Below are 56524 nucleotides of genomic sequence, written 5' to 3'. Positions count from 1 at the left end.
GCGCTTGTTATCGCGCGGGTTTGAGCTGCCCTCTTCGTTGAGGAATTTGATCAAATTTGAGATAGAAACGACCTTGGTCGTGTACACCTCGGCCCAGTCATCGGCGACCTTCTGACGCAGGCTAACAAGACCGACCATGCACCCTTTTGCTTCGTCATAGACACTTGCTCCACTATCACCCGGCTTCAAAAATGCGGTTATCGCGGTGCTGCTCGCCCTATCTTGATACATCACCATCTCATCAGGTGAGCCGTAGCTGCGTAGGAGAGTCGCAATGCCTTGCTCATTACGAAGCCCGACTCGAACTGGCTGCCCCGCCTGAAGTGCATCCTCGCACAGTGCGAGTGGAGCGCCACGCCAGACTGGATTCGTTCCACCTCCATCGATGTCCAGTACCGAGGCATCAATGTAGGCTGGGTTTTCCGCATTTCGAAGAGTCGCCTGGTACCTTTCTCCCCTCCAAACGACCTCAACCTGGACGTGCTCCCGGTCCCTAACATTGAGGAAGAAGTGCGATGCAGTGACAACCGTATTGGCGTCCAGCCACGAACCTGTACCAGCCGGCTCTCCATCGACGCGGATCGCAACGGTTCGGTCTGGATTGAAAGCGGCCTCAGTTGGATCTGACGCTTGAACAACTCCGGACGCACCTGCAACTGCGAGGAATGCAACTACATTTAAGAAAACGCCATTATAGCGAGCATGCATTCTCTGCGCTCTCCGGTGGTGTGATCGTGATTTTGGGCAGCATAGCCCAAAGGGATGACAATTACATCGGCGATTGCCAACTCGGCATGTGGTCCACCTCTGATGCGATTAGCAAGCCTTGCTGCGGACCACGCACACCATCGAGGACGTCGACATAAAGGCGCGGGACGTACACACCCAGCCCTGTGCACTGACCCGGGAGCGGAATGGATGGCAACAGCACCAGTTTGGAGATCGAACGAGTTTGCACCACCCGCACAACCGATCAGCGGCTATCCGGTCACCGGCCAAAGCGTTTTATACCGTCCGAGATGAGTTTGTCTGAGAGATCCCGCCGAGCATCCATGCCAACGACCGATGCCTAATCGATGCTTGTGCTTTGGGTCGGAAGCCCACCCGCCCTACCCTCGATAAACATCCCTAACCACTGGATATTCACCCTCCTTCGTTGGCACCTAGTCTGGGTGCCACACCAGCAGGGCTTAGAAAAAGCAATCTCTTTCTAACTTTCTCTTTCGCAGGCACTCCCTCAGCGCCACGATTCCTTCTTTGTGCAGTTGGGACACTCTGCCTTTGGTTACCCCCATCTCCCGTGCGATTTCCTGGAACTGCTTCTGATGGATATAGTGAGCAACGAGTATTTCGCGACGGCGCACCGGAATGTCCAGGAGCGATTCCTGCAGCAACGAATTCCAGCTTCCTGAGTCGTACCGATCAGCATATATATCTTCGCAATGCCCATCCAGCATCAGACCCAAGCCCAGTCCAACGACACTATCGACAAAGGCGGTCAGCTCATCGCCTTTGTCGTCATGCAGAGATTCCATTCGTTCCACCGGCACGCGATGCTTGCTATCTATCGCGTCCGCGCGAAGGAACACCCTCATTCCATTGAAGACTGCGCCACGCACCCTTGGTTTGGCATATTTGATGAACTCGATGCCATATTCCGGGTCGTATCTCATCATCGCTTCGAGCAGACCGAGCTGCGCGTTCTGGACATGGTCGGCCCACTCCATCATGCGCAACGTGGTACGCAGCACGACCAATCGCGCTACAGATCGTGCCCAAGGGCAGTAGCGCAGAAACAGGAAGTCTCGCGCCTCCGTATCGGACAGATGCGCGTATCTGCGCCAGAGCTCCTTCTCGATGGAATCCATTCGTGATGAGTGTCAGGTCCAGAAGCTGCCCAACAAGGTTCGCGATACCAGAACCCAGCCATCGATGAGGATGAAGAGCAGTATCTTCAGCGGCAGGCTGATCGTGGTCGGCGGCAACATGATCATGCCCAGCGCCATCAGGATGGCCGCGACGACCAGGTCGATCAGCAGGAACGGCAGAAAGATCACGAAGCCGATCTGGAAGGCGGTCTTCAGTTCGCTCAACAGGAATGCCGCCGCCAGGTGGGTGAAGCGGATGTCCTGCATGGTTTTGGGGGGCTCGACCCGCGCCATCTCCAGCACCGCCAGCAGGTCCGACTCCCGCGTCTGCCGCACCATGAAGCCGCGGATGGGATCCCCTGCCCGCTCCAAGGCAGTGCTCGCGCTCACCTGTTCGCTCAGATAGGGGGTGATGGCTTCGGTGTAGACCTGGTCCGCTACCGGCCCCATCGAGAACAGGGTCAGGAACATCGCCAAGGTGACCAGAACGCTGTTGGGCGGGGTCTGCGGAATGCCCAGCGCATGCCGCAACAACGCCAGCACCACGATGATGCGGGTAAAAGACGTCATGCCGATCAAGGCAATCGGAATGAACGACAGGAAGCTGAGCGCAAGGAAGGTCCGCAGCGCGGGAGCGAGGTCGTGTCTTATGGCTTCGCCCGCGGCATCGACGGCCGGGGCAGCTGCGTGGACATCGCCAACGACCAGGAGGCCCAGCAGCAACATGCCTGCCGCCAGCTTATCGACCATCCTGGTCGCCATGGGCGCCTCCAGCCTGGGACCCACCTTCCGTTGCGAGCGGGGCCATGGCGACCCCATTGGGAGTTTCCACCACCAACATGGAATACCCATCGCGGGTCAGCGTATGCGCAACGGCCCTGCGGCTGATGCGTTGGCTGTGAACGTTCCAGCGCGAGGCCACCTTGCTGCCGGGCGTCCCGTTCGTCCATGCGCCCAACCACCCTTTGCGGCGCAACTGCAGCAGGACCATGAACGCCATCGCGAGCAGGCCCAAAGCAATGAACCCGGCCCACAGGACGTCACTCGCGCCGACTGCCGGATCTGACCGGTATGGAATCGCACTGGAAATCATCGTCACGGTCAAACCAATTCCGTGATGCGGACGCCCAGCTTGTCTTCGACCGCTACCAGCTCGCCACGGGCGACCGGGCGACCGTTGAGCAGCAACGTCACCTCCGCCTCGACTCCCTGGTCCAGCGTGACCAGATCCTTGCCCTGCAGCCGGAACAGTTCATCGATGGTCATTTCGGCGCTGCCGATCTCCGCGACCAGGGACACCTTCACATGTCCCAGCAGGCTCAGGTCCTTGTCGGTAATTGCCACTTCTTTGTTCATAAAAGATCCAAAAGTATTGCTGCGAAACAGGAAAGACCGGTGCCGGCACTCAGTCCAGCATGATGGTCCGTCGTGCGCGGTCGGGAACGATGCGGCCGGTGCGCAGGCACCCTGACGGAGTCGACAGCATCACGCCCGGCTGCCGCGACACCTCCGTGAGCAACACCTCCCCTGTGCGCAGCTGCAGCGAATCCAGTAGTTCGATGCTGCCCAATTCGATCGTGGCACCCACGCGCACCCGCGTCGGAATCACCGCGGTGCGTCGCTCGACCAGGCGGGGTCTGGGCACGACGGCTTGGTCGTGCGGCAAGCGGGCCGCGCACCAGATGTCGTTCACTGCGACCTGGAAATCGCCGGGAAGATGGGATATCCGCCAGGCGAGCCCTCCCCTTCGTGGCTCGAACGCTTCCAACCGGTCCGGCAGGAGATCGCCCGTACCGGGCAGTTCAGCGCTTCCCCACAAGCAGGCCTGCAACGCTGCCAAGCAGCGCTTTCCGACCTCTCCCACCAGATCCAGGCCATGACCGGGGACCGCGCCAAGATCCAGTGCGCTGGCCGCCAATGATCTTCCAGCGTCCGCTTCAGCGCTTATCCACATGGCCGCGCCGTCCGGGGCCGAGAAGCACCAGTTCTGCCGGCCCCCGATGCGCTCCATAGCCGCTGCGTCAACCGGCGATATAACCGCTTGCCGCCACTTGTGGCCACCCCATTCCCCGGCCCAGGCCTGTAGTCGCTCGCTCAGTTGAACCTGCAAGCTGGTGGCCCTGCTGGCGCCCTGCCAATGAATCCGCTTCATTCGCTCAACCACCACGGGTGCTGTTGTACAGCTGTTCGATCATCTCATTGCTCACCGTCATTACTCGGGAGCTGGCCTGATAGCCGCGCTGGATGATCAACATGTCAGCGAACTCCTGGGTCAGGTCGATATTCGACATCTCCAGAGCTCCCCCCATTACCTTGCCAAATCCGGCGCTCACGGCGTAGCCGAGTGATCTCCGCTGGGCATCGGCATTGGAGATCAGGCGGCCACCATTGAGGTCCAGCGTACTTTCACTTGCGAAGCTGGCCAGTGCCAGCCGTTGGCCTTCCCGCTTCTCACGGGAGCCGTAGGAAAACCGCAATGTACCCTTCTCATCGAACGAAATTTCAGTGATGCCCAGCACCGATCGTCCGTCGGCCACGGTGCCGGCCACTGTATTGCTCAGGCCAGCCAGACTCGTCGTCCCCTGGAAGGTGCCGGGAGTACCGAAGGACAGTTCCACCGACTGATTGACGCCGTCAAACTGAAGCGACAGAGGAATCGAGCCATATCCAGCCTCCAGTGCACCTGACACGCTGAAACGCAGTTCGCCGCCGCCCACTTCTGCTCCCTTTTCATCGGTCACCTTGACCAGGAAGCTGTTCGGAGTCACATCCTTGTTGTTGGTGAAAGTCACTTTCAACGCATGGCTCTTACCTGCCGCATCATAGAGAGTGAGGCCTTCCACCTTGTGCGTAGCCTCGGCCGGAGCCAGATTGCCGCTGAAGGTAATCTTCGTCGACGGCTCGGCGGGCAACGTGCGATAGGCCTCCAGCGAGATGGGAAGCAGGTTTCCAGATGCATCCAGAGCCATGACCTGGAAGCGGCTGACGCTGTCGATGAGGGTTCCATCGTCATCGAACATGAACTGGCCCGCCCGCGTGTAGTGCAACTGGCCGGAGCTGTCGCGCAGGACGAAGAATCCCGTGCCATCTACTGCCACATCCGTAGGATTTCCGGTTTGGCGCACATCCCCCGGATTTGTGCGCAGACCTTCGCCCGCGATGCGCGTACCATGCTGCCGCCCTACATTTTGAAAGAACGAATCGCGGCCGCGGAAACCCGGGGTATTCATGTTTGCGACGTTGTTGCTGACCGTATCCAGGCTGCGTGAAAAGCCGAATAGTCCCGAGAGACTGTTGAACAATGCTTGGAACATGGGCCACTCCTATGGCTTGACCAGGCTTACCTGGGGTAGACGAACTCCGGTCAGGACGCCGGCGGCGGTATTGATGGTCAGTTCCGGCCCCGTATTGGTGAACTGCACGGCGGCAACGGTGCCGGCAATGTTTCCGCCTGTAACCTGCACGACATCCACGGCACGGCTCAGCAGTGCCAAAGCCTGACTGGACGATTCCATTGTCAACATGCCCTCCATGTTGATGCCGAGCTGACGCGACTGCTCGAGATTGCTGAACTGTGCCAACTGAGCCAGGAACTCGCGGTTGTCCACCGGCTCCAGGGGATCCTGGAACTGCAACTGCGAAAGGAACAACTTGATGAAGCCTTCTTGGTCGATGGTGTTGCGTGCTTGCAAACTGGCGCTGCCGTTGTTCACAACGGCACCAATTGAGTCGATGGCCATCAGCCCTCTCCCGGTTGAGTGGACGGTCGCCGCCAGATCTCGCTGCCATTGACCACGATGCGCCACACGGGCCGGGCGGGACCGTAAAACGCGATAATGTCGCTGATGATCGAAGCCGATGAAGCGTCATCGATCCGGTAGTCGCGCAACCAGACGGTAGCTTGGCCGTCGGCATTCTCTACGCGACGCTGGATGCGTTCGAGCCATGCCCCCAGCACCGGTGCGGCTTCCTCCGTGGATACGATGGTCGATCCACGCCCCGCATGCTCGATGCGGGCAGCAGTTCCCACCATGATTGGCGCTGGTGCGACAAGAGCTTCGATCAATGTCTGTGCTGCGCTATACGGGGGTGTGGCTTCAAGCATGCCAGGCGCCACGACTTCGGATCTGCCAACCCCACTTCTACCCGTGCTGACTACGGGTTCCTGCCCTCCCCTGGCTCCTCCATATGCCATTTGTCCGAGCTGCGACATCGCAGGCTGGGCAACCAACCGCCACGGATACAGCACGCCCTCCGGCAAGGCATCCGGTTCTTCTTCCACCCCGGCAATCATGAGCATGTCCGGCATCGCCGGAGAAGCTCCGGGATCCCCCGTTCCCATAATTGGCTCTGGGTCGGTTAAAAGCTCTGCGACATTTCGTCCTGCGGCCCCCACCTCGATCGTGGGGGAAATGCCAGCATCCGCCGGAGGCTCTATGGCGCCCAGTGCCAACACGTTTCCAAAATCCCCCACGCCCTTGGTCCCTTGGACATCGCTTCGCATTGTCCTTGGCGGAACAACGGCAGCCGGGTCAACGATCTGCATGCAACCTCCGTGATAACCACATATCAGCCACGTTGTCCGCCACCTTCCGCTCGAACGCTAGAGCTGCCTCATGCCTGCAACGATCGCCACGTCGCTGCACAACCTCAAGATCGCGGGTGGCTCGTAACAGCCGCGCAGCCTGGGTCGAGTGCCTGGCACTGGCGTCGCGCGCGGCATCATCCGCAGCCTTCGCCGCCGCAGACAAACTCCCCTCTGCCAGCAATACCTGCTCGTAAAGGCCCAACCATCCATCCGTGCCGATTACGGCGGATTTCCATTCAGTTGCCGCGCCCAGCCGGTCGGTGGCATGTCGCAGTTCGATCTCACTCCTGCGCAAGGCTCCAGCGGTCTGCTCAAGCACCAGTTCTTCACGTTGCTCAGCCATCCTGCGCATGCGGACCAACGAGTCGAGTTTGGATTGCCGACGCTTATGCATTGCCTGCACCTGCGGCTATGGCGGTCGCAAGCTTCTGCAATGCCATGACACGTGGAACCGCGATCCCGGGAGCTTGTCGAAGCACGTCGGACAGATCCGCATGCGCCTGGATGGCGGCGTCGAGCGAGGCATTGCTTCCCTTCTGGTATGCGCCGAGCTCGATCATGTCGCGGGCGCCGTCGTACTGTGCCAGTATCCGGCGCGCTTCCAGCGCACATGCCAGCTCCTCCGGCGAGGCGAGCGCGTTCAGCAGGCGGCTGGCGCTCTGCAGGACGTCTATGGCGGGCAGATGCCCGCGCTGCGCCAGTTCGCGGCTCAGCACGATATGACCATCAAGGACCGCGCGCATATGGTCCGCGATCGGTTCGTTCATATCGTCGCCCTCCACAAGCACGCTGTAGATGGCCGTGATTTCTCCCTTTCCGTGACGTCCGCAACGCTCGGCGATACGGGGCAGCCAGCTGAAGACGGAAGGGGTATACCCGCGGAATGTCGGGGGTTCGCCGATAGCCAGGCCGATCTCACGCTGCGCCATCGCAAAACGCGTGATCGAGTCGACCACCAGCAACACGGACTTGCCTTGGTCGCGGAAATACTCGGCTATCGCGTGCGAGGCATGTACGGCATGCGTTCTCACCAATGCCGGCTGGTCTGCCGTAGCGGCCATGACCACCGCACGTCGCAATCCCTCTTCTCCCAGCGAGTCACGGATGAAATCCCCTACCTCGCGCCCACGCTCTCCCACCAGGCACAGCACAATGGCATCGGCCTGAACGTGACGTGCCAGCATGCCCAGCAAGGTGCTTTTTCCCACACCGCTGCCGGCGAACACGCCCATACGCTGGCCACGGCCAAGCGTCAGCAGGCAGTCGATGGCCGCCACGCCGGTTTCAAGCACCTCGTCGATCCCCTGGCGATGCATCGGATTGATCGGGGCGGCGTGCAGCGGATAGCGGCCGGGCAGCGCAAGAGGGCCCCTGCCGTCCAGCGGGCGGCTGAACGCATCCACCACGCGCCCCAGCAGGGCATCGCCTACCGGTACGTCGAGCGGCCGGCCGGTGGCGCGGATCATGCTTCGGCCGGAAATGCCGCCCACGTCGCCATACGGCATCAGCAGCACATGCTCCTTGCTGAAACCAACCACCTCGCCCGGCACGATGGAACGTCCGTCGCCGGGCATGATTTCGCACAGTTCGCCGATGTTCGCATCGGGCCCCTGCGCTTCGATGACCAGGCCATTGAAAGCGACCACGTGACCCTGACGGCGGTACATCTCCGTCCGCGCGATGGCCGATTGAAGGCGGGCCTGCAGGTTCATGCCGTCCCTTCGGCGGAACGGTGTTCCGACAGGCCGGCCAACAGTGCCGTACGCAGCATGTCCAGGCGTACGTCGAGACCGGTGTCATAGCTGCCAAGCCGTGTGCGCAGACGGCATTGTCCCGGCAGCAGGCGACCATCCACCTCGAAGGATATGTCCTCGTGGCCATCGAGCATCGCCGCGTCCTGTCTCGATACCAGGACGGTCTCCACCGCCGCGTCCACTTCCAGCATCGCATGGCGTACCAGGGCGGGAATCAGCGTGCCAGCGGCATACCCCTCGCCCATCAGGCGAGCGACTGCGCCGTAGGCGACTTCCACCGCGAGCTCTTCGGCTCTTGCCGCTTCCGCCCGGATGTTTTCCTCAAGGTTGACGACCAGCGACTCGAAAGTCTTGCGGGCCTGTTCGTACTGCGCCTGGACCCGGTTCAATTCGAGCTCGCGCTCCTGTTGCCATGCAGCCGCCTGCGCCTGCGCCGTCCTCTGCGCCTGCGCCAGTCCTTCGGCCTGCCCTTTCTGGAACCCCCGCTCCACCGCCGCCCTGTAGTCGGCCTCCCGCCGCGCAGCGTCCTCTGCCGCCTGGTCGCGTCCGGCCTCCATGACGGGAGCGGCAGGTGCCGCCCATAGTGGCGCTGCCGTGATGGCACCGGCATCAATGCGGCGCATGTTCACCCCGCCCCTTCAATTCGCCAAGCAGGGCCCGCGCGGCTACGCGCGTGGCCTCGCGCAACTGCGGCGGCATCGGGCCGCGGGCAGCGAGTGCCGCCTGCAGTTCACGCTGAAGATTGGCCGGCATCATGGCCAGCTGGAAATCATCGCTCCCCATGCCCTCGGCCTGCAGCACGCAGGCCAATGCCGTCGGCTCCAGATGATCAGACAGCGCCATCGTCTCCTCGGCGGCTGCGCCTGTGGCATCGGCTACCGGGGTGGGCGCCAGCACCGCCATTGCCATGGCACGACCATTCCAGCCGCGCCGCACTACTTCATCCATCACGGGCGACAGTTGGCCGCGCATGGCAGCGCCCAGACCCGCAAGCACGCGGGCGCGCACCCGGGGGTGCATGGCCGCCAGCACGATGGCTGCACGACGGACCGCTTCGGCATCCATCAATGCCTCTCCTCCCGCAGCCAGGCCTGCACCTGCAATGCCGCGCGCTCGCTTTCGTCCCGGGTCAGCAACAAAGGCCTGGCCCGGCGGCGCCACATCAGCATCACGCCGGCGACCATACCCAGCAGGAATCCAGCCAATACCCAGAGCAGGCCATTGCGCGTTGGCAGCGATGGCGCGACGGCGGCTTTCGCAGGCGTCATTCCTGCCGCGGCGGAAGGCGCCTCCACCGCTGTCGCAGGCACTTCGGCTGCATTGCCCATCTCGATGCTGTCGCCCCGCGAGGCATCCAGCCCCGCCGCCACCGACACCAGGCGCATGAGCCGCTCGCGCTCGTCAGCTGCAACCCCGTTGGGTAGAACCACGGCCACCGAAATGCGCTCGATCGCGCCAGCTGCACGCGTCACCTCCTCGCGCTCGGTGCCATGGGCGTACTCGATCTGCTCATTGATCAATGCCGCTTCGCCGGCGCCTTCCGCTGGCCGCCCTCCACTGCTGCTGCGGCGCACGACGATGCCCTGCGTCGTGCCCGGCAGCGCCACGGGCCTTTCAAGCGTCCGGTGTACCTTGTCGAAGTTCAGGCGCACGTCGACCGAGACGGAAGCGCGCTGCCCGTGCAGGGCTTCGGAAAGCAGCTGTTCGACCCGGCCCTGGATGCGCGCGGACATGTCCACAGCCGCATCGGCACCATCACCCGCTGATCCAGCCTCGCCCTCGCCTGCGCCAGCAAGCTGGAGACCGGCCGGCCCCACCACCACCACGGAGGCCGGCGACAGCCCTTCCACCGCCGACGCGACCAGGTTGCGGATCCCGGCCACCTGGCGCTTCGCCAGCTGCATGCCGGGCTGCAGGGCCAGGGCTACCGAGGCCTTGGAACTGGCCTCCTCGCCGAGAAACGAACCTGCGCGCCGGATGGACAGGTGCACGCGCACGTTCTGCACGCCGGGAATGCTGGCGATGGTTCTTTCCAGTTCTCCCTGCAGCGCACGCTGGTAGTTGATGCGCTGCGCGAATTCGGTCACCCCGAATTCATTGTCGTCGAACAGTTCGTAGCCGACATGCCCCCCTTTGGGAATGCCGGCGGACACTAGCCGCATGCGTGTATCAAGCATCTTCTGGCCGTCCACCAGGATGCCTGTGCCGTTCTCCGAAAGGCTGTACGGGACCTTCCATTCCCCGAGCGTGGCAGCGATCTCGGCGGCATCCGCCTCCGAGAGGTTGCCAAACAGCAGTTCCTGCCTTGGCGAAAAGACCAGCCACAGCGCCAGTGCCGTTGCCAGCGCGAGCAGCGCCACGCCAACGCTCAAGCCAATACGGGCATTACGGCTCATCGACGCGAACGTAGCCTTGATGGAATTCAGCGCGGACATGGTCAGAGCTGCATCCGCGACAGTTCCTGGTACGCCTCGACGAGGCGATTGCGCACCTCCGCCAGCAGCATCAGCCGCATCCGCGCCTCCTCGAGCGAAATCATCACGTCATGGGTGGCGATCTCCTGCCCCGCAGCTGCCGCACGCACGGTCTGGTCGGCGCCTCTCAATGCCTCGTCGACGCCCTTGAGACCAAGCCCGACCGCGGAGGAAAAGTCCGCATGCGCAATCCGCGTCGATGCCTGCACCTCCGCTGCGCCCAGGCCCGCGCCCAGCGCGCCGATTGTTTCAATGCCCATCACTTTGTCCCGATCTCCATGGCCTTCAGTTCCATGCCACGCAAGGTGTTGAACGACCTGACGTTGGCCTCGTAGCCGCGGCTGGCGGAAAGCAGGGTCGTCATCTCCTGGACCATGTCCACGGCCGGGTAATGCACCTTGCCTTCGGCATCGGCCATCGGATGGCCCGGATCCAGCACCGACCGCGTCGCGGCCTGCAGCGGCTGCCCTTGCGGCCCCAGCACACTCGAGAAGCTCGCCGCCGCCGTTCCCAGGGAGCGCGGATCGAGGGGCTGGTTGGCCAGGGCGACATTGCGGCTGGCCGCGTCCATGCGGGTCCGTTCGTTCTGCATGCCCGCCCTGCTGGCCTCCAGGATCGCATCAATGCTCATGCGCCATTCCTCCCGGTGATCGCCAGCCGCATCAGTCCGAAGTGACGCCCCAACGACTCGCTGAGCACCTGGTACTGCAGACCCGCAGCCACGGAATCAGCGACCAGTTCGTCCAGTCCAGGCCGTTCGGAGCCGGCACGTTCGCTTATCAGGGACGATCCCGAGTCACGCACGGCGGCCAGCGCCTGCTGGCCTGCGGCCCCGTCTGGGCCGGCAGCCAGGGCCAGCGCGGATGCTGCGGCGCTCTGGTCGAGCACGAAGAACGACGCCCCTGCCACGGAAGCATTGACGATGTTCCATCCGGCAACCTCCGCGCGCGTCCGGCTCATATCCAGCGCCGTGCGGACGGCGTCGACTGTCAGATCACTAGACATCACTCTCCCCTTATTGAATGAGCAGCTCGCCATCCAGCGCGCCAGCTGCCTTGATCGACTGAAGTACCGCGATGACGTCACGTGTCGTCAGCTTGATGGTCCGCAGCGCCGATACCAGCTCCGCCACGGTCGTGCCCTCGGCCACCGACACCACGGGAGCCACGCCCTCCTGCACATCGATGCGGCTTTCCGGTACCAGGACGCTGCGTACGTCGCTGCCCGGCCGCACCAGGAATCCATCCGGCTGCGAAACGCTGTAACGGGTGTTGACCTCCACGCGCAGGTCCCCGTGGGTGATGCTCACGCTCCCGATGCGGATGCCACCGCCGGCGACGACGGTGCCGGTGCGTTCGTTGACGACCACCCGCGAACGGCGCTCGCGGGCAAGGCGGATGTTCTCTATCCGGGCAATGCGCGCGACCAGGCCCGGGTCCTGCGCGTCGAACCTCACCGTCACCTTGCCTGCGTGCTCGGCGGTGGCTTCGGCATCCGGCAGGGCGTCGCGGATGGCCTGTGTCATGCGCTGGGCCAGGGTGAAGTCCGGCTCGTTGAGAAGAATGCTCAGCGACTGTCCGTCGCCCACCACGCCCAGGGGCGAGCTGCGTTCGACGGTGGCTCCGGCCGGAACCCAGCCGACGGTCGGGTGGTTCTTCTGCACGGACGCGGTGATGGCCTCGAACTGATAGCCGCCCACCGAAACCGCCCCCTGTGCGATCGCGTAGATCTGTCCATCCGGGCCACTGAGCGGCACCAGCATCAAGGTGCCGCCCACCAGGCTGCGGGCATCGCCGGACGAAGCGACCTGCACGTCCAGTTGCTGGCCCGGCTCGGCGAACGCCGGCAGCTTCGCCGTCACCAGGACGGCCGCCACGTTGCGGCTGGACAGATCGCCCAGGTCGACGTTGACGCCGAAGTTGCGCAGCGTATTGGATATGGACTGCAGCGTTGCCCGGTTGCGGGTCGAATCGCCGGAGCCGGACAGACCGAATACGAGCCCATAGCCGGTCAGCGGGTTGTCGCGTACGCCGGCGATGCGGGCGATGTCCTTGACCCGGACGTCACTGGCTTCGTTGGCACGCGACAAGCCAGGCAGCAATGCCGCCAGCAGAAGAAGGAACATCCTCACAGCAACCTCAGCCATTTCAGTGCGCGGTAGATAATGCTGGTGCGCTGGGACTCGCTCACCACGCCGGAACCGCTGAACTCGACGCGCGCGTTGGCGATGCGATGCGACCACAGGCTGTTGTCGGCCCGTATGTCTTCCGGGCGGACCAGCCCGCTGAGCGTGATCCGCTGGTCCTCGCCGTTGATGATCAGGGACTGCGCCCCCTCCACCGCCAGCGTGCCGTCCTGCAGCACCTCCAGCACGCGCACGGACAGCTGCGTGCGCAGCTCGCCGGCGCGCGAGGTCTCCGCTCCGCCGGCGCTGGCTCCCCCCAGGCTGCCTGTAGCGCTGCCCTGGTATCCGGGGGTGGACGCGGAGGCGCCAAGGCGCAGATCGGATCTTGCATCGGTATTGGCGCTGGACCGTGCCCGCGCGGCCTCCAGCACGTTGACCGTCAGGATGTCGCCGACACGATAGGCACGCCGGTCGGCGGCAATGCCACGATAGGTCTCGGGGTTGATCAGGCTTTCCTGCGCGTGGCAGCTCCCTGCCCCGCCGGCCAGGGACGCGCCCAGCAACGCCGCGATGAGCAGCTCAGTTTTCAATCGTCACCTCGTTGCGGCCCGTCACCGCCGCCCTGATCCATTGCGTGGCCCCCTGCGGCAGCACCCTCACGCTTTCGCCCACGGCACCGTCATCCCGGGCCAGCGCGGCGATACTCAGCGCGAGCCCCGCCCGGCGTACCTGCAGGGCGACCCGGGTATTGCGGGCGACGGCCGGCATCGGCCCAAGGTCGCGCGCCAATACGGGCTGGCCCGCGCGCACATCGCGCAGCAGGCGGTAGCCTCGCGGTACCGGCGCAAGGACATCCGCGGCGACGACCTCCTCGCCACCTTCAGCCGCGATATCGACGCGCCGGGTGACAGTCCGCAGATCGTCGCCGGCCTCCCCGCTGCGGTAGTCGTGCGCATAGACATGGACGTCGCGCCAGGCGCGCGTGGTGAACCACACCATGCGTGTCTGTGCGATTGCGCCATCGACCCGGAGGGTCACCGGCATCCCGACCCTGCTGCGCGGCCAGGCGCCGTCTACGTCGCCCGCCTCGATGCCGAGTTCCCCGTCCGCGACGACCGCCGATGCCATCGGCGTACCGGACGGGATGAACTGCCACTCCGCGGGGATGCCCTCGGCCCGCGACTGCAGGCGTGCCTGCGCGACCTCGATCAGGCGCCCGGCGGGCACATGCGTCTCCGCCACCGACAGCGATGGCAGCAGTGCGAGCAGCATCAGCCATGCATTCCGCATCAAGCGCATCAGCGGCGCAGGTTGTTGATGGTTTCAAGCACCTGGTCGGATGCCTGGAGCACGCGCGCGTTGAGCTGGTAGGCGCGCTGTGCAAGCACCAGCCCCGTCATTTCATCGATCATGTCCACGTTCGCGGCCTCCAGATAATGCTGCTGGAGCCGCCCGCTGCCGCCCTCGCCGGCGACGGCCAGCACCGCTCCACCGCTGCGCGGGCCAGCGCGGTACAGGTTGTCGCCCGTCGATTCCAGCCCTTCCGTGGTGGTGAAGAGCGCCAATTCGATGTTGCCAAGCACGGTGCGCTCCTCGCTACCTTCGAGCAGTGCGCTCAGTTCGCCGGAGGCGGAAACGAGGATGTCGCTCGCACCCTGCGGCACCTGCAGCCCGGCGCTCAGGCGCATGCCGTTGACGGCGGCAAGATACCCCTGGTCGTCCAGGTGGAACCGGCCGGAGCGGGTGTAGAAGCGGTTGCCATTGGCGTCCTCCAGTTCGAAGAAGCCATTGCCATCGATGGCCAGATCCAGCGGGCCGCGCGTTGGCTGCATGGCGCCGCTGGCGAACTCCTGCGATACCGACGCCACCCGCGTGCCGCCCCCATGGGAGACCGCCGTCAGCTGCGCGTCGCCCGACATCGGCGAGGACGCGACTTCAGCGAAATTGACGCGGCCACGCTTGAAGCCCGGCGTCTGCATGTTGGCCACGTTGTTGGAGATGACGTCGATCTGCTCCTGCTGGCTGCGCAGGCCGGTGGACGAGATATAGAGTGCGTCGATCATGGTCAAACGTCCTTAGTTGTCGCCGATTCGGTTGATGCCCACGTCCAGCGTGCGGTCGTAGATGGACACCACGCGCTGGACGGACTCCGCGTGACGGGTCAGTTCGATCAACTGCAATGTCTGTGCGGCCGCGTCCACGTTGGATTGCTCGGTGGCGCCCTGCTGCACCCGGCCGGACCAGTTCTCCAGTGCACCGTCATGGCGATAGCCGCCCTCGACGGCCTGCAGCCGACCGGCGTCGACGGCCACGATCGTCAGTTGCGCCAAGCGCTGGTCGCCAGACCACACCACGCCCTGTTCGTCCACCCGGACTCCCTCGTCAGGCAGCGGCAACGGCCCGGCGTCGGTCATCACCCGGTCGCCGCCGCGCGTTGCCAGATAGCCCCCGGCATCGCGAACGAAACTGCCGGCGCGGGTCAGCAGGGGCTGGCCGCCGCGATCGACCACGAAGAAGCCTTCGCCACGCAGGGCCAGATCCAGGGGCCGCCCGGTCGACCTGAGCGGCCCGTCGCCCAGGACGACCGGGCGGGAAAGCCCCGCGCTGGCGCTGAAATCCGCAATCGCACGCACGCCCTGGTAGCCCGGCGTGTTGATGTTGGCCACGTTGTGGCTGACCGCATTGATTCCCTGGATGTCCGCGTTCAATGCCCGGGACAAGGCCTGGATCGTGTCGCTCATCGCGTATTCCTCAACTGGTGATCCCGACGGCGGCGAACGAGCGCACCACCGTATTGGACGGAACTTCGTTCAGGCCGACCACCGCCACATGCGGCAACGACCGCTGGATCAGCCCCCGCAATGGCCGCCGCAGCGCGGCCGGACACAGCAGGACAGGATTGAGGCTGCGCCCCATCATGGCCTCGGACTGGCGCGCCAGTTGCTTGATGAAGGCATCCAGCTGGGCCATGTCGGAAAACAATGCGCCGCGCCCCTCGGCATTGCGCTGCGCCCCCATCAAGGTCCGTTCCACGTCAGGCGCCAATGTCAGGACGTTCAGGTCGCCCTTCGGATCGTTGAAGCGCTGGCAGATGCCGGGCCCCAGGCGTTCGCGTGCCTTCTCGGCCAGTTCCTCGGGGGCCTTGACCGCACGCCCCGCGTCCACCAGCACCTCGACGATGGCCTCCAGGTTGCGCACGCTCACCTGTTCGCGCAGCAGCAGCTGCAGCGTCTTCTGGACATCGGAATAGCTGAGGACATTGGGCACCAACTCTTCCACCATCGGACCGCAGCGCTCCTTCAGGCGCAGCAGCATGCGCTCGGTCTCGGCACGGGTCAGCAGCTCCGGCGCCTGCCGCTTGATCACCTCGTTCAGATGCGTGATCAGCACGGTATCCGGCTCCACGAGCGTGTAGCCCGCGCTGCGCGCCTGCGTCCGCTGCGCAGGATCGATCCACTGCGCGGGCAGGCCATAGGCGGGGTCGCGCGTGTCGACGCCCTCCAGCTGCGCGCGCGCCCCGCCCGGGTTGATCGCCAGGATCCGGTCCGGAATCAGGTTGCCCCGTCCGGCACGGCAGCCATGTATCCACAGCTCGTAGTCGTGCGGTCCAAGCTCGGACCGGATGCAGGTCTGGATCCGCGGCACGATGAACCCCAGGTCGGCGGCGACCTGGGTACGCATGTGGTCGATGCGCTCCTGCAGGTCGCCCAAGGGGCCGAGCAGCAACTGATGCACCAAACCGCCCATGCGGATCTCGATGGGCTCTATCCGCAATGCCTGCTGCAGGGCCTCCTGCGGAGAGCCCGCCGCCGCGCCCACTTCTTCCTGCATGGCGGCGTCACCATCGGCTTCCTGTGTCGCAGCCTGGCGGAATGCGTACCACGCCAGCGCGAGCACCCCGGCCAGAACGACCAGCACCGGGAGCTTCGGGAAGTCCGGGAGCACCAGGATCACCAGCAATGCGAACGCCACCACCAGCAGTGCACGCGGACTTGAAAGAACCTGGCGCGGAATCTCGGTGCCGAGCCTGGCATCGGCCGCCGCGCGGGTGATGATGATGCCCGTGGCCACCGCGATCACCAGCGACGGGATCTGGGTAACGATGCCATCGCCCACCGTGAGCAGGGTGAAGCGCTGCACCGCTTCGGTCCAGGGCATGCCCATCTGGGCGATGCCGATGGCCAGGCCGCCGACGATATTGATCAGGATGATGACGATGCCGGCGATGGCATCGCCCTTGACGAACTTGGTGGCGCCGTCCATCGCGCCATAGAAGTTGGCTTCCTTCTCGATCATGGCGCGCCGGCGGCGGGCTTCGTGCTCGTCGATCAACCCCATGTTCATGTCGGCATCGATGCTCATCTGCTTGCCGGGCATGCTGTCCAGCGTGAACCGCGCTGCGACCTCGGCCACGCGCTGGGCACCGTTGGTCACCACCACGTACTGGACCACGACCAGGATCAGGAACACCACGATGCCCACCACGTAGTTCCCGCCGATCACGAACGAGCCGATGGCACCGATCACCCTGCCGGCATCCGCCCCTTCCAGGATCAGCCTGGTCGCCGAAACATTGAGCGCCAGCCGGAACATCGTCGCGATCAGCAACAGCGTCGGGAAAGTGGAGAAGTTCAGTGGCGATTCGGTGAAGAACGTCACCAGCAGGATCAACAGCGCCAGGCTGATGTTGATCACCAGCAGGAAGTCCAGCAGCGGCGAAGGCACCGGTACGAACAGCGCCATCAGGATGCCGACGATCAGCATGACGAGCGCCAGGTCGCGCTTGCCCGACCACAACAGGGACAGCATCGACCTCATGCAGCGCCCCCCATCGCATAGAGCCGGCGATAGATCGGACCTAGCTGTCCGTACAGGGACTCGGGCACCGGTGCGTCGATCTCGCACAACCGATACAGCGCACGCGCCAGCGGCGGCGCCGGAATCACCGCCACCCCCTTGCGCAGGGCGACGCTGCGTACCCTCGCGGCAAGAAAGCCCCGGCCTTTCGCCAGAACGATGGGCGCTCGCATGGTCCTGGGCCGGTACTGGAGTGCCACGGCGTAGTGCGTAGGGTTGGTCAGCACCACGTCCGCCTCGCCGATGCGCCGGATGGCCCGGCCCTTCTTGAGCAGTTCGCGGATGCTGCGTTTCTGCCGCGCCTTGACCTCGGGATCGCCGTCACGCTGCTTGCTCTCGTCCTTGAGCTCGCGGCGGCTCATGCGCAGCTGGCTCATGTGGTTGCGGCGTACAAACAGCAGGTCGGCCACCGCAACAAGCGCCAGTATGCCGATCACGTACAGCGACACCTTCCAGACCATGCCCAGCAGCAGTTCGGGCAGGCGGGACGACGGCGTGCCGGCGACGCGCTGGACGAACTCCGGCGCAAGGCCGACCGCCGTCCAGCACAGGGCAGCCAACAGGCCGAGTTTGGCCAGCAGCTTGCCCAGCTCCCACAGGCCGCGCATCGAGAATACGCGCTTGGCCGCGTTGCCCGGATGCATGCGTTTGAAGTCGGGCTTGATCGGATGCGCCGAAAAAACGGGACCGGTCTGCAGCACATTGGCCGCGATGGCCACCACCACCATCGCCAGCACCAAGGGGATCAGCTGCGGACCGAGCTTGCCGAGCAGTTGCCCAAGCCACGCGGCAAAGCCGGAACCCATATGGGGCCGCGCGCCTGCCATCGCGATCATCTGGCGCATCTGCGCGGCCATCGACGTGGCCACGCCCGCAGAGAGCGCCACGAACGTCAGCACGAACACCAGCAGGCTCGCTACGCCCACCAGATCCGTGCTCCTGGCTACCTGCCCCTGCCGCCGCGCCTGTTCCAGCCTGTGCTGGGTCGGCTTCTCGGTCTTGTCCTGGTCGCCCTGCGCCATCAGGGACCTCCCAGTACGGAAGGAACCTGCCCCGCTGCCTGGGTGAACAACCGTCCCGCAAGCATCGGCAGATAGGTCAAGGTCAGTGCCAGCAGCCCCATGGCTACGGCGATCTTTAACGGCAGCGCCAGGAAATACATGTTGGCCTGGGGCATGGACCGCGATGCGTAGCCCACGCCCAGGTCCACGCAGAACAGGCCAACGACAACCGGCGCCACCAGCATCAACCCGGCAACGAAGCCTGTTCCGAGCATCCGGAGGAAGGCGTCGGCGCTCAAGCGCACGCCTCCACCGCCAAGCGGAAGCCAGTGGATGCTGGCCGTCATGGCACGGAACAACAGCAGGTGCAGATCAAGCGCGAAGAACAACACCGTCATCGCCAGCATCAGCGCGTGACCCAGCAGCGATTCCGGCCCGGTATCGGCGGATGGATTGAACAGCGTGGCCGCTCCCAGGCCAGCCTGCATGTCCACCAGCCAGCCAGCCCCATGCAGCGCCGCCTTCGGCAGAAGGAAAGCAAAGCCGAAAACGGCCCCCACCAGCAGTTCGCCCAGCACCGCCAGCAACAGCCATCCAGCGCCACCCGGGAGGGCGCCCTGCCCCGGCAGGGCGAACACGGTCAGCCAGGCCAGCGCCAGCATGACGACGATGCGTACCGTCATCGGTGCCCATGCCAGCGGCGAGAACGCGGGCAGCACCGTTACCGGCAGGTAGCGCAGGCCGGCCAGCGCAAACAGGATCAGGAAGGATTGAAGCGCTTCCATCGCTCACAGGCCCGCGGCGAAGGAGAACAGGCGCTTGGCCAGTTCCACGGTGGTGGCGATCATCCAGCCCCCCAGCACCAGGCAGATCGCGCCGACGGCGATCAGCTTGGGAATGAAGGTGAGCGTCATCTCCTGCACCTGCGTGGCGACCTGGACCACCGAGATGATCAATCCAATCAGCAGCGTGGCGACCAGCACCGGCGCCGACACCTTGGCCGCCGCGATGAGCGTATCGGCCAGCAACTGCATCGCGATATCAGCGTCCATGCCAGAGCGCTTCAGCGTGACGAAGAGCGTGCCGTGACAAGAGACCGCAGCCGCCGCGCCAGCAGCGCCGGGTCCTGTTCATCGATGCCCGGCAATGCGTTGCGCGCCATCAACTCGGCGAACAGCGCAGTGGACTCGGTTTCCCTGCCGTTCTCCTGCAGCCACAATGTTCTTGCGTAGCGGCCGCTGATGGTGCCTGGATCCAGTTTCAGCGCACGTGTCATGCTCGCTTCGCCTTCCGCTGTACGGCCCGTCAACAGTGCGACGATGGCGATGCCGCCATGCGATTCGGCGAAGTTCCGGTCCAGCGCAAGCGCGCTGCGATAGCTGGTTTCCGCCGCCACGACGTCTCCGCACAACAGCTGTGCCCACGCCAAGGCATGCCAGGTTCCGATGTGGTCGGGCATGCAGGCTACGGCCCGCGCCAGTGTCTGTCCGGCATGCTGCAACTCGCCCTGCAGCATCTGTACTTGCCCCGATCCTGACAGCGCTCGTCCGGAATTCGGGAAGCGTGACAGTGCGCGGCTGAAATATTCCTGGGCGCGAACTGGTTGCCGATTGGCCAATGCCAACGATCCGGCAGTGATCAGAGCTTCGTGCTGGTCCGGGTCGACCGCCAGGCAAGCAGCGGCATTGGCCTGCGCTCCTGCATCATCGCCGGCATCCAGAAGGCCGAGCGCCCTCAGGCCGAGAGCCTCCGGGTGCGACGGAATCACGTCAAGCACCTTCCCGAGCCACTGATCAGCCAAGGCCATGTTGCCCGCCATCAGTTCGATGCGGGCGTGGAGGATCTGGACCGCGGGCTCGCCAGGATGCCTGGCGTCTACATCGCAGAGAACGGCGCGGGCTTCGTCCAGGCGCCTTTGGCACAACAATGCGAAAGCAAGATCGTGTCCTGTGGCCAGGCTGTCATGGCCGCCCTCCCGCAATCGCACCAGGCGTTCTTCAGCCGCGCCATAGCGTCCTGCCGCCAGATCCACCTGCGCCAGAAGGAACTGGACTCGAGGACTCGATTGCGAGGACGGCGGCAGTCCATGCAACACCCGTACCGCTTCCGAATGATCGCCCGCACGCAGGTGCAACTCAACCAGATCCGCCGCCAACTCAACGTTCGATGGGTCTACGGCCAAGTACTGCGTCAATCGATCTATCGACAACATGGCACTTCCATGAGCGCTGCTCACGCTTGATGCGCAGCAGCCAGGCAACAATCCATGATCCCCATCGAACTACGCGTCGCTGGAAACGCCTCCGCGCCATGAGCGCGTCTGCATCCCTTGCGTATCTCGTTGTGCATCCCCTTTGAAAATTTAAACCAAGCGACGACCATGCTGTCAATAGCCGGAGATCGCTATTTCAGCGATGCCAGCATGGAAACGAACTCATCATCGCCGACATCGCCTCGTGCAGCCAACGCCTCTTCCACCCCCTCCAAGAGCGGACGCCACTCGGGGTGTTCACGCAACTCGGGGCCGAACTCCCACACCAGTACCGCGCGGATGAACCTCATGCGCGCCTGCCGTACAGCCGTCGGATCCTCGACATCCACCTCGCGGGCCAGTCCTGCCAGTTGCCTGCGCAACACAGCCAGGGCAGGCCCCCCACGGTGAGCTACCTCACCCTTGCTCACGGAGTCGATCCTGGCCGTCGTGGCAACCATGCCTGTTCTTGAAGTGACGTCCTGCCGGATCGCGGAGATCAGCGCAGCCGTCGAAGTCAGGCGATTGAGTTCCACAAAGCCCCCCTCAGTTGTAACGACTGTAGTTGGACAACAGCATGGGAGCCACTGCCAAGCTGGCCACGCCCTCGCTCTCCTGCATTCCCTGCGGGGCTAAAGCTCCGGTTCCGGCCTCGTCGATCAGCCGCCGCATGTCCTGCGCCAATGCAGGAATCGCCTGGGGCAGCCCCAGGCCCCGCTGCAGCGAAGCCAATGCATCGGCCGGCCGCTCCTCGGCCAACGCGCACAGCCCTTCCGCATAGCAGGCAATGGCCGGATCATCCGAGCGGACCTGTCGAAATTCATGAGCCGCCGCGGCAGCGTCCCCCTTCACCAGCATCAACTGCCCAAGCTGGAAGTGCGCCATCGCGAACTCCGGCGCCAACTCCACGGCACGCTTGAAACCCTGCTCGGCCCGATCCATCAGGCCGGTCTGGGCATGCTGTGCCGCGAGCAGATAGTACGCCAGGGGGTTCCCGGGGCTGCGGCCAGTCAACACTTTCAACAGCACCACCGCATCGGCATCACGCGCACCGTTGATCGCATCAAGCGACAGATGGAGCAGTTCATCATCGTCCAGCGCTTCGTATTCCATCGTGCCCATCCCAATGAGGTAACACCCGCAACACCGCGGGCGCATCAACAGGGAATCCCCTGAAGCTGGCCGCAGTTTAGCCCAGGCATCCCGGCCGGCTGGCTTTAGTGTCCTCCATGAAGCGGCGCGCATGGATCGTCAGGGGACGGAATCAATGGTTACTCCAGCCTTGCGGGCGTTCCAGCAGGGCAATCATCGACCGGACATTCCAGCGGCGCCCTCCACATGGCGCAACTAAACTCCGGCCTTGAACGAAACAGATAGCAAAGAATGCCATGGAGTTGATGCTTGTCGTGCTGGCGCTATGGATGGCCTGGCAATGGGTTCGCTTGCCGGCATGGCAATGGGTGAAACCACCGCAACCCACGGCGTGTTTCATCCCACCGTCCAGCAAGGTCGCCCACAGCCAGCGCAAGCCACCATGGGTGCGGCGCGAATTGATCCGCCTGAAAGCGCTGTCGCCCGGCCTTGGCTGCCGCACGTTAGCCGAATGTTTCAACCGTCAGTTCGGCGAACGTGGGGAAAGCGTGGGCAAGAGTTTTGTAGCCTACGTGCTACGTCAGTCGCGGGCCGATGTCATGCGGTTGCGGCGATCCCTTAAGCACCGTGTGCCGCGGCCCATGCCCCGTAACCAGATATGGGCGATGGACCTGACCGGGAAAGGCGATGTCTCCGGTCATCAACACATGATGCTGGGGCTGCTCGATCACGGCAGCCGGGCATGCCTGCGGTTAACGGCATTGCCGGACAAGCGCAGCCTGACTCTCCTACGGGAAATGCTTGCCACCTTTCGTCAATTCGGCATTCCGCGCGGCATCCGCGTGGATAACGAAGCCTGCTTCAACTCACGGACGATGAAGGCGGCCCTGAAAGTGCTGGGCGTCCGCCTGCAAACCACTGCCCTGCATTGCCCTTGGCAGAACGGACGCATCGAGCGGTTTTTCGGCTCGCTCAAGCAGCAATTGGACCGTATCGTTCTTGCCGATGGTAACGAACTGCGCATCAAACTGGTCGAATTCAGGGCGTGGTACAACCATTGCCGTCCCCATCAGCATCTGGACGGTCGTACCCCCGCCGAAGCATGGAGTGGAACTCCAAAATCCACACGCCCACCATGGCTCATGAACGTGTGGGAGGGCCAGATCACAGGTTGGCACTTTCCGCCCTGACGGGAAAATCAGAGCACGTCCAATGCAGGCCACCGGACTGCTGACATTGTCCACGGTCAGACCGTGCGACAAGCCGGCAACCACTCACTTGCAGAAGAAACTTGTGAGCAACAGCAGAAGATAAAGCGGCGAAAGTGAAAATTTGAGCTGCGCAACACCGACAACAACCCGTCGATCGACAGGAAAAAACAACATCGACGAGGTAAAAGTTGCTCGTGGACAGTGTGGACGGGACACCGGCCATCACAACCGTCACTTCTTGCGAAACGTTTCAACAACACCGCCCGGCTATGCCGGGCGATGGATCGGCTTAGCGACTAAAGATCTCCCACAATTCGTCGCGCAATTCATCGAGCTTTTGATTAGCACTGATTCTTTCGTCGTCATTTGGGGACCAGACGAAGTACTCAGCGAAGCCTCGTCCCCCTGCAGTCATGCTGCGGTAGATCGATGCCGCGCGATCGAAACCAGCAGGATTCAAGCCCCCTTCGGAATCTGTCAGCTCAAGAAGCGCGGCTGACACTCCTCTACGCCAATTCTGCTCACCTTGTTCAGAGAGAAGGTTAAGCAAGCTTGCCAGAAGACTCTGCGCACGCTGAGAGTTATTCACTAAATTATTCCTATTCATCTAATCGGCCTCCCACCTAGCCACACTTCTTGAACTCCAGGAATTTTCCAAGGCGTTGGGACAAAGACCTGATTAGTGTTTGGCCCGCCTTGGTAAACACCGCCCTGATAGCCAACGGGCCCCTCGTAGATCGTTGTTCCCTTAGGGATTTTGATGGCGTAGAGCCTGTCTATGGGGGAGCTTCCAGTCATAACACCGGTCTTGGGGTCGATCCACTGCGCTTTGACCGCAGAATCAATACGGATCTTTGCAAGGGATTCCGGAACCTCTCGAGTGAACCACTGCCCAAGAGGCTCACCAACTTTGCCGCCGCGATAGAGAATCAGGTCATCAGTGAGCACATTTGCGTTGTATCGACCCCCAAAGAAGTTAGCGGCCGGCGTACCGGGGAGGTTCGCTAGTGGACCAGGATTCTCAACAGCGTTATACGCAAATGTGCGCTCGCTGTTTGAAACGCCACCAACCCTCGGCCTACGCACAGAAGCCATGGTACTGACAGGCTGAGCACGTCCATTAGACTGGATATGCGCCGCCGTCACAATATCGACCATGGCGCGTGCGCTTTGGCCTGCCATCAGCACACGCTCTTCGCTTTGCCCCGACCAACGGGTGAGGTGGCCCGCCGTCATCGCCGAGAGCCCCATCATGGCGAGTTGGAGATCAACGGTATTCCGGGTGGCGAACGCCACTTCCGCCTGGCTCGGTGGACCGATCACGAACGGCTCATCGCCCATGTAGTAGCGATTGACCATCTGGATGTAGCCGCGGGCCCGGATCACATCACCGACAGGAGCATCCAGCTTGCCCGCATCGTAGGCATCAAGGTTGCGCAGGACATTGATGACGGTGGAGGCAGGAAGCTCGTCCTCCCAACGATTGAATTCCCGCATGTCCGCACCGGCAAGATCCAACTGTCTGGAGATACTCGGACCCTCACGGTAGTGGTCGAACAGCCGATCCGTGAGACTCAGGCTATCCCAGGCTTGCTGTGCGGCGGCCAGATTGGCATTGACGATGGCCGGATTCTTCCGGAGTACCGAGCCGTCAACGACCACCGTATCCAGGGTTACCGGGTCATCGGCGAGAAGGGACGGTAACGGCACCGCCTCCCGCTGCACGGAGGCGGGCTGATAGGCGGGGCCGGCGGAAACCACCGACGACCTCGGTGGAGGGCTGGCGCTGACCGCATTGGAGTCGTTGAACGCGCTGAAGTCGATGGCGTTGCTGCGACGGTAAAAACTGGGGTCAGAGTCGACTTTCTCTTTGCCGAAGCTCAAGAAAGGCTACTCTGACCCCTGTTTTCCTGTGCAGCAACAATTCCAATTAGTTGCCGTACACAGTCGCCGCCAAGAGCATTTCAGCAGCCATCCGCCAACTAATATTTTCTATGTCCACGGAATCGCCCATATTCTTGTAATACCCCCCCATGTTCCTAGCGAACCCGGACAAGCCGCCAAGAAAGCTCTCCAAGTCAACGTTCTCCCATTCATCTTTCTTGGCTTGGAAGTCCTTGCTCAAGAGATCGACAAATTTCGTGAAGTCCTCACGAGTTTGCACGGTCCTGGCGTAATCAAAAAGCTCATCACTAGTCATGATTCAATTCTTCTTTGGGCGGACAAAAACGGATGTTCCCTGATTCTGCGTGTCGAACTTGAACAGCTGCCGCTTGGGCACAGCATCCAGCTTTAAATATGGAATTTCAACTCGAGCATTCTGGAAACTGTAGAGGCGTCGGTTATCCAAGCTAAAAATCTGACCGTCCTTTTCGACGATACGAATTGGCTTGATGCTCGCAGGGTCAATGGTGCCACCATTCAGCCCACTGATGAAGTCATCTATCGATCCATATGGTGGCTTGAAGGAAGGGCTGATTTCACCCTGACTAAACCGAATTCTAGTCGGATCAATGACCCCCGTTTTCGGAAGTTCTGCAAACTCGGCTGGGGTCAAGAACTTAAGCCTCTCGCCGTTTGCAGCGCTTCCGAGTCTAGCACCCCCTCCCTGCGGCACTTCCAAAGGCATCCCAAAGTCATCAAATGCCCGCGTGGCGCCACGAACGGAACTCGCGAACTCGCCCACTCTAGCGCTTGCGCGTGCCACACCGGTCGCCACGCCCTTGGCGGCTCCTCCAGCTCCAAGTACTGCGGTTTCGGCGTCAAACACGGCCGACGACCGTGCCGCGGCAGCATTGAAGATCGAAACACCATTCCCCATCGCCTCAAGCTGATCTGCGTAGGCAAAGCGATCACTGAAATGCGCGATCGTCCCGTCAACAGGATGGCTTGCCCACTCCGCAATGGTGCCCGCCACGATGCCTAGCCGGTCGTAGGAAGCTCGATGCGCATCTTCCAACTCCATTAATCCGGATAGCCCCGTTTCGTACATGCCCGCACCGGCAAAGTCGTATGCCAACTGTCCTAGGCCAACAACGCCATTGAACAGAGACTTGCCGACGCCCCATGCGCCACCGATCGTGCGCAGGAAAAGCTTCTCACCACCGCCCAGCGCGTAGCCCTGCGGACCCCGTGGCCCCGCCAACGCCTTGGCATAGTCGTCCGGGCGGTTCTTCTGCATCCACCCGGTATTGGTCTGGTAGAACGTCCCGTGCGCCTGTTCCACCGTCGCCCCCACCGGAATCTTCGCGTACAGCGGGCTGCTGCCTACCCAGGCGTTGTAGTCCTGCCGCCACTGCCATTCAGCCCAGCCGGCATTGGTCCTGTCCACGTCCGGATAGACGTTGACCGTATCCAGGGTTGTCGCTCCCTGCACCGCGTGTGAGCTTCCCTCCCCGGGAGCTTGACCGCCTCCCAGCAACATCAGCATGGGATGTACCACCAGACCGTTGGACATCAGATCGGCAGCGGCCTGCATGTTTTCCCGGCGTTGCTGTGCCGAGCGGGTCTGCTGCAGCCGCGCTTCCACCGCCCACCTCTCGTGCTTGCCTCCCGCCGCGTTGCCCAAGGCGTTGCCGAACGCATCAGAGAGGATGCGTCCATAATCTACGTCGCCGCCCAATCCCCACTGCCGGCCCGCATGCAAGGCCAGGCTCCCGCCGACGACACCACCGATCATGTCCGCCGCGAACTGGCCGCCAGCCGTGGTCAGGTCGATATCGAACGCCATGCCGATGCGCGGCATCGCCGTGGCGGTCAGGCCCGCCGATACCGCCCCCACCGCAATGCGACTCCAGCTGAAGCTGGCGTCCACGCCGGCCACCTTGCTGGCCGCGTAGCTGGTCATCTGCCCCACAACCGCGCTGGCCGCGGCCTGCGCAAAACGCGTGCCTCCCAGTGCGCCATTGAGCCCCTGCATCATCCCGGTGCCGCCGACCCACGCGCCCGCCGCCGCCGAGGCGCCCGCCTGCAACGCATTGCGCCAGCTGAAACTGGTCATGTCCATCGCACTGCCCACCGCCTGGCTGGCGACGCTGCCGGCGAATGCGCCGGCACCCGCACCAACCACCATGGCCGTGGTGCCATAGCCTCCCGCCAGGGCACTGAGGCCAGTGGACATCGTGGCCGCAAAACCGCTTGTGCCCGCTGCCGCCGTCGCCGTGGCCGCGCTGGCGGTAACCCCTGCCGTCGTACCCGCAGCGCCGGTGCCTACCGCCGCACTGCCCATTGCCCCGGACGCCACACCGGCCGTATAGATCGTCACCACCACGGCCACCACCACCATGATGATCGTGCCCAGCGTCCCGCAGCCGCTGTTGCTCGGCGGCTGGATGTACGGCAGGCTCGGCGTGCTCGGCCCGGTGATCTCGCCCGGGTTGTAGGGCTTGAAGGTATTGGCGTCGTTGCTGTTGGTCTTCACCTGCGGCGCATTCAACGTCGCTCCCGCCACCAGGTCGCTGTCGCCCTTGAGCGCGTTGGCTTCGGCAAGCACGTACCACAGGTTGCCGTTGCCGTAGACGCGCTGCGCCAGCGTGTACAGCGTGTCGCCCGCCTGCACCGTCACCTTGCCGGCCCCGCTGTCGCTGCTGCTGAACGCCGTCAGACGGCTAAGCACGTCCAGCTTGCCCGCCTCGTCCAGGCTGGCCACCTGCTGGCCCGTCGCGTACACGTTGCGCTGGTTCATCCGGCCCAACACGTCGCCCGTGGCCACCTGGCCCTGCGCGTTCTTCTGCTGGAACACGTTGCCGCTGGTCACCGTGCCGTCGCGGCGGCTCAGGATCATGCCGTTGCCGTCGTAGGCGAACGTGCGCAGCCGGTCGTCCAGCGTCGCCCCGACCGTCTTCTCCCGCATCTCCTGCAGGCGACCGGCCAGGTCGAAGCTCATCGTGCTGGTGGTCGTCTTGTAGTTGCTGTTGCTGCTGCTGCCGGTGATCGTCTTTTCCTGGTAGCTCCCCCAGCCCTCGTACGTGTAGGTGTAGGTGTGCGTGTAGGCCGCATCGCCCCAGTTCTGGTAGGTATAGCCCTTCACCCGGCCGGCCGTGTCATAGCCCAGCCCCGCACCGCTGTAGCTGATCCGGTTGCCCTGGGTCAGCTCGGACACGTTCTGGTGGTCGGCCCAGCTGCTGGGATCGATCATCTCCGGCTGCTGGATGATCGGGCTGTAGCGCGGGTCGTTCACCCGGTTGCGTACTTCCGGGCGGCGCAGCGTCTCCAGGGTCAGCACCCGGCCATCGGCGTCGTACGTCGTGCTCTCCACCGACGCCAGCCAGCCGGCCACCGATTCCTCCCCTCCTCCGGACTTCTGCCGCGTCTCGCCGTTGGCGTAATAGGTGCGGCGCTCCAGCAGACGGCCCGCCGCATCGTAGCTGCGCTGCTCCACGTAGGGGTAAGGCGAGAGGTCCCAGCCCGACAACGGCCTGGCATTGCGGATGTTGAGCAGTTCACCCCGCTGCGAATAGTCCTGCTGGACCAGCATCAGCGTCCTTGTGCCGAAGCTGCCGCCCAGCATGACTTCGTTGCCGAAGTAGTAGCGGGCCACCTGATTGCCAGCGGCGTCGTAGCCGTAGCCATAGCTGAGGTTGTTGTCGGCCACCACCACCTGGCCATTGGCATCCACCGTGCCGTTGACCACCACCACCCGGTTCAGGCTGTCGTAGGCGTACCACGACTCGTCGCGGCGGATCGTGGTGCCGCCGATGGTCGTCACTTTTGCCGGCGTCGGTGCCACCGCCGTGGGCACGCTGCCTACCCCGAGCAGGAACTGGCCGACATCCCGGGCGCCGCTGGCGCCGTCGGTGGCGATGATCCGTACCGTGTAGCTGGACTGGCCCAGGTTCTGCGGCGTGCCGGTAATCCGCCCGGTCGTGGCGTTGATCGAAAGCCCCAACTGCGACAGTCCGACCCAGCTGTTGCCGATCAGCACCTCGGCCGCATAACCCAGCGCCATTCCCGGCAACGCGCGGAATGCACCGCTGGGCAATTCGAAGTCCACCGGCACGCCCGCACTCACCGCCCGGTTGGGCAGGCCACTGCTGGCGATGTACATCACCCCCACCGGCGCGGTGCCGCTGCCGTATCCCGAGCGCGCGACCACATGCGAGCGGTTGCCCGCCGCGTCGTACTCGTACACCGCGTCGAACACCCAGCTGCCGGCCACCATGTCGCGCTGGCTGATCCGGCGCAGGCGATGGTGGTTGTCGTACTCGATCTCGGTACGGACGTGCACCGTCCTGCCGCGGCTGTCGCGGGTGATGCTCTCCTCCACCGTGCGGTTGCCGGCCGCGTCGTACTCGTAGCGGTAGATCACCCCGTTCGGCTCCTGGACCTCGCGCACCAGCCCGCTGGCGTAGTACAGCGTGGTGCGGTCCAGGCCGGCGCTGCTGGTCTCGCCGGCGCGCAGCCCCGTGGCCGCGTCGTAGGCGTAGTCGTAGTCGCGGCCGCTCAGGTCGTTGTGGTCGACCAGCCGGCCGAAGAAATCGTAGTTCCAGGTCAGCTCATTGGTCAGTACGGATTCGCCCTCACGATCAACGATGGCCGTATGCGCCAGGTCGTAGGTCTCGCGGATCTTCAGGCCGGCCGCGTTGTAGCCGTAGTCCATCACCACGCCGGCCGCGCTCTGGCTGCGCACGATCAGGCCGCGGCTGTCGTAGTTGTACAGGGACGACTGGTTCAGCGCGTTGGTGACGCGGATGCGGTCGCCGTTCTGGTTCAGCTGGTAGGTCTCGCGCGTCTTCTTCTCGCGCGCGGTTCCGGCCGCGTTGGTCAGGTAGTCGCCATGGCCGACTACGCGGTCCAGGCGGTCGTACTGGGTATGGGTCAGATAGCCCAGCCCATTCTGCGACAGCACCTGCTGGCCCAGGGCGTTGTAGGCCTGCTGGCGCACGTTGCCCGCCGCATCGATCACCTTGACCTGCCGGCCTCCCAGGTCGTACTCGTACCGGCTGAGGTTGCCGTTGCCATCCCGCTCTCCCACCAGGCGACCGATGCCGTCGTAGTACCAGTTGCGTTCGGGACGCATCTGCTGCGCAGGCGTGCCGTTGGCCACCACACGTACCAGCGGCTGTATTTCGCGCACCAGGTTGCCCAGCTCGTCGTATTCGTAGTCGGTCGTCAGGCCCTTGGCATCCACCAGTCTCAGCAGGTTGCCCCAACGATCATAGGTACGGCTGCTGGTATGGGTGATCGTCGCGTCGGCCTGGTTCGATGGCGAGCGGACCTGCGTGGCGCGTCCCAGACGATCCGTCTGGATCAGAGTGGTGGCGACCAGGCTTGCGTCGAGGTTGTGCCACGCCTTGACCTGGTTGCCGGCGGCATCGTAACCGTACCAGCGGGTGGCGCCGGTGGCATTGTCGCTCTCCAGGCGACCGGCGCGGTCGTAGGCATAGAATGCGCGCTGGTCGCCAGCACCCGGCCCGCGGCTGATGATGTCGCCGAACGCATTGTAGGCAACCGCTTCGCCGGTATCCCGCGCGGCGTCGCGCATCACCAGCCGGCTCAGTTGACGGCCAAGCTTGTCGTAGATGGCCGTGCTGGTGATGGTGACGCTGCTGCCATCGCCGTTGGTCAGGGTATGGGAAGTACTGAGGAGACGATCAGCGGCATCGAAGCTGCGGATGACCACGTTGCCTTCGGCGTCCTTCTCCCAGACCGCCCGTCCCTGCCCGTCATAACGGGTGACCATGACCTGGTCCCGGCCCGCATCGGCAACCGGCGCCGTGGCGCCCTGCATCCAGCCGTTGGCATACCGGCGGGCGGTCACCAGGTTGCCGAAGGCGTCGTAGGCCATCGTCACATAGGGCGATACCTGTTGATAGAGCGTGCCGGTACCCAACGTGTTGGAGGTGCTGCCGAGCAGTGCGGCCTCGGCCGTATCCGCCAGCACGGCGCGCTCGGGTTCGCGCACCGAGACGGTGCGGTCGAGCGCATCGTATTCGGTGATCGTGGTCGCAGCCGCCGCGGTTCCCGCATCCCGGGTGACGCCGGTAAGACGGCCGGCGGCATCGTAGGCGAAGGCTGTCCGTACGTCTCCTACGACCGCGGTGCCATCGCCCTGCCGGTAGTGTCGCAGCAACGCTTCGCTGGTCTTGCGCCCGAGCGCATCGTAGCCGTACGCGAATACGCGATCGTGACCAATGGCGGCATCGCCGGCCGCCGGCAGCGGCGGCGGTGGCGTGGTCGGCGTCAGCGCCGCGAACGTCGCCGCGTCCAGTGCCCGCGCGTGCTCGATGACCTGGGTCACCTGCCCCATGGCGTCATGGGTACGCTGGGTCACGTAACCTTCCGCATCCACGGTCAGGATGTTGCGGCCCAGCCCGTCGTAGTACTGATAGGTGGGCGACCAGCGTCCGGCCACCGGATCCAGCAGCACCGCGGTCCTGGCCAGTTCGCCGAACGCGTTGTACCGGAAGCGCGTGGTCGGCTGCGTCTCGCCGCGGGTACCGTCGGCCTGGTAGTAGTAGACCGAACTCTGGGTGACCTCGGTCTTCCTGCCCAGCGCGTCGTAGCGGGTGGTCAAGGTACGGTCCATCGTGCCGGCCGGCCGGCCGGCGGCGACCTGTGCCGCCGCCAGCGGCATGCCCTCGCTCCAGCCGCTGATCGCCGAGGCGACCAGCTTGTCGGCATAGCGGGTCAGCGTGGCCTGTTCGCCGAACGTACTGTAGGTATAGCCGGTGACATAGCCCTCGGCATCGACTTCATAGGCCAGCTGCCCGCGGGAATCGTAGGCCTTGTAGCTGTAGTTCCCGTTGACGTCCTTCTGGACGACCGCCTGGTTCAGCGCGTTGTAGGTGACCTCGATGGTCGGCCGTACTCCGCTGGGCGTGATCGCACCGGTAGCGGCGTTGAGGACGCCGGCATCGGGAAGGATCGTCCTGATCTGGTTGCCACGGTTGTCGTACTGGTACTCGGTGATGCGCGGCTGGGTGCCGGTGGCATCCTCGGTCCGGGCCACCAGGTTTCCCAACGCGTCGTACCCGTACAGGGTGACCACCGCTCGGGATGCATGGCTGACGTTGCCGGCGTTGTCGCTGGTGGCGATGCTGACCGGTGGGCTGGCCTGGCTGACCATGCGCCCGGCCGCATCGTAAGCATAGGTCCAGACATGGCCGAGCTTGTTGGTGTAGCGGATGCGATTGCCGACGGCGTCATACTCGAAGGACTCGGTCGCGCCATTGGCGTCCATGACCCAGGCCACCCGGCCGGCACTGTCGTAGCCGGTGCGGGTGATGCGCAGGCTGCTGGCCGGCTGGTCCGCCACCGCGGCCACGACCGCCGCTTCGGTCGCCGGCGTGCTGGTCGGGATGGTGACCGGATACCGGCGATGGGCCACGACCCGTCCCAGGGCGTCGTAGCGCTGCTCGGTCACGCCGCCCAGGTTGTCCAGCACGAAGCGCACCGCGCCATTGGCGTCGTAGACCATGCGGGTGGTGCGCTGGTTGGCGGCGGTGTTGCCGTTGGCCGCGACCAGGGCGGCGTTCACTCCTTCCACCGTCAGCGCCGTGGCCGACGGGATGGTCACGCCATAGACGGTTTCGGCCACGACCCGGCCGGCCGCGTCGTAGCGCCGTTCCTGCACGGTGTAGACGCCGTTGCCGTCGGCACGCAGGGTGTAACGCTCGCGCCCCGCCGCGTCGTAGACCCATTGCGTGGTGCGCGACGCTCCGGACAACCAGCCGGCCACCGTGCTCGCCGGGAGGGTACCGGCGCGCACCTGCGGCAGCTGTGAAGTGAGCACGGCCGCATCCACCAGGGTTTCCCGCGAGGCGCGCCCCACGACCCGCCCACTGGCGTCGTAGAACAGCTCGGTCACCGCACCGTGCATGTTCCCGGCCGCGTCGCCGACAATGTCGATGATGAAGCGGACGCGGCCGGCATCGTCATACACCTGGTAGGTCTGCAGGTCGCGGGCGTTGTCCGACCCGAGCCGGGCAGCGATGTCCTGCTCGGTGGCCGTGCCGTCGGCCAGCTTGGCCAGCAGGGCCGCATCCATCACCACCGCCGGTGCATAGCGACGGCTGCCCACGTCGCGGCCGGCTGGATCGGTAAAGTGCTTCTGCAGGGCACCGTACGCGTCGACCGAGAAGCGCAGGCGCCCGGCGGCGTCATGGATGCGGTAGAGACGCAGGTCCCTGTCGTCGGCTGTGGTGAGCCGGCTGCTGACATCGCTCAGCTGCGTGGTGCCGGCGTTGAGCTTGACCGTCAGTGCGCTGTCCAGCACCAAGGCGGTGGCGTAGGCGCGCGTCCAGGCCACCCGCCCGGCGGCGTCGTAGCCCGTTTCCTGGACGTTGCCCGCCCGGTCGATGCTGTAGCGCACGCGCCCGGCCTCGTCCAGCACGCTCCAGGTGACCTGATCCTCTCCGGAACCTACGGTCGTGACCGTGGCGGTACCGGCACGCAACTGGCCGACCAGCACCGGGGTCAGCTCCACACGATTCACGTGCGCGCGGGTGCGGATCAGGCGCCCGGCGCTGTCGTACAGGCTCTGCTCGACCGCGCCGGTGAGATCGATGCTGTAGCGCAGCCGTCCATCGTTGTCATAGGCCAGATAGCGCCCGGCATCAGCCGCGCCCTCCACGCGCAGCGCGTCGAGCTGGGCCACGGTGGTGGCGTCGCCCAGCGAGGCCAGCTGCGCCGGCGTCAACGCCTGCGCCGCGCTGCGGGTGGCCACCAGGCGGCCATTGGCGTCGTACCAGTTGCGGGTCAGCCCGCCCAGCGGGTCGACCGCGTACGTCTGCCGATTGGCTTCATCGTAGTAATAGCGCGTGACCGCGCCGGTCGCGTCCGTGCGGCGGATGACATTGCCATTGCCGTCATAGGCGTAGGACGTGGTCAGGTTGAGCTTGCCGGCACCCGGGTCGACCACCTCGGCGGTCCGCCGCCCCAGCGCATCGTAGAGATACTGCCTCACCGTGGCAGCGGCCGTGCCGTAGCCTTCGGTCACCGTAACCTGACGGCCCTGCGCGTCGTAGGCGAACACCGTGCACTGGTTCAGCCCGGCCGGGTCCTGCGCCACCTGCGCCAGGCGCCCTTCGCGGTCGTAGCTGTAGCCGGTCACCCGCCCACTGGCATCGGTCACCGTCAGCTGCCGTCCTTGCCCGTCGTAACGGTAGTTCGTGGTGATGTTGAGTTTGCCCGCCCCCGGATCCTCGATCCGCTGCAGCAACCGTCCCTGTGCGTCGTAGCGGAACTCGACACGGCGGCCGCTGGCATCGACCGTGGCTGTCAGCAGCCCGCGGGCATCGTACGTCTGGGTCGACGCCTGGTTCAGCGCATCGCTGGTGCTGGTCAGCAGACCATCGCGGTCATAGGTGTTGCGCGTGACCACCCGGCCGGCGGCATCGGTCACGGTCAGTACCTGGCCATGCCGGTTGTAGGCCGTGCTCACCTGGATGCCTTCGGCCGAGGTCACCGTCATGACCTGCGTGGCCGGGTCATAGGCATAGGTGGTGACCATGCCGCGGGCATCGGTGACCTGGGTGCGCCGGTAGGCATCGTAGGTGGTGCTCACCGTCTCCACCCGGCCCTGCACCGTACGGGTGACACTGATCTGACGCCCCAACCGGTCGTAGCCGTAGGCGGTCGGCGTGCCGCGGCCATCAACTTCACCGATCACCCGCCCGAAGGCGTCGTAGCTGAACCCCACGCTGCGTACGCTACCACTGCCCACGCCCTCGGTGCGCTGGGTCAGATGGCCGCGACGGTCGTAAACATGGTCCGTGGTCGAGGCCGATGCCGTGCCACTGGCGGCAACGACACGACTCAGGTCGCCGAAGGCGGTGTACGCGTAGGTGGTCACCGCGTTCTCGGCATCGATGACCTGGGCCAGCTGGCCGCGCGCGGTATAGGCATATTGCCGGCGCGTATCCACCGCCGCCGCATAGGCCAGCGTGCTGATGGCATTGGCGGCGCTGGCACGACTGCCCGGCACCGGGATGGTCAGCCGGCCGGTATAGGCGATCGTGTCGGAGACATCGCCAAAGGCGGTATAGCGGGTTTCGGTCACCTCGCCGCGGGCGTTCTGCAGGCCCACCTCGTCGGCCATGCCCTTGACCGTGAAGGTCAGCCGGCCAGCGCTGTCGTGGAAGTACCAGGTCTTGTTGCCCGCCGCATCGATGCTCTCGATCCGGCGACCGAGCACGTCGTAGCTGTGGCGCACCCCGTACTGTGCATAGATCGCATCCAGCTGCGCCTCGCTCATGCCCGGCAGCAGCTGCAGCGCCCCTTCGCCGCTGATCTCGCCGATCAGTTCGCCGAAGGCGTTGTAGCGCCGGTTCCCTTCCCGCACCTCACTGGTGCCCTGCGCCGTCTCCGTCTTCACCAGGCGACCGGCCGCATCGTAGGTGTACCGGGTCTGCGTGCCTTCGGCATTGGACTCGATCGCCAGCCGACCCTGGCCGTCGTAGTACCTGCGCACCTGCTGGTACGTGCCGGCCTGTGCGCGCACAGTGGCCAGCGTGTCGCCTGCAGCAGCCGTTACCGCCGTGGCATAGCGGCGCTCGGCGCGCACGCTCCATGTCTCGTCGATGACATATTCGGTCAGGTAACCCTGCGCATCCAGCAGGCCCACCAGCTGCCCGCGCCCATCGTGGAAGTAACGGGTGGTCTGGTCCTGGCCCGTCGTGCCCGGACGCAGCTGCGCCAGCGTACCGGTCGCCCGATATGCCGTCGGCGATGCACTCGCATAGCGCGTCAGCGACAGGACGCGACCGCCCCGGTCGTACTGCGTCTCGGTCAGATAACCTTCCGCATCCAGCACGCCGACCTGGCGGCCGGCCTCATCGTGGAAGTAACGCACCACCCGCGCGGTACCCGCCGTGCCCGCCGCATCGGTCGTACGCACCTGCAGCAGCCGGCCTGCACCGTCGTAGGTATAGGTGCTGATCGAGCGCTCGGTACTGCCCTCCAGCCCATCGGTCTGCGTGGCCAACCGTCCGGCGGCGTCATAAGTGCGGCCGCTGACCCGGTCCAGCGATGCATTGGTCACGATTCCCAGGCTGTCCACCTGCGTCGGTAACACCTTGCCTGCCACCAGCCAGCTGCCGGTCGTCAACCGGTTGGCATACTGCCGCGTGCCCACCACCCGATCCGAACCATCGTAGTAGGTCCGGGTGAGTGCGCCGGTGGCATCCACCGTGGCCTCCAGCCGCCCCTTGGCGTCATAGAAGAAGTAGCTGCGCCCACCGGCAGCATCTTCGCTGGCGCGCAGTTGCCCGCTCGCGTCGTAGTAGTTCAACTGCGTGCGGGTCTGGCTGCCACCGCCTGCATTGCCCTGCTCACTGACCGACACCAGCCGCCCGGCCGCATCGCGCGTCTGCGTGACCACGCGACCGCCGCCCTCGGTCATCACAACCTGATGGCCCGAATCCAGATACGCATAGGTCGTCTGCAGAACACCCGACACGCCGATCTCGCGGCTGGTGCTGCTCAGCAATCGGCCCAGGCCGTCATAGGCGTAGTCAATCTGCTGGCTGCCGGCCAACGCCGCCCCATCGCCCGTGCGGCTGCCATTGCGCAGCGTGATCTGCTGGCGCAGCGTACCCTGCGCATCGTACGTGTAACGGGTCAGGCTTGCCCCCGAGTCCAGCACACCGATGCCCGAAGCATTGACCGTGGCGTACTCCGTACGCAGGCTCAGCCGCCCCCAGGCGTCGTAGCCCAGCTCGGTCAGCTGGCTGCTCGCCTTCCTCGCAGCGGTCGCCCACGCTTCCAACCCTGCCAGATCCGAAGTGCCGGCATAGCTGGCTCCCAGATACTGCCGCAGGCTGCTCTGCTGCCCGATTCCGTCGCCACTGGCCGCATAGCTGAACTCGCTTACCTGGCCCAAGGCATCGACCACGAAACGCAGCCGGTCCTGCCCGTCGTACACATAGCGTGTCGTCAGTCCACCCGTGGGCAGCGCCGCACCCTCCCGATCCGGATCCACGCCCGTATACCGCGTCAGGCTCAGCAACTGGTTGCCCGCGCTCCACGTACGGCTGATCGCATTGCCCAGCCCATCCCATTCCCACGTCACGTTGCCCGACGCATCGTAGGCATAGTCCACCTGCGACAGCACCGCTGCGCCACGCACGGTCTTGACCTGCAGCACGTTGCCCGACGCATCGTACTGATAGGTCGTTACGTCCGATTGCCCGGAGATCGCCGGTGCCACCAGGCTGGTCAGCTGTCCCTCGGCATCGAATCCATACACCCACGCGCGGCCCAGACTGTCGCTTACCGTGGTGCTGCCCGCCGCGTATGCATAGGTGAAGGTCTCACCCAGGCCATCGGCATCGTTGGCATTCGTATCCCCACGCGTCACCGTCTTGATCCGGCCATCGGCGTGATAGGTGAAGCCCACCACCGTCCCGTCGCCCTGCCTGACCGACGCCAGCCGCAGGCTCGTCCCTTCATAGGTGTACTGCGTGCGGAACAGCCGTCCGTCGTTCTGGGAAGCGGTCGTGCCGTTCCAGGTGTTGTCGGCCGCATTGTTCGGCGTCAGGTCCGTCACCACCCCGACCAGTCGCCCCTGGCCGTCGTATTCATAGGCCACCTGGTGGCGCACCACGCCCCCCTCCCGGGTGGCGATGCTGCTCAGTCGGCCCGCACCGTCATACCCGAAGACCAGCGCATCCCCGCCGCTGCCCCCATCGTCGGCACGGATCTGCGCGATCCGCTGGCTGGCGTCGTAGTCCACCTGCCAGGTCACCGGCAACGCCCCATCGCTGCGCAGGTCGCGCAGATACGTCAACCGTCCCTGCCGGACGGCATCGGCATGGCCGGCATACCCCTCTTCCCGGCGGGTGCTGCCCTCCACATAGCGCCAATCGCTCCCCGTCCAGGTCAGCGTGTCATGCGCACCATCCCCTGCGCTGGAACGATAGGTATTGGCCGAAACATAGGCGAAGTCCTGATACGAGCCATCGCCGGTAAAACGCCGCATCACGCTGCCGGCCGCGTTGAACGTGCCGCCCTGCAGGGCCACCCGCCGCTCGAAGCCCGTCATCCAGCCATCGGCCCCGACCTCGGACAACAGCCCCAGGCTGTTGTAGGTCCGCGTCAGGTTCACGCTCAACCCGCGGAACACCAGGTGCTCGTCGCTGCTCTGCCAGACCAGGTTGCCCGTGGCCGCGTTCACGTACTGGTTGTCGCGCCCCTGGCCAACCCCTGCGCCACCGCCCAGCCCATACCCCAACTGGCTCAGCGAGGTGTTGAACAGACCCAGACCGTTACCCGTGAACACTGCCGACATGACCGAACTCCCCGGCTACCCCCGCGTCCCTCATGGACGCAGTCGGGCCCCTCTGGAGAACAATCCCATCGAGCTGGAGGAAGTTTAGGGGCACGTCCCCCCTGCTCTCTATGCCCCGGCAATACCTTGAACGTGGCCGATCAACTGCAGAAGGCCCCCTGTCCGTTGCAAAACCCGCCAAGGACAACCACGCCCCCCCTACATTTGGGTGTTCTCGATGATCGCTACTGATCTTGGCGACAACTTCTGGATGCGGCCACCAGGACTAGACTTGATCTGAGGCGAGCCTCGCAAAAGAGGTGTCGGGATCGCCCCCCTTGCCCGACGGGGGTCGGCTCTTGCGTTTGCCTTGTCTGCGGGCAGTGCCCCATGCACGCTACCTGACCACCTTCTCCGCGGATATCGCCGTTGCACCGACCGATGAAGGCGACGCACATGAACCGGCCGCCCTGGACACAGGCGGACTCGTCATTCTTCCAACATTGCAACGTCTGGCCTGGAAGGATGAAGCATGGGAAGTCACCGACATGCGAGGGAACACGCATCAGTTCGATCTGGTCTACGCGGCGATGGGCGCCCCGGCTCGCGGTGATCTCGCGTCGAGCCTGGGCGCTCTTGTCGATGCGGAAGGTGCCGTACTGACGAATGCGCATATGGAAACGACCTGCCCCGGTCTCTATGCCATCGGCGACGTGGTCACCGATCTCAACCAGATTGCGGTCGCTTTCGGCCACGCGGCCATAGCCGCAAGCGCGATCCATCGGGCCCTCCCGATCGCCCCACGCCTGCGCGACACCCGGTAATCGTTCGACGGCAGCAGCCTTTCACCGCTGCCGCTAGCGGTGAAAGGCGGCTTCGACGTCAGGTTCTTGCGGTGCGCAGCCATTTCCCTGAACCGGAACGGCACGCGCACCGCATCTTCAAATCCCGCTTGCATGCATCCACTCCGGAGCCATCAAAAAGCGTCGCATCGGCGGCGAAGAATGCAGAAACGCCTGATACTTCCGTCGGGACTGCGGGCCGCTGCGATGCTTCACGTAGAAGGCGCGCGATCCAGTCCACTCTGCATCCATGAAGTACGGGACGTCGTATCCCATGGCAGTGCTCCCATCGTCCTGTCTGACGACCGGAACGCGCCGCCCATTCGCTATCAGCGGGGAATCGAAGATGGTCCACACCGCCGAGATGTCTGGAATGCAGCCAAAACCGCCAAGGGTAATCGTTTTGCAGGAACCTACGATCAAGCACTGGAAACCGCTGCCGCGGGGCTTCTACAGGCGCCATCCGACAGAGGTGGCCCCCGAGCTGTTGAACAAGATCCTTCTGCGGGACGACGGACGCGCGGCGCGCATCGTCGAGGTCGAAGCCTACGCGGGGGGAGAGGATCCGGCCGCACATTCCTTCCGCGGCCCGACTCCACGCAACGCGACCATGTTCGGCCCGCCCGGCCACCTCTATGTCTACTTCATCTATGGCATGCACTGGGCCGGCAACGCTGTCTGTGGCGACGCGGGTGAAGGAATGGCGGTGCTGTTGCGGGCGGCCGAGCCGATCCACGGGCTGGAGCTGATGTACCAGGCGCGTGCGGTGGCACGACGCGACCAGGACCTGGCAAGCGGTCCAGGCAAGCTGGCGCAGGCATTCGGGTTGAATCGGCAGCTGGACGGTGCCGACCTGGTCACGGGAGACCGTGGGGTGGCATTGGTGAGTGACGGCACGCCGCCGCCAGACAACCCCGCAGTGGGTCCCCGGATAGGCATTTCCCGGGCGATGGACTTCCCTTGGCGCTGGCATGTCCCAGACCACGACCACGTGTCGGGGCCCCGCCGGCAGTCTCGTAATGGAGCCAAGCATGACCCCGCTCGATAAACAGCTGAGACGCGAACTGACGATCGAGGGCAAGGCCTATACGCTTTCCCTGGACCCTGTCGGGCTGAAACTGGTCGAGAAGGGGCGCCGCAAGGGGCTGGAGCTCAGGTGGACGGACCTGGTCTCGGGAGATGCTGCCTTGGCCGCTGCGCTGCAGGCGTCCTTGAAAGCCCCCTGATCTGAAGCGGGGTCCAGATCAAACACGACGCGATCGGCACCACCATTTCAAGTGACGACGTCGATCACTCATTGCTGCAGTGGACATGCCTTCGCCGTATCAGATCTGAGCAGACAGGCAACCACCAGTCGCCCTGCCTCGATTGAGGATCGGGCGAGCCATGGACACCAGAAAACCCGGCCGCGATCAAACGATCACGCGACCAGCCTGTTTCTCCCATCGGCGGCGTGTAGCGTCAGCCTTGCTGCCAGCCATCCCATGGCAAATTGCCCGTCCTCAGGGACTGACGGAACGCGCACGGCTTCCGCTCTTGCGTTGCGCCGTCGAACGGCTTTGCGCGAATTCCGGGAAGGTATCGGCCAGCGACGCCTTGTCGGGCAGTACATAGAAAACCCCGCCCCGCTCGAAGGTCTGGCGGACGATGCGCTCGTAGAACTCGGGGGAGACGTTGATGCAGCCGTGGGTGACGCGGTTGTCGTCCGGCGAGGGCGAGGCGAGGCGTTCGGGGCGCCTTTCCGCCGGCACGCCGGTAGCGGTGGGATGGATCGAAACCGCGGAGTCGTAGTCGACCCACAACACGCGCCCGGCATCGATGGACGGACCGAAACCGCCCACGAAGCGACCCGCGGGCGTCGTGCGGTCACGGCCCGGAATCTCGCGAAGCGCCACGCCGGCGACGCCGGGTGCCGTGTGGTCGCCCACCGCCGAACCGAAAAGCGCGGGTGCCGCGCCGCGAAGACGGCCGTCGCCGCCGAATACCAGGATCTGCGCGGCGGCCTTGTCCATGATCGCGAACGGATAGCCTTCGCTGTCACGCGTCGCGACCACCCAGCCGGCGAGCTCGGTCACCGTCTCGGATACGTCCTGGCCTTGCGGAAGCTCGTCGACGGCGGCCGCCGGCTGCGCCGGACCGTCCTCGGCGCTGGCCATGTTGATGCTTGCCAATGCCAGCACCATTGCCAATGCGCCGTAGACGGCCCGGATCGCAGGGAATGAATACGTACGGATGGCGCGGCTCCTTGGAACGAATGCTGCAGGTGTAAGGGAAACCAGTGGCCAGCGAAGGCCACCGGTCCCGGATTCAGACGTTCGTCACGAACGGGGAAAGAGGACTAGCCGCGCGGCGTGCGGCGAGGCGCCGTTTCGAGCTGCTGGACGCGACCTTCGATCTGATCCAGTCGCTGGTTGGCCCGCTGCGCGGACTGGTTGGCGGATTCGGCGCTCTGGGCCGCGCCCTGCACCCTCGCGTCGAGCTGGTCGAGGCGTGTGTTGATGGTTGCGAACTCGTCCTTGTAGGTGGCACAGGCGCCAAGGCCCAGGGTGGCGACGAGTGCGACGCCAAGCTGCAGATGTTGTTTGGTCAGGAACATTCCAATCCTCCATTCGTCTTGGAGCTCGGAATATAGCGGCCTTTTGCTGGAAGCCATGATCACGTCTTCAGCTCACGTTGGAACACGTGGGCAGTGCGTGAAGACGCATGGATCAAGGAGACTGTGACGCGGATTCATCCATGTTTATTCGTACTCGCCAAGACCTGATCGCCTTTCGCACCTCTGCCTGGATGGGCAAAGGTGAACAGCGGGAAGAGCGCTTTCCAACCACCCTCTCCTGCGTCCCGCTCAACGTTCCACAGCCGTCGAGAACTCTCGCGGACGCGCAACATTGCCGCTATCAAGAACGCGTGCGATGACTCCCCGCACTCCTCAAGCTCTTCTCGCCGATCTCCGGGACGACGTCCGGCTTCGTTCACATGACCTCGATTACATTCCGGCCCGTCGATGCCGCCTGCGGCGGCTGCCGGGAGATCCCCATGAAAACTGGACGTGCGTTTGGCTTCGCATTGACCGCCGCGACGCTGCTGGCGGTTGCCCCCGCCTGGGCCGATCCGCCGCACCACGCGCGCGGCAATGGCCCACCGGCGCACGCCGGTGGGCCGCACAACCGCCACGCGCCGCCGCCGGGATGGCAGAAGAAGGCCTGGCGCCGCGGCGAGCGGCTGCCGTGGGCCGAAGTGGATCGACGCTACTGGGTCGACGACTACGCGCATTACGACCTGCGCGACCCCGGCCGCGGACGTCGCTGGGTGCGGCAGTCCGACACCGAATATCTGCTGGTGGAGATCGCCACCGGCCTGATCATCGACGCCCTGCACCGCTGAGGGTTCGCTGGGCCCGACGTTGTCGGTGCAGCGGCAACACCGGCGCTGGTCGACCCATGACGTTGACCAGCGCCTTGAATTTTTTCCGATCCACTGGCGCACAGGGCGCATCCAGCGGGACTCTTCCAGCGCATGGTTCCATCTGCAGTATTACGGACCGCCTGACCCTGGACGTGGCAGGCGAACAGGCGAACAGCATCACCTGTAGCACGGCACCAGAACACGTGCGGGCGGAGCGAAGCCAGCCGGCGCCTGCGGAAGCCCATCGTGAGACAGACCACGCAGTTTCGATTCGAGGTAACCCGCCTCCAGCGGACACGCTGCGGCAGCACCGACCTCTGATCACTCACGCATCGCCCAGGTGGAGAACGAGTCATCGCCCCGGGGCGGCGGACGCCTCACCTCACCGCATCTATGCGTCCTTCCTGCTTGTAGTCGCGCACCTTGCGCTCGGCGATGGCGCCGCGCGACCCCACGATCATCTCGGTCATCCACGACACCAGCACGTCGGTGTAGTCCTTCTGCTCCGCCTTGTCGTCGAACGCGTGGCTGGCGCCGCGGATGAGGCGCCGGGTCATCGACCTGGCGCTGCTGAACGCGCCGGCGTAGTTGTCGATGACCTGCCGCGGAATGATCTCGTCGTGTTCCGCCTCGACCAGCAGGACGTCGCCGGTGAAGCGCGCGCACGCCTGCAGCGCACGGTTCTGGTCCGCCGCCAGCGGGCGACGGCGGTAGCCGGCCAATTCGGGATCCGCGTTCAACTGGCGCTTGGGCGCGTCCCAGTCCTTGTCCAGGTAGATCGCCGGGGTCCGCAACGCCAGCCAGCGCACCGGCCGGGACTGCGACAGGAGCGCGGCGAGATAGCCGCCGTAGCTGATGCCGACCAGCGCGATCGCGTCGCGGTCGACATGCGGCTGCTGCACCAGCCAGTCGTAGGCGGCGCACAGGTCCTGGAGGTTCTGCGGGCGCGTGACCGTATCCCGGCTCGCGGCCCTGGCCCGGTGCCCGCGCAGGTCGAAGGTGAGGCACACGCACCCCAGCGCGGCCGCCTCCCGCGCGCGGCTCAGGTCGTGCTCCTGGCTCCCGCCCCAGCCGTGGACGAACAGCACGCCGGGCAGTTCCCGCTGCGGCGACAGGATCGTGGCCTCCACACTCTCCTCATGGGTCACCTCGATGCGGCAATGGTCCAGTTCAACGTCCATGGGGCACGATCCTGGCGTACTTGCGCGGCGAATCCGCCTCGCCGTCGCCATAGGCAATGGCGCCCTCCGGCAGCGGGGCGTCGTCGTAGGATTCGCGCGTTTCGGCGACGACGGACGACGCTTCGGGATGGCGCGCCAGCCATTCGAACGCGATCACTTCGGCCATGCTGGCGCCGCCGAAGCGCCAGGACTGTTCGAGCACGCCCACGTGGCGGTTCCCCCGCGAGTCCACGCCGTCGATGACGTCATAGTTCCGGCGCGATGCCAGCACGCCGTAGGTGCCACGCACCAGGGCGTCGTAGGCGAGCGCGACGTTTACCGCTTCGGCGGGGCCCTTTCCGGCAAGCACCGCGAATGGCCCGCGGAACACCGTGAGCGTGGAGCCGCCATAAACCTCGCGGCCGGCGCGGTCCATGACCGTGCGCTGCCGGCCGCAGTAGGCGATCTCGTGGCCGGGCAGGCTCGAACTGCCGATGCTGTAGGTCGTCGATTTCACCAGGTTCCTCTCCAGGACCAGCCCGCCCGCCAGCGCCGCATCGGTCGCGTCCTCAAGCCATCGCGCCAGCGCCGGCGGATCGTGCACGGTCGCCTGGCCATTGCCGCCGCGCGCGAACGGCTGCTTCAGCCGCACCTCGCCATCGCGCAACAGGCGCGTACCCGCGGCCCAGGCATCGTCGGCGGAGAAGACGCAGCAGCCGGGCAGCGTCAGCCGCTCGATTCCGTCCAGGTCCTTCCACCCCCGCGGAAGCGGCGCATCGCTGCGCCATGGCCGGTGGCTGACCAGCTTGGTGGCGACGAAGGCGTGCGGCACCACCCCGCCCCACAGCTGCGACTCGCCGCGGATCCCGAGGGCATCGGCCTCGCGCCGGGTCAGGGTCGACATGGGGATGCAGTAGCTGCCGTCGCTTGCGCCGGGCAAGGCATGCGACGGGTCGTAGTCCAACGCCAGCAGCGCCGCGACACGCGATGCCGCGACGCGCAGCGTGGCGACCTCGTGCGGGCTGCACTGGTCGGTGCCGTCGAAGATGACAGAAAGCGTACGCATTCCTCCTCCGGGCAGGCTGCGCCGCGTCCGTGGCCGCGATCGGGCAGCGTTCCGGTTCTTGTAGCGGCGGCGCGGTGGTAGAGCGGTGAGGGAAAGCACCGCATTCGTCACCCACGCCTAACCGCCGCGCCTTCACTCCGCAGGCGAACGGATGCAGATGCAGGCAGCGTCTTCCACGCTCAACACACGGCGGTTCCGCCATCCCTCGACTTTGCCGTGTCCTTGCGTCACGCCTGCGCCACCCGTGCCAGGTCGGCGACCAGTTCCGCGCGCGCCCGTTCGCGCTGCGGCGAAGGCATGCGCAGGATCGCCGAGAGATGCCATGTCGCCAGCGCCCTGGTTTCTTCCCCGAGCGGTTGCCAGGTACCCCGGCTGCGGGTAATCCGGAATGTATTGCCGAACAGCGTCTGCGCCGCCATCGCGCCGAGCGCCACCACCACGCGCGGTCGCACCTGCAGCAGCTCGGCCGCCAGCCACGGGCGGCAGGCGGCCTGTTCGGACGCGTTGGCGCGCTTGTGCAGCCGCGCCTTGCCGCGCTGTTCGTACTTGAAATGCTTGACCGTGTTGGTCATGTAGAGGCCGGCGGCATCGAGGCCGGCTTCGGCGAGCGCCTCGCGCAGCAGGCGCCCGGCTGGCCCGACGAATGGCCTGCCCTCCAGGTCCTCGTGCGCGCCGGGCTGTTCGCCGATGAGCATCACCGCCGCGCGGCCCGCCCCGGCGCCGAACACGGTCTGCGTGGCATGCCGCCACAGCGGGCAGCGCCGGCAATCGGCCGCTTCCCGACGCAGGGCGGCCAGGCTGCCGGCAGGTACCTCGTCCACCGGCTTTGCCAGTGGCGGCGGTTCGCGTACGGATCTGCGTGCCATGCCGCCACCGTAGTCCGGCCGCGTTCGCGGTGGCGTGAATCGTCGCGGCGTTGCTCCGCCTCGTCGCGCGGTGTCCCTGCGCGTCGACCCGATGGGACGCCGCCGCTGCAGCCGGTGTGCCCGTCCCTGCCGGCACGCGACCGAAGCGACTCACCGCTACCCACGGAGCAGCGACGGTCAGAGCCGCTTTCGCACGAAGACGCAACGGCCGCAGGAAAGGGATGCGGCGGCACGCGGACCTGGCTTGCCATCCCGCGCGGATTCTCACGCGGCAGTGACGGTCCTGTCACTTCGTCCTGCCACTCCCTCCCCCATGTTGGGCGTGGGATCGTGCGCGGCTCCGGCGATCACGGAGCATTTGCGGACCACATCATGCTGCGGCCACGGGACCGCCGGCTGGGAGCGGAGGCTGGAGAGTGACACGGACAGGCGGGACCGACGGCGCGACGCCAAGAGTACGGTGGGTGGGCACGCTGCTGGGGTTGGCGCTCAGCGCCGGCCTGGTATCGATGGTGGTCCATGGCTATTTCGCCCGCCTGGACGCGGCGCGGCGGCAGAGCGCCGCCGTCGCCGCCGGCATCGACAAGCTGCTCCGGTACGAGATCCGCAATCTGGAAAGAGCGCTCAACGGCATGGCCGCCGAGGCCGATGGCTATGCCGTCGATCCGGCCGCGTGGGACCTGCCCGGCACCATCCGCGGGGTGATCGCGCGCAACGCCGAACTGCAGGACATCGATCTGGTCGGCAGGGACGGACAGCCGCTCTACAAGGGCGTCAACTCCACCGGGCAGGCGGTGCCGCCGGCGGTGCTGCAGTCGAGCCGGACCGGCAGGCTGGTGCCGGGCAACGTGCTGCACGAGGGGCGGTCGCGGCCCGTGCTTCCGCTGGTCGTGCGCACCCCGGGCCAGAACTGGCTGGTGGCGCGGCTGCGCCTGTCCGAACTGCAGGAAATGCTGGACGGCGCCGATGTGGGCCGGCGCGGCAACGCCACCCTGCTCGGCGCGACGGGCGCCGTGCTGGCGCAACGGCGCATTGGCGCCACGCCGCCGGCATCCGGCGGGCAGCTCGTCAGCCGGTCCTCGGCCAGCGGCTATCCCTTCGTGGTCGTCGTTTCCATGTCGCGCGCCGAAGCGCTGGCGCCGTGGCTGGGCTCGTCCGCGGCCTCGCTGGGGCTGCTCCTGCTCTACTGGCTGGGGATGCGCTACCTGAGCCGGCGCGTGGCCGCCGCCGAAGCGGTCCGCCGTAGCGTGCATGCCGAACTGCAGCGCCAGGCCGACTGGCTGGGCAAGGCGCAGGAAGCGGCGCGCACGGGCGTCTGGGCGATCGACGCCACCGACGGGCAGGTGCACGCGTCGGCGCCCGCGCGCGACCTGTTCGGGCTGCCGCACGGCAGCGCACCCCTGCCGGCCCAGGCATTCTTCGAGCGCATCCACGAGCAGGACAGGCAGCGCGTAGAGGCCGGCTTCGCCGAGGCGTGGGGAAAACGCGAGCCCTTCGCGTTCGAATACCGCGTGGTGCTGCCCGATGGCGCGGTCCGCTGGATAAGCGCGCGCGGCGCGCCCGTGGCCCACCACGATGCCGGCCAGCGCATGACCGGCACCCTGATGGACATCACCGGACGCAGGCAGCAGCAGGCGCAGCTGGAGCACGCCGAATCGCAGTTCCGCGAGCTGTTCGAGCGCAACCCGCTGCCGTTCTGGGTGTTCGACATCGCCACCCTGCGCTTCCTCGCGGTCAATGCCGCCGCCGTGCAGCGCTACGGTTATTCCCGCGAGGAGTTCCTGGCGATGACGATCCTGCAGATCCGGCCCGAAGGCGCCGCCACCGCGGTACGGCACTCGGTGGCCGACGCCGCCGAACCGCGCGATTCGGCGCCGGTCTGGCAGCACGTCACCCGCGATGGCCGGCTCATCCACGTGCGCATCCACAGCAGCACGATCCGTTTCGACGGGCACGACGCGCGGCTGGTGCTGGCCGAGGACGTGAGCGAGCGCGTGGCCTACGAGCAGGACCTGCAGTGGCGCGCGACCCACGAGGAAAGCACCGGCCTGCTGCACCTGCGCTCGCTGCTCGACGCGGTGGACGGGTGGAGCGGCGCGGGCGCGGCGCGCTGCGCGCCGGCCTTCGTGCATGTCCAGCTGCGCGACCTGGAACTGGTTTCGCCGACCTTCGGCACGCGCACGCGCGAGGAGATCATCCTGTGCATGGCACGCCGCCTGGCGCGGATCGGCGAAGGCCACGGCCTGGTCGCCTACGCGCCCTCCGATGCCTTCGTGCTGGCCATGCGGCAGGCGGAGAACTGGCATGAGCTGGTCGACGCGGTGAAGGCCGCGCTCGCCTTGTCCATCGACGCGGACACCGGCCGCCACCGCGTGCAGGCGTGGCTGGGAATCGCCTTCCAGCAGCCCGGCGAAGCGGCCGAACAGGCGGCCGGGCACGCGGCGCTGGCGGCGCTGGAGGCGCGCGCCCACAACCAGGCGACGATGCACTATTCGGCGCGCATGGCCGAACGCGCAGCGGAGCGGCTGGCGACCGTGGGCCGGCTCCGGACCGCGCTGGCGAACGCCGAGTTCGAGCTGTTCTACCAGCCGATCCTGCGCATCGGCGATGGCGTGGTCACCGGCGCGGAGGCGCTGCTGCGCTGGCGCGTGGACGGCGCCTACGTGTCCCCGGCCACCTTCATCCCGCTGTGCGAGGAGTCGGGAATGATCGTGCCCATCGGCGAATGGGTGATCGAACAGGCGGCGCAGGCGCGGCAGCTGCTGGGCGCGCGCGGCCACGATTCGATCTCCATCGCGGTCAACATCTCGGCGGTGCAGTTCATGTCCGGCGCGGTTCCCGGCCACCTGCGGCGGGCGCATGCGCACTACCGGCTGCCGCGCGGCGCGCTGCACGTCGAGCTGACCGAGACGGCGATGCTGCAGCGGCCGGAGATCGCCCGCTCGGCGATGGAAGAACTGCAGCGCGAAGGCGTGTGCGTCTCGATCGACGACTTCGGCACCGGTTTTTCCAGCATGAGTTACCTGCGCGACCTGCCGCTCAACCACCTCAAGATCGACCGCAGCTTCGTCCAGGACGTGCACCGCAACCGCCGCAACGCTTCGATCTGCGAGGCACTGATCGCGCTCGGGCGCGGCCTGGGGCTGGAGCTGATCGCCGAGGGCGTGGAGGATGCGCTCGAGCTGCAATGGCTGCGCGATCATGGCGTGGACAGCGCGCAGGGTTTCCTGATCGCCCGCCCCATGCCGCTGCAGGACTTCGCTGCCTGGCTCGAGCGTGGCGCGCGCGCCGGCACGCAGGGAACGGCGGACGCCCCCTAGAGGGGGCCGCGCCGGCCTCGACGCCGGCCTCACGGCCGTGCATGCGCCGCGAATGCACGGAGACGGAGGATGCAACCGCAGACGAGCTTTCCGGGCGACGGCCGTGCTGCGCTGGAACGATCGGACTACGGTTTCGGCCTGCCCCTGGCCAACAGCCACGGCAAGGCAAGGCCGGCGCCGAACGCCGCGTAGATGCAGAACATGTCCGTGGATCGAAGCCGCTTTTCGAAGCCCGGCGTCAGCCGCGGCGGCACGACCCTGTAGTCCACCAGGTAGGCCGTGGCCGCGGTGGCCGATGCCAGCGCAAGCGTGCGGCGCGGCGCGGCCCGCCCGTTGCGCAGCGCTTCGAATGCCGTGGCCCAGAACACCGAGGAGGCGTGATGAATCAGGTAGCCGGTCAGGGTATGGCGCAGGCTCCAGCCGGTACGCAGGTGCGCCTGCCGCGGCCAGATCCAGTGGCTGGTGGCGTTGGTGCCGGCAGCCGCGGCGCGGCTGCGGCGATGGCTGAACCAGGACACCAGCACGCTGGAACAGACGCTGGCGCAGCTGCCCGAACACAGGGCGCGGACGAGCAAGCGCCGCCAGAACGGCCGCTGACGGTGTTCATCGCCGGCGGCAGCGGCCTGATCGGCACCGCCCTGGCGGACAGGCTGGAGCGTTCGGGACATGCGGTGATCCTCGGCGTGCGTGACGTCGATGCCATGGTGCGGCGGCGACCGGGGGCGCAGGTGGTCCGTTTCGATTTCGCGGCGCCGGACGTGGAGGCGCTGGCCGATGCGCTGGCCGGTGTCGACGTGGTGGTGAACGCCGCGGGCGTGTTCAAGGAAGGACGGCAGCAGAGTTTCGACGACATCCACGTGAAAGGGCCGTGCAGCCTTTTCCAGGCCGCGGCGACGGCCAGTGTCGCGCGCATCGTGCAGATATCGGCGCTGGGCGCGGACCTGCTCGCGCCCACGCCGTACTGGCGCAGCAAGGCGCGCGGCGACCGCTGCGCGCGTGCCTTCCCGGGCATGCCGGTGGTGGTGCGGCCGTCGCTGGTCTATGCCGACGACGGCGCCAGCAGCCTGCTGTTCCAGCGGCTGGCGGCGTTGCCGTGGCTGCCGCTGCCGGCCACGACGGCCGACGTGCAGCCCATCCACCTGGACGACCTGGTCGACGGCCTGGCCGCGCTGCTGGAACACCCCGATCCTCCGCCACAGATCGACGCGGTCGGCCCGCGGGCGATGCCGCTGGCGTCCTATCTGCAGGCGCTGTCGCCGGCGGACGCGCGCCCGCGGCGTGTCCTGCGCATCCCCGACCGCGTGGCGCGGGCGGCGGCCGGCGCGCTGCGGTGGCTGCCGGGCCGTGCGTTCGACAGCGATGCGCTGCGCATGCTGGCCCTGCCCAATACCGGCGACGCGGCCCCCTGGCGCGCGCTCCTGCAACGCGAACCACGCGATCCTGGGACGTTCGTCGCGCCGGCGCGGCGTCCGGCCCTGCGCCGCGACGCGATACTCGCCAACATGCTGCCGCTGCTGCGCGCCAGCCTGTCGCTGACCTGGCTGTATACCGCGTACGTATCGCTGTTCGTCTTCCCGCAGGCCGCCAGCCTCGACCTGCTGCTGCGCGCGCACGTCCCGGCTGCACTGGCGCCTGCATCGCTGTATGCCGCCGCGGCGCTGGATGCGGCGCTGGGCCTGGGCATGTGGGTACGACGCTGGCGGCGGGCGGCCTACATGGTCCAGATCGGCGTGGTGCTGTTCTACAGCGTGGTCATCGGCCTGTGGCTACCGGAGTACTGGGCGCATCCCTATGGTCCGATGATCAAGAACCTGCCGCTGCTTGCCCTGACCCTGCTGTTGCTCTGGTTGGAGGCCCCGCGTGGACATCGTGCTGGTTAAGTACCTGCATATCCTTTCCTCGACCTTCCTGTTCGGCACCGGCGTGGGCACCGCCTTCTACCTGCTGTTCGCCAGCCGCGGCCGCGATCCGCGCGTGGTGGCGGCGGTCGCGCGGCTGGTGGTGGCGGCCGACTGGATCTTCACCGCCACCACCGTGGTGTTCCAGCCGCTGTCCGGGCTGTACCTGGCCCATCGCCTGGGCATCCCGCTGGGCACGCCGTGGCTGTACTGGTCGCTGGTTCTGTTCCTGATCGCCGCCCTGTGCTGGCTGCCGGTGGTGCGTCTGCAGATCCGCCTGCGCGACATCGCCCGCGCCGCGGCGGAGAGCGGCCAGCCCCTGCCGCTGGAGTACGACCGCCATCTCGGCGCCTGGGCCGCGCTGGGCGTGCCGGCGCTGCTCTCGTTCCTGGCCATCTTCTACCTGATGACCGCCAGGCAGACGTTCTGGTGAAACGCGCGCCACGCATCGCGCCGGCTGCGTCCGCCGCACGCGGTGCGAGGCTAGGCATTCAGGCCGAAGCGAGGCGTTGCAGCCGTGCGGCCTGCGCCTGCAGGGCGTAGCGCAGTTGCGCGGGGCGGCGCACCTCGAAGTCGAACGGCAGCCGCGACAGTTCGCGCGCGAACCAGTCCAGGTCGTCGGCCTGCGCGCGCAGGCGGGTGCCCTCGCCGCTCGGCTCCAGCACGCCGAGGGTGGCGAAGATCCCGCGCCGCGCGGTGGCCAGGTCGGCATGCAGCAGCACCTCGATGGCATGCGCGCGCGGCAGCGTGGCCATCGAAGCGACCAGGTGGGCAAGGATGTCGAAGCCGTGCGGGCGGCCGAAACTGGCCGGCACGCCGTGCACGTGCTCGATGCGGTCGAGCCGGAACGAGCGCACGCCGCCGCGCAGGTGGCAATGGCCGACCGCGTACCAGTGGCCACCGCGCCAGGCCAGTCCCCACGGATCGAAATCGCGCTCGCTGGCGCCGCCCGCGGCGCGGTAGCGCAGGTGCACGCGCTGGCGCGACCGCGCCGCCTGGCTCAGCACGCCCAGCGCGGCGCTGTCCACGCCGCTGCCCGCGCCGGCGCCGGCGATGTCCAGCGCCACGCTCTCGTCGATGGCGCGCGCCTGCCGCCGCAGGGCCTCGGGCATCACCCGTTCCAGCTTGGCCTGCGCGCTGGCCGACGCCGGCGCCGCGCCTGCCAGGCCCAGGCCGCGCGCGGCGAGCAGGCCCACCGACAGCGCCAGCGCCTCGTCGTTGCTGAACACCATTGGCGGCAGCCGGAACCCCGGCACCAGCGCGTAGCCGCCATAACGGCCGCGCTCGGCGGTCACCGGCACGCCCATCGCCTCCAGCGTGGCGATCTGGCGGCGCAGGGTGCGGCCATCCACGCCCACGCGCCGCGCCAGCTCCGGGCCGCTCATGCGGCCATGGGCCTGCAGCAGTTCGAGCACCGCCAGGACACGCGTGGTCGGAAGGGTCATGGCCGCGATTCCCGATTCAATCAGGGCGCAATCTGCCCTGATTGGCTTTTACGGTAGGCCGGCGATCCATTCAACCCGGGAATCCCCGATGACGCCTGCCGCCCGTCTCACGCTGTCCGCCAGCCTCTGCGCCCTGCCCCTCGCGGCGCAGGCGGCGCCTTCGCCCACCCTGCCGCCGCCGATGGAAACGGTGGCGCACCTGCACGACTACCAGGTCGTCGAGTTCCGGCGCTATGTCACCGCCGCGGGCCGGCGCGGCGACTTCGCGCGCTATTTCGATGCCTATTTCCCGGAAGCGTTCGAGCAGCTCGGCGCCATGGTGTTCGGCCAGTTCGCCGAACGCGGCGACCCGGAGCGCTTCACCTGGCTGCGCGGATTCCACGACCTGCCGGCGCGGCCGGTGGTCAACGCCGCCTTCTACTACGGCCCGCTGTGGCGCGAGCACCGCGCCAAGGTCAACGCGATCCTACCCGACAGCGACAACGTGATGCTGATGCGGCCGCTGCACCGCGGACGCGGCGTCGCCGTGCTGCCGGCGGTCGACCCGGTTGTGGAGCCCCGCGGTGCCGGCGGCATCGTGGTGGCGCAGGTGTTCGCGGTGGAGAAGGATCACATCGATGCCTTGGCCGCGCGCGCCGAACGCGCGTTCGCGGCCTACGACGGGCCGGGCGTGCAGGGTGCCGGCGTGCTAGTGTCGCTGGACGTGCCCAACAACTTCCCGCAGCTGCCGGTCCGCGGGGACGGCCCATGGCTGGTGTGGCTGGGCGCATGCCGCGACGAAGCGGCGCTGCGCGCGTTGTCGCCGCGGCTGGAAACCGTCGAACGCGAGCTGGGCGCCGGCGGCGCGCTGCGCGGCCCGGTCGAACGCATCGTCATGGACCCCACGCCGCGCTCGCGCCTGCGCTGGCTGCCGTTCGACGCCGCCGCCGCGCAGGACGCGCCATGACCGGCGCCGCGCACCTGTGGCTGTTCTTCGTGATGGTGCTCGGCGTGGTGCTGCTGCCGGGCCTGGACATGGCCTGCGTCACGGCCAACGCCCTGGTCGGCGGCCGGCGCGCGGGCCTGCTCGCCACCGCCGGCGTGATCGCGGGCGGCGCCTGCCACGTGCTGATGGGCGTGCTCGGCGTGATGGCGGTGCTGGCGTTGGTGCCCGCCGCCTTCAACGCCATGCTGCTGGCCGGCGCCTGCTACATCGCCTGGATCGGCGTTTCGCTGCTACGTAGCCGCGCGACCTTCGGCGCGTTGCCGTCGATGCCGGCGCGCGGCGGCGCGGCGAGCTTCGCCCAGGGCCTGGTCACCTGCCTGCTCAACCCCAAGGCCTACCTGTTCATGCTGGCGGTATTCCCGCAGTTCCTGCAGCCCGGCAAGGGCGCGCTGTGGCTGCAGGCCGCGGTGCTGTGGGCGATCATCGCCGCCTGCCAGGCCGGCGTGTACGGCGGCATGGCGCTGGTCGGCGAGCGCGTGCGCAGCTGGCTGGAATCGCGGCCCGCGGCCAACCTGCGCGCCGCGCGCGGCGTCGGCGCGCTGCTGGTGGCGGTGGCGGCGTTCACCGCGTGGGAAGGCTGGCGCCTGGCGTGAGCGCAGTCGGTGCACTTCAACGCTGGACGCCCTCGGGCATCGCCCTCCTGCTGGCGGAACAGTTCGCGCCGCACTTCGATGCGGAGCGGTGCGCGTACCGCGGGATGGGAACCCGCCACTTTCCGCCCTCCCCTGTGCTCACTCTGCCGGGAGCAGCATTGGCGCTGGCGGTGGAAGTGCTGCACGCAGGCAGCCGAGGAACATGCGCAGCGGCGATGGCGTCGCTTCCGCGCGCGAGCAGCAACGCACGAAGGGCCCGCAAACGGGCCCTTCGTGCGGCGCAATGGCGCACGGCCTGCTCAGCGGCCGCGCGAACTGCGGCGGCCGCGGTCGTCGTCATCGTCCCTGCGGCTTTCCCAGCCGCGCTCGGCGGCACGGGCGTGGCCTTCCGGATCGCCGAACCAGCCGCCGTGGCCGCCGCGCGAGGACCCGCCGCGGTCGTCGTCATAACGCGAGCGGCTGGAGCCGCCACGGTCGTCGTCGTAGCGCGAACGGCTGTAACGGCCGCCACGGTCGTCGTCGTCCCTGCGCCCTTCCCAGCCGCGTTCGGCCGCGCGCGCGTGGCCCTCGGGATCGCCGAACCAGCCGCCGTGACCGCCCCGCGAACCACCGCGGTCGTCGTCATCGCGCGAACGGCTGTAGCTGCCACGGTCGTCGTCGTACCGCGAGCGGCTGGAGCCACCGCGATCATCGTCGTAGCGCGAACGGCTGTAGCGGCCGCCGCGGTCGTCATCGTCGTTGCGGCGGCCTTCCCAACCGCGTTCGGAAGCGCGCGAATGGCCTTCCGGGTCGCCGAACCAGCCACCATGGCCGCCACGCGAACCGCTCCGGTCGTCGTCATCGCGCGAACGGCTGTAGCGGCCGCGGTCGTCATCATCGTCGCGCCCGCGCGAAGAACGCTCGTCGTCGCGGGAGCGGCTGTAGCGGCGGTCGTCGTCGTCCTGGCGTCCGCGGCTGGAGTAGCGGCGGTCGTCATCGCTCACGAACCGACCCTGGTCGTCGCGTCCCTGGTTGTATCGTGCCATGTTCATATCTCCATGATCGGAATAACGCTGGTTGCCGAGCGAGCGGGAGGTCGGGGGAATCACGCCTTCGGCTTCGGCCTGCAGTTCGAGTTCCTGCTTCCTGGCCTTCAGGCGTTCCCCCAGCTCTGCCATGTCCAGGCCGGATGAAACGGCCTTTGCGAAGATCCCGCTGCTCGGCTTCTCTTCTTCGCGGACATGCAGCTTCACGTATTCACCGAGGACCTTGACCTTGGCGTCGTAGTAAGGCGCCTGCGGACCGCTGCCGGTCAGTTCCTCGATCAGGATGCCGAGCGTGTCGTGCTCGACCTGCGCCTCGTCCATCACGGCGTCTTCGATGCCGCCGTCCCTGCACGCCGGATAGAAGATTTCCTCTTCCAGCATCGCGTGGATGACCAGCGCGTTGCCGATGTTCCTGACCAGTTCGGACTTGTCGTCGGGGTCCTCGGTGGCGGCGCACTGCGCGAACATCTGCTCGACGTGGCGGTGGTCCGCCTTGAGCAGCGCGACCGCGTCCTGCCCGGTGGACGAGGCGCCGGCCTGCGTCTTGCCGGCGGCCTTGCCGGCGGCGTTGCTGGCGCCGGCCGCGGCGCTCTTGCCGGCGGTCCTGGTCGCGGCGGCCTTGGTGGTTTTTGCCTTCATCTGCGGGACTCCGTGTGCGGGTAACAGGGGAGTCAGCACACACCATGCCAACCCCGCGCATCACGCGGACACGGCGTTTTCAAGGCACTTCCGCCGCGTCGGCGCCTCGATGGGCGCGAAGCAAGTGCGCACCGGTGAAAATATTTCCGGCGCAAGGCATCAGCACAGGCAATGCGGCCGCCATCGGTATGCGGCCGCCTGCGCATTCCCTTCGACGGCCCTCGCAAGGCGCCGCGATGCGGCGGGCAATGCGCGGGCATGCAACCGGAGCGGTGCGCGAGGCGAGTGCCATCGTCGACGCGGCGCGCCCTTGCCGGCATGCCTGTCGTGCAGCGGCGTGGGTCGGGCCGGGAACGGCCCGCGGCATTCAGCGCACGGGCAGCGGAACCTCGACCACGCACTCCACGCCGTGGCCGGTCAGCCGGTAGGATGTGCGCGCCTTGAGCTGGTACGGCAAGGCGCGTTCGATCAGCTCACGCCCGTACCCGCCCTTCCGGCCGTCATCCGGCGGCGCGGTGCCGTGCGATACCTCGTTCCACTCCATGCGCAGCACCGGCGTGCCATCCTCGCGCCGGCCGCGGCGCCAGCGCACTTCCAGCCGCCCCGACGCCGCCGACAGCGCGCCGTACTTGGTGGCGTTGGTCATCAGCTCGTGCAGCGCCAGGGCAAGGGTCTGCAGCGTCGCCGACTCCAGGGCGACGTCGCCGGGTCCGTCCAGCACCACGCGGGCGCGGTCGGCGCCATGCGCTTCCAGCTCCTCGAACAGGAGCCGGTCGAAGGTGACGGTACCGCCTTCGTCCAGGCTCGAGAGCAGGGTGTGGGCGCGGGCGATGGCGGTGATGCGGTTGCAG

The 56524-nt window shown here is 66.2% G+C and carries 52 protein-coding genes (2 of these 52 running past the window's edge); 10 read left to right on the top strand and 42 right to left on the bottom strand.

Going from position 1 to position 56524, the window contains the following annotated elements; all coding sequences use genetic code 11:
• From ABTV91_RS11375 to ABTV91_RS11235, 29 genes are all read right to left on the bottom strand, one after another.
• On the bottom strand, positions 1-708 hold the 5' portion of the coding sequence (locus ABTV91_RS11375; protein WP_433851546.1) for a hypothetical protein. The gene continues 12 nt to the left of window position 1, outside the view; only the first 708 of its 720 coding nucleotides appear in the window; the start codon lies at positions 706-708; its stop codon lies beyond the left edge, outside the window.
• Between the two features lie 482 nt (positions 709-1190).
• Entirely contained in the window at positions 1191-1868 is a 678-nt protein-coding gene (locus tag ABTV91_RS11370) for a sigma-70 family RNA polymerase sigma factor (protein WP_433851545.1), read from the bottom strand.
• A 12-nt stretch (positions 1869-1880) separates the two neighbouring features.
• Positions 1881-2630: a flagellar type III secretion system pore protein FliP gene (gene fliP, locus ABTV91_RS11365; protein ID WP_433851544.1), complete on the bottom strand. Its 750-nt coding sequence runs from the start codon at positions 2628-2630 to the stop codon at positions 1881-1883.
• The gene (locus tag ABTV91_RS11360; RefSeq protein WP_433851543.1) at positions 2608-2967 is read right to left on the bottom strand and encodes a hypothetical protein; all 360 of its coding nucleotides are present in this window, start codon (positions 2965-2967) and stop codon (positions 2608-2610) included. The genes fliP and ABTV91_RS11360 overlap by 23 nt, the downstream gene beginning before the upstream one ends.
• A 2-nt stretch (positions 2968-2969) precedes the next feature.
• Positions 2970-3224, bottom strand: coding sequence for a FliM/FliN family flagellar motor switch protein (locus ABTV91_RS11355; protein WP_433851542.1), 255 nt, complete (start codon positions 3222-3224; stop codon positions 2970-2972).
• 49 nt (positions 3225-3273) lie between these two features.
• A complete protein-coding gene (locus ABTV91_RS11350; RefSeq protein WP_433851541.1) occupies positions 3274-3879 on the bottom strand; it encodes a hypothetical protein in 606 nt (201 codons plus the stop codon).
• Between the two features lie 145 nt (positions 3880-4024).
• Positions 4025-5182 (bottom strand): flagellar basal-body rod protein FlgF, encoded by a 1158-nt coding sequence (gene flgF, locus ABTV91_RS11345; protein WP_433851540.1) that lies wholly within the window; start codon positions 5180-5182, stop codon positions 4025-4027.
• 9 nt (positions 5183-5191) lie between these two features.
• Positions 5192-5608, bottom strand: coding sequence for a flagellar hook assembly protein FlgD (locus tag ABTV91_RS11340; protein ID WP_433851539.1), 417 nt, complete (start codon positions 5606-5608; stop codon positions 5192-5194).
• A complete protein-coding gene (locus ABTV91_RS11335) occupies positions 5608-6414 on the bottom strand; it encodes a hypothetical protein (RefSeq protein ID WP_433851538.1) in 807 nt (268 codons plus the stop codon). Before ABTV91_RS11335 ends, ABTV91_RS11340 begins: the two co-directional genes overlap by 1 nt.
• Complete coding sequence (locus ABTV91_RS11330) at positions 6401-6799, bottom strand: hypothetical protein (RefSeq protein ID WP_433851537.1); 399 nt, start codon at positions 6797-6799, stop codon at positions 6401-6403. The genes ABTV91_RS11335 and ABTV91_RS11330 overlap by 14 nt, the downstream gene beginning before the upstream one ends.
• Positions 6800-6842: 43 nt before the next feature.
• Complete coding sequence (locus ABTV91_RS11325) at positions 6843-8168, bottom strand: FliI/YscN family ATPase (protein ID WP_433851536.1); 1326 nt, start codon at positions 8166-8168, stop codon at positions 6843-6845.
• Positions 8165-8833 (bottom strand): hypothetical protein, encoded by a 669-nt coding sequence (locus ABTV91_RS11320; RefSeq protein WP_433851535.1) that lies wholly within the window; start codon positions 8831-8833, stop codon positions 8165-8167. Before ABTV91_RS11320 ends, ABTV91_RS11325 begins: the two co-directional genes overlap by 4 nt.
• Positions 8820-9275: a hypothetical protein gene (locus ABTV91_RS11315; protein WP_433851534.1), complete on the bottom strand. Its 456-nt coding sequence runs from the start codon at positions 9273-9275 to the stop codon at positions 8820-8822. Before ABTV91_RS11315 ends, ABTV91_RS11320 begins: the two co-directional genes overlap by 14 nt.
• A complete protein-coding gene (fliF, locus tag ABTV91_RS11310) occupies positions 9275-10645 on the bottom strand; it encodes a flagellar basal-body MS-ring/collar protein FliF (RefSeq protein ID WP_433851533.1) in 1371 nt (456 codons plus the stop codon). The genes ABTV91_RS11315 and fliF overlap by 1 nt, the downstream gene beginning before the upstream one ends.
• 2 nt (positions 10646-10647) lie before the next feature.
• Positions 10648-10944 (bottom strand): flagellar hook-basal body complex protein FliE, encoded by a 297-nt coding sequence (fliE, locus tag ABTV91_RS11305; protein ID WP_433851532.1) that lies wholly within the window; start codon positions 10942-10944, stop codon positions 10648-10650.
• A complete protein-coding gene (locus ABTV91_RS11300; RefSeq protein ID WP_433851531.1) occupies positions 10944-11315 on the bottom strand; it encodes a flagellar basal body rod protein FlgC in 372 nt (123 codons plus the stop codon). The genes fliE and ABTV91_RS11300 overlap by 1 nt, the downstream gene beginning before the upstream one ends.
• The gene (locus tag ABTV91_RS11295; RefSeq protein ID WP_433851530.1) at positions 11312-11689 is read right to left on the bottom strand and encodes a hypothetical protein; all 378 of its coding nucleotides are present in this window, start codon (positions 11687-11689) and stop codon (positions 11312-11314) included. Before ABTV91_RS11295 ends, ABTV91_RS11300 begins: the two co-directional genes overlap by 4 nt.
• A 10-nt stretch (positions 11690-11699) precedes the next feature.
• Positions 11700-12809 (bottom strand): flagellar basal body P-ring protein FlgI, encoded by a 1110-nt coding sequence (locus tag ABTV91_RS11290; protein ID WP_433851529.1) that lies wholly within the window; start codon positions 12807-12809, stop codon positions 11700-11702.
• A 2-nt stretch (positions 12810-12811) separates the two neighbouring features.
• On the bottom strand, positions 12812-13399 hold the full coding sequence (locus ABTV91_RS11285) for a flagellar basal body L-ring protein FlgH (protein WP_433851528.1): 588 nt from the start codon (positions 13397-13399) through the stop codon (positions 12812-12814).
• Positions 13389-14081, bottom strand: a complete 693-nt coding sequence (gene flgA / locus ABTV91_RS11280; protein WP_433851527.1) for a flagellar basal body P-ring formation chaperone FlgA — start codon at positions 14079-14081, stop codon at positions 13389-13391. The genes ABTV91_RS11285 and flgA overlap by 11 nt, the downstream gene beginning before the upstream one ends.
• A 26-nt stretch (positions 14082-14107) precedes the next feature.
• Positions 14108-14872 carry a flagellar hook-basal body protein gene (locus tag ABTV91_RS11275; RefSeq protein ID WP_433851526.1) on the bottom strand — a complete coding sequence of 255 codons (765 nt, stop codon included), beginning with the start codon at positions 14870-14872 and terminating at the stop codon, positions 14108-14110.
• Positions 14873-14884: 12 nt separating this feature from the next.
• A complete protein-coding gene (locus tag ABTV91_RS11270; RefSeq protein ID WP_433851525.1) occupies positions 14885-15550 on the bottom strand; it encodes a flagellar hook-basal body complex protein in 666 nt (221 codons plus the stop codon).
• 10 nt (positions 15551-15560) lie between these two features.
• Positions 15561-17618, bottom strand: coding sequence for a flagellar biosynthesis protein FlhA (locus ABTV91_RS11265; RefSeq protein ID WP_433851524.1), 2058 nt, complete (start codon positions 17616-17618; stop codon positions 15561-15563).
• A 5-nt stretch (positions 17619-17623) separates the two neighbouring features.
• A complete protein-coding gene (locus tag ABTV91_RS11260) occupies positions 17624-18688 on the bottom strand; it encodes an EscU/YscU/HrcU family type III secretion system export apparatus switch protein (RefSeq protein ID WP_433851523.1) in 1065 nt (354 codons plus the stop codon).
• A complete protein-coding gene (locus ABTV91_RS11255; protein WP_433851522.1) occupies positions 18688-19452 on the bottom strand; it encodes a flagellar biosynthetic protein FliR in 765 nt (254 codons plus the stop codon). Before ABTV91_RS11255 ends, ABTV91_RS11260 begins: the two co-directional genes overlap by 1 nt.
• A gap of 3 nt (positions 19453-19455) precedes the next feature.
• Positions 19456-19719 carry a flagellar biosynthetic protein FliQ gene (locus ABTV91_RS11250; RefSeq protein WP_433851521.1) on the bottom strand — a complete coding sequence of 88 codons (264 nt, stop codon included), beginning with the start codon at positions 19717-19719 and terminating at the stop codon, positions 19456-19458.
• A gap of 11 nt (positions 19720-19730) precedes the next feature.
• Positions 19731-20879, bottom strand: a complete 1149-nt coding sequence (locus ABTV91_RS11245; protein ID WP_433851520.1) for a tetratricopeptide repeat protein — start codon at positions 20877-20879, stop codon at positions 19731-19733.
• Between the two features lie 191 nt (positions 20880-21070).
• On the bottom strand, positions 21071-21454 hold the full coding sequence (locus ABTV91_RS11240; protein ID WP_433851519.1) for a hypothetical protein: 384 nt from the start codon (positions 21452-21454) through the stop codon (positions 21071-21073).
• Positions 21455-21464: 10 nt separating this feature from the next.
• Positions 21465-22031 carry a hypothetical protein gene (locus ABTV91_RS11235; protein WP_433851518.1) on the bottom strand — a complete coding sequence of 189 codons (567 nt, stop codon included), beginning with the start codon at positions 22029-22031 and terminating at the stop codon, positions 21465-21467.
• Positions 22032-22306: 275 nt separating this feature from the next.
• Here ABTV91_RS11235 and ABTV91_RS11230 point away from each other — a divergent pair, with 275 nt between their 5' ends.
• Positions 22307-23200, top strand: a complete 894-nt coding sequence (locus tag ABTV91_RS11230) for a transposase (RefSeq protein ID WP_433851517.1) — start codon at positions 22307-22309, stop codon at positions 23198-23200.
• A 310-nt stretch (positions 23201-23510) separates the two neighbouring features.
• Here ABTV91_RS11230 and ABTV91_RS11225 read toward each other — a convergent pair whose 3' ends face one another.
• Genes ABTV91_RS11225 through ABTV91_RS11210 form a run of 4 tightly spaced genes read right to left on the bottom strand, consistent with a single transcriptional unit; the run spans position 23511 to position 38450 of the window.
• Complete coding sequence (locus ABTV91_RS11225; RefSeq protein WP_433851516.1) at positions 23511-23810, bottom strand: hypothetical protein; 300 nt, start codon at positions 23808-23810, stop codon at positions 23511-23513.
• A 14-nt stretch (positions 23811-23824) separates the two neighbouring features.
• Positions 23825-25105, bottom strand: coding sequence for a hypothetical protein (locus ABTV91_RS11220; protein WP_433851515.1), 1281 nt, complete (start codon positions 25103-25105; stop codon positions 23825-23827).
• Positions 25106-25151: 46 nt separating this feature from the next.
• The gene (locus ABTV91_RS11215) at positions 25152-25421 is read right to left on the bottom strand and encodes a DUF7660 family protein (protein WP_433851514.1); all 270 of its coding nucleotides are present in this window, start codon (positions 25419-25421) and stop codon (positions 25152-25154) included.
• A 3-nt stretch (positions 25422-25424) separates the two neighbouring features.
• Complete coding sequence (locus tag ABTV91_RS11210) at positions 25425-38450, bottom strand: putative Ig domain-containing protein (protein ID WP_433851513.1); 13026 nt, start codon at positions 38448-38450, stop codon at positions 25425-25427.
• Between the two features lie 362 nt (positions 38451-38812).
• On the opposite strand from ABTV91_RS11210, the gene ABTV91_RS11205 reads away from it, so the two are divergent.
• From ABTV91_RS11205 to ABTV91_RS11195, 3 genes are all read left to right on the top strand, one after another.
• Positions 38813-39253 carry an FAD-dependent oxidoreductase gene (locus ABTV91_RS11205; protein WP_433851512.1) on the top strand — a complete coding sequence of 147 codons (441 nt, stop codon included), beginning with the start codon at positions 38813-38815 and terminating at the stop codon, positions 39251-39253.
• Positions 39254-39644: 391 nt separating this feature from the next.
• Positions 39645-40319, top strand: coding sequence for a DNA-3-methyladenine glycosylase (locus ABTV91_RS11200; protein ID WP_433854172.1), 675 nt, complete (start codon positions 39645-39647; stop codon positions 40317-40319).
• Positions 40303-40497 carry a hypothetical protein gene (locus tag ABTV91_RS11195; RefSeq protein ID WP_433851511.1) on the top strand — a complete coding sequence of 65 codons (195 nt, stop codon included), beginning with the start codon at positions 40303-40305 and terminating at the stop codon, positions 40495-40497. Before ABTV91_RS11200 ends, ABTV91_RS11195 begins: the two co-directional genes overlap by 17 nt.
• A gap of 276 nt (positions 40498-40773) precedes the next feature.
• Here the strand turns inward: ABTV91_RS11195 and ABTV91_RS11190 are convergent, their stop codons facing one another.
• Positions 40774-41454, bottom strand: coding sequence for a hypothetical protein (locus ABTV91_RS11190; protein WP_433851510.1), 681 nt, complete (start codon positions 41452-41454; stop codon positions 40774-40776).
• A gap of 155 nt (positions 41455-41609) precedes the next feature.
• Positions 41610-41867 (bottom strand): hypothetical protein, encoded by a 258-nt coding sequence (locus ABTV91_RS11185; protein WP_433851509.1) that lies wholly within the window; start codon positions 41865-41867, stop codon positions 41610-41612.
• A gap of 440 nt (positions 41868-42307) precedes the next feature.
• Here ABTV91_RS11185 and ABTV91_RS11180 point away from each other — a divergent pair, with 440 nt between their 5' ends.
• Complete coding sequence (locus tag ABTV91_RS11180) at positions 42308-42655, top strand: RcnB family protein (protein ID WP_433851508.1); 348 nt, start codon at positions 42308-42310, stop codon at positions 42653-42655.
• A gap of 398 nt (positions 42656-43053) precedes the next feature.
• Here the strand turns inward: ABTV91_RS11180 and ABTV91_RS11175 are convergent, their stop codons facing one another.
• The 3 genes from ABTV91_RS11175 to ABTV91_RS11165 all read right to left on the bottom strand — a co-directional run bounded on the left by ABTV91_RS11175 (position 43054) and on the right by ABTV91_RS11165 (position 45768).
• On the bottom strand, positions 43054-43857 hold the full coding sequence (locus ABTV91_RS11175) for an alpha/beta hydrolase family protein (RefSeq protein WP_433851507.1): 804 nt from the start codon (positions 43855-43857) through the stop codon (positions 43054-43056).
• Positions 43847-45001 carry a DUF3182 family protein gene (locus tag ABTV91_RS11170; RefSeq protein ID WP_433851506.1) on the bottom strand — a complete coding sequence of 385 codons (1155 nt, stop codon included), beginning with the start codon at positions 44999-45001 and terminating at the stop codon, positions 43847-43849. The genes ABTV91_RS11175 and ABTV91_RS11170 overlap by 11 nt, the downstream gene beginning before the upstream one ends.
• Before the next feature lie 128 nt (positions 45002-45129).
• A complete protein-coding gene (locus ABTV91_RS11165) occupies positions 45130-45768 on the bottom strand; it encodes a UdgX family uracil-DNA binding protein (RefSeq protein WP_433851505.1) in 639 nt (212 codons plus the stop codon).
• Between the two features lie 464 nt (positions 45769-46232).
• Between ABTV91_RS11165 and ABTV91_RS11160 the strand changes: the two genes are divergently transcribed.
• Positions 46233-49088, top strand: a complete 2856-nt coding sequence (locus tag ABTV91_RS11160; protein ID WP_433851504.1) for a bifunctional diguanylate cyclase/phosphodiesterase — start codon at positions 46233-46235, stop codon at positions 49086-49088.
• Positions 49089-49213: 125 nt separating this feature from the next.
• Here the strand turns inward: ABTV91_RS11160 and ABTV91_RS11155 are convergent, their stop codons facing one another.
• Complete coding sequence (locus tag ABTV91_RS11155) at positions 49214-49663, bottom strand: hypothetical protein (protein ID WP_433851503.1); 450 nt, start codon at positions 49661-49663, stop codon at positions 49214-49216.
• A 24-nt stretch (positions 49664-49687) separates the two neighbouring features.
• Here ABTV91_RS11155 and ABTV91_RS11150 point away from each other — a divergent pair, with 24 nt between their 5' ends.
• The gene (locus tag ABTV91_RS11150; protein WP_433851502.1) at positions 49688-50968 is read left to right on the top strand and encodes an SDR family oxidoreductase; all 1281 of its coding nucleotides are present in this window, start codon (positions 49688-49690) and stop codon (positions 50966-50968) included.
• On the top strand, positions 50949-51419 hold the full coding sequence (locus ABTV91_RS11145; protein ID WP_433851501.1) for a DUF2269 family protein: 471 nt from the start codon (positions 50949-50951) through the stop codon (positions 51417-51419). Before ABTV91_RS11150 ends, ABTV91_RS11145 begins: the two co-directional genes overlap by 20 nt.
• 58 nt (positions 51420-51477) lie before the next feature.
• On the opposite strand, the gene ABTV91_RS11140 is transcribed toward ABTV91_RS11145, so the two are convergent.
• Positions 51478-52431: a helix-turn-helix transcriptional regulator gene (locus ABTV91_RS11140; protein WP_433851500.1), complete on the bottom strand. Its 954-nt coding sequence runs from the start codon at positions 52429-52431 to the stop codon at positions 51478-51480.
• 88 nt (positions 52432-52519) lie between these two features.
• On the opposite strand from ABTV91_RS11140, the gene ABTV91_RS11135 reads away from it, so the two are divergent.
• Positions 52520-53377, top strand: coding sequence for a hypothetical protein (locus ABTV91_RS11135; RefSeq protein WP_433851499.1), 858 nt, complete (start codon positions 52520-52522; stop codon positions 53375-53377).
• Positions 53374-54009 carry a LysE family translocator gene (locus ABTV91_RS11130; RefSeq protein ID WP_433851498.1) on the top strand — a complete coding sequence of 212 codons (636 nt, stop codon included), beginning with the start codon at positions 53374-53376 and terminating at the stop codon, positions 54007-54009. The genes ABTV91_RS11135 and ABTV91_RS11130 overlap by 4 nt, the downstream gene beginning before the upstream one ends.
• 299 nt (positions 54010-54308) lie before the next feature.
• On the opposite strand, the gene ABTV91_RS11125 is transcribed toward ABTV91_RS11130, so the two are convergent.
• Together ABTV91_RS11125 and ABTV91_RS11120 are read right to left on the bottom strand one after the other, a co-directional pair.
• Entirely contained in the window at positions 54309-55673 is a 1365-nt protein-coding gene (locus ABTV91_RS11125) for a hemerythrin domain-containing protein (protein ID WP_433851497.1), read from the bottom strand.
• A 367-nt stretch (positions 55674-56040) separates the two neighbouring features.
• On the bottom strand, positions 56041-56524 hold the 3' end of the coding sequence (locus ABTV91_RS11120) for a sensor histidine kinase (protein WP_433851496.1). The gene runs 911 nt beyond the window's last position; only the last 484 of its 1395 coding nucleotides appear in the window; its start codon lies off the right edge, out of view — the gene reads right to left on this strand; its stop codon occupies positions 56041-56043.

Source organism: Stenotrophomonas nitritireducens (assembly GCF_050984405.1).
Classification (GTDB): Bacteria; Pseudomonadota; Gammaproteobacteria; order Xanthomonadales; family Xanthomonadaceae; genus Stenotrophomonas; species Stenotrophomonas nitritireducens_B.
Note: the sequence above shows the minus strand (reverse complement) of the source record. Positions and strands in the feature narration are given on the sequence as shown.

What these genes read in the sequence shown, in the direction of transcription:
- fliE (WP_433851532.1), bottom strand. Translation starts at nt 10,944, where the DNA reads ATGGGCATTGAAACAATCGGCGCGCTGGGCGCGGGCCTGGGCGCAGCG.
- ABTV91_RS11130 (WP_433851498.1), top strand. Translation starts at nt 53,374, where the DNA reads ATGACCGGCGCCGCGCACCTGTGGCTGTTCTTCGTGATGGTGCTCGGC.
- fliP (WP_433851544.1), bottom strand. Translation starts at nt 2,630, where the DNA reads ATGGCGACCAGGATGGTCGATAAGCTGGCGGCAGGCATGTTGCTGCTG.
- ABTV91_RS11255 (WP_433851522.1), bottom strand. Translation starts at nt 19,452, where the DNA reads ATGGAAGCGCTTCAATCCTTCCTGATCCTGTTTGCGCTGGCCGGCCTG.
- ABTV91_RS11355 (WP_433851542.1), bottom strand. Translation starts at nt 3,224, where the DNA reads ATGAACAAAGAAGTGGCAATTACCGACAAGGACCTGAGCCTGCTGGGA.
- ABTV91_RS11330 (WP_433851537.1), bottom strand. Translation starts at nt 6,799, where the DNA reads ATGGCTGAGCAACGTGAAGAACTGGTGCTTGAGCAGACCGCTGGAGCC.
- fliF (WP_433851533.1), bottom strand. Translation starts at nt 10,645, where the DNA reads ATGTCCGCGCTGAATTCCATCAAGGCTACGTTCGCGTCGATGAGCCGT.
- ABTV91_RS11140 (WP_433851500.1), bottom strand. Translation starts at nt 52,431, where the DNA reads ATGACCCTTCCGACCACGCGTGTCCTGGCGGTGCTCGAACTGCTGCAG.
- ABTV91_RS11290 (WP_433851529.1), bottom strand. Translation starts at nt 12,809, where the DNA reads ATGTTCCTTCTTCTGCTGGCGGCATTGCTGCCTGGCTTGTCGCGTGCC.
- ABTV91_RS11260 (WP_433851523.1), bottom strand. Translation starts at nt 18,688, where the DNA reads ATGGCGCAGGGCGACCAGGACAAGACCGAGAAGCCGACCCAGCACAGG.
- ABTV91_RS11335 (WP_433851538.1), bottom strand. Translation starts at nt 6,414, where the DNA reads ATGCAGATCGTTGACCCGGCTGCCGTTGTTCCGCCAAGGACAATGCGA.
- ABTV91_RS11125 (WP_433851497.1), bottom strand. Translation starts at nt 55,673, where the DNA reads ATGAAGGCAAAAACCACCAAGGCCGCCGCGACCAGGACCGCCGGCAAG.
- ABTV91_RS11315 (WP_433851534.1), bottom strand. Translation starts at nt 9,275, where the DNA reads ATGGATGCCGAAGCGGTCCGTCGTGCAGCCATCGTGCTGGCGGCCATG.
- ABTV91_RS11350 (WP_433851541.1), bottom strand. Translation starts at nt 3,879, where the DNA reads ATGGAGCGCATCGGGGGCCGGCAGAACTGGTGCTTCTCGGCCCCGGAC.
- ABTV91_RS11325 (WP_433851536.1), bottom strand. Translation starts at nt 8,168, where the DNA reads ATGAACCTGCAGGCCCGCCTTCAATCGGCCATCGCGCGGACGGAGATG.
- ABTV91_RS11245 (WP_433851520.1), bottom strand. Translation starts at nt 20,879, where the DNA reads ATGTTGTCGATAGATCGATTGACGCAGTACTTGGCCGTAGACCCATCG.
- ABTV91_RS11185 (WP_433851509.1), bottom strand. Translation starts at nt 41,867, where the DNA reads ATGTTCCTGACCAAACAACATCTGCAGCTTGGCGTCGCACTCGTCGCC.
- ABTV91_RS11250 (WP_433851521.1), bottom strand. Translation starts at nt 19,719, where the DNA reads ATGGACGCTGATATCGCGATGCAGTTGCTGGCCGATACGCTCATCGCG.
- ABTV91_RS11200 (WP_433854172.1), top strand. Translation starts at nt 39,645, where the DNA reads ATGCAGCCAAAACCGCCAAGGGTAATCGTTTTGCAGGAACCTACGATC.
- ABTV91_RS11295 (WP_433851530.1), bottom strand. Translation starts at nt 11,689, where the DNA reads ATGTCTAGTGATCTGACAGTCGACGCCGTCCGCACGGCGCTGGATATG.
- ABTV91_RS11190 (WP_433851510.1), bottom strand. Translation starts at nt 41,454, where the DNA reads ATGGTGCTGGCATTGGCAAGCATCAACATGGCCAGCGCCGAGGACGGT.
- ABTV91_RS11275 (WP_433851526.1), bottom strand. Translation starts at nt 14,872, where the DNA reads ATGATCGACGCACTCTATATCTCGTCCACCGGCCTGCGCAGCCAGCAG.
- ABTV91_RS11370 (WP_433851545.1), bottom strand. Translation starts at nt 1,868, where the DNA reads ATGGATTCCATCGAGAAGGAGCTCTGGCGCAGATACGCGCATCTGTCC.
- ABTV91_RS11175 (WP_433851507.1), bottom strand. Translation starts at nt 43,857, where the DNA reads ATGGACGTTGAACTGGACCATTGCCGCATCGAGGTGACCCATGAGGAG.
- ABTV91_RS11270 (WP_433851525.1), bottom strand. Translation starts at nt 15,550, where the DNA reads ATGAGCGACACGATCCAGGCCTTGTCCCGGGCATTGAACGCGGACATC.
- ABTV91_RS11215 (WP_433851514.1), bottom strand. Translation starts at nt 25,421, where the DNA reads ATGACTAGTGATGAGCTTTTTGATTACGCCAGGACCGTGCAAACTCGT.
- ABTV91_RS11300 (WP_433851531.1), bottom strand. Translation starts at nt 11,315, where the DNA reads ATGAGCATTGATGCGATCCTGGAGGCCAGCAGGGCGGGCATGCAGAAC.
- ABTV91_RS11235 (WP_433851518.1), bottom strand. Translation starts at nt 22,031, where the DNA reads ATGGAATACGAAGCGCTGGACGATGATGAACTGCTCCATCTGTCGCTT.
- ABTV91_RS11230 (WP_433851517.1), top strand. Translation starts at nt 22,307, where the DNA reads ATGGAGTTGATGCTTGTCGTGCTGGCGCTATGGATGGCCTGGCAATGG.
- ABTV91_RS11195 (WP_433851511.1), top strand. Translation starts at nt 40,303, where the DNA reads ATGACCCCGCTCGATAAACAGCTGAGACGCGAACTGACGATCGAGGGC.
- ABTV91_RS11180 (WP_433851508.1), top strand. Translation starts at nt 42,308, where the DNA reads ATGAAAACTGGACGTGCGTTTGGCTTCGCATTGACCGCCGCGACGCTG.
- flgF (WP_433851540.1), bottom strand. Translation starts at nt 5,182, where the DNA reads ATGTTCCAAGCATTGTTCAACAGTCTCTCGGGACTATTCGGCTTTTCA.
- ABTV91_RS11210 (WP_433851513.1), bottom strand. Translation starts at nt 38,450, where the DNA reads ATGTCGGCAGTGTTCACGGGTAACGGTCTGGGTCTGTTCAACACCTCG.
- ABTV91_RS11135 (WP_433851499.1), top strand. Translation starts at nt 52,520, where the DNA reads ATGACGCCTGCCGCCCGTCTCACGCTGTCCGCCAGCCTCTGCGCCCTG.
- ABTV91_RS11265 (WP_433851524.1), bottom strand. Translation starts at nt 17,618, where the DNA reads ATGCTGTCCCTGTTGTGGTCGGGCAAGCGCGACCTGGCGCTCGTCATG.
- flgA (WP_433851527.1), bottom strand. Translation starts at nt 14,081, where the DNA reads ATGCTGCTCGCACTGCTGCCATCGCTGTCGGTGGCGGAGACGCATGTG.
- ABTV91_RS11340 (WP_433851539.1), bottom strand. Translation starts at nt 5,608, where the DNA reads ATGGCCATCGACTCAATTGGTGCCGTTGTGAACAACGGCAGCGCCAGT.
- ABTV91_RS11165 (WP_433851505.1), bottom strand. Translation starts at nt 45,768, where the DNA reads ATGGCACGCAGATCCGTACGCGAACCGCCGCCACTGGCAAAGCCGGTG.
- ABTV91_RS11320 (WP_433851535.1), bottom strand. Translation starts at nt 8,833, where the DNA reads ATGCGCCGCATTGATGCCGGTGCCATCACGGCAGCGCCACTATGGGCG.